The sequence below is a fragment of the Candidatus Agathobaculum pullicola genome, from assembly GCF_052117205.1.
Classification (GTDB): Bacteria; Bacillota; Clostridia; order Oscillospirales; family Butyricicoccaceae; genus Agathobaculum; species Agathobaculum pullicola.
The window spans coordinates 1-53,068 of the sequence record NZ_JBQKJP010000001.1 but is presented as its reverse complement, the minus strand read 5'-3'; the positions used below and the strand labels follow the sequence as shown (position 1 = coordinate 53,068).

Here is a 53,068-nt window from a genome sequence, read left to right as displayed (position 1 = left end):
CAGTCTTTTTTTATTTGGCAGCAGCGCAGAAAAAATTATAAAAAAACGCTTGACATGTTGGTTAGCATATGCTAACTTATATACAGGTTAGCCGAGGCTTACTGATAGGCAGACCGACCGAAACCGTCCTCGCGGAACGGGACGGCACCGGTATCACATACAAAGCTTCCTCTGCATTTTGCGCATCATCCGAACAGAGACGACTGGTAAATGGGTGCGGCTGTATGGCTAACCGCGGCCGCGCTTACCGGTCGGGAAAAGCAGAGGACACAGGAGGAGCGTTTGCACATGGATCATCAGCTCGATTATCTGCTGGCGGCATATTGCTCGCCAACACTTGCCGGAATCAAGACGGCAAGTCTGGTCTCCTTCGACCGTATGCAGTATCCCGATCTGCCGCAGCAGCTACATATCTATCAGACGGCATTTGCAGCGCGCGGAATCCGGTTTGAAGTGCTTTGCGCCTGCCGCGGACGTTTTCTGCTGCTGGTGTATCACAGGGAGCAGCTGGAACAGCGTATGAAGGATGCACGGGTGCAGCGGGTGCTGACAAAGTTCGGCTATCCGGTGGATGCGCCACTGGAAACGCTGCTGGATGGCCTGCGACGCCGTATCGCCGCGCAGCCGGGATTTCCGCACGAAATCGGGCTGTTTCTGGGGTATCCAATCGAGGATGTTATGGGCTTTATCCGTAACGAGGGTCGCGGCTGTAAGTTGTGCGGCTATTGGAAGGTCTACGGCGACGCAGAGGCCGCAACCCGTTTGTTTGACCGTTTATCGCGGGTATGCCATGCGGTGAAAACGCGTGTTGAGCAGGGAGAAACCCTGCTGGAAGTGTTTGCCGCGGCATAAAGCGTTTATCTTTTATCATTATTATCTACTTTAGGAGGTTTGAACCATATGAGCAAGGCAGCAGTAATTTTCTGGAGCCAGACCGGCAACACCGAGCAGATGGCAAACGCCATTGCGGATGGCATCCGCGCGGGCGGAATGGAGTGCGATTTGATGAATGTAGCGGAGGTGAATGCTGCCGACGCTGCAAAGTACGATAAACTGGCGCTTGGCTGCCCGGCAATGGGCGCGGAAGTGCTGGAAGAGGCGGAATTTGACCCTTTCTTCACCGAGCTGGAAAGCAAGCTGGGCGGTCATAAGATGGCGCTGTTCGGCTCATACGGCTGGGGCGACGGCCAGTGGATGCGCGACTGGGTACAACGCGCAAACGACGCCAATGCCAACATCTATACCGACGAGGGCCTGATGGCGCATGAGACACCCGACGAGGCCATGCTCGAGCAGTGCCGTGAGTTCGGCAAAGGCTTTGCCGCCTATTAAGCCCGACCCTATCCTGCGCGCCTCGCGCGCTATTCGATAGATTTTCTGCAAATTTTGCAGAAAATCATCAAAACGCGCGACATGTGCGTGCGTTTTGATACAAGGAATCAATGTTGTGTGCCGCTTGCGGCGCGCAATCATTGATTGTTGGATTCGTCCGCGCCTTGCGCGGCAAATCCCTCTCGTTTGAAGCTGTACGCTTCAAACGAAATCACTCCGGTCATACCCGCCGCGACGGCGACGGTTATGATACAAATATCCTTTCTTGTCCCGGGGGAAACCCCAAAGGGGATACCGTATGGTATCCTGTAACATGAGCCTGCGGCTGTCTGGAACAACGGCCGCAGGCTTCCTCCTTGTTGGAGGAAAAGGAAAAATTAGCACGTGCTAACTTCGGGGCATTGGTTAGTTTTGACAAACTTCCCAACTGCCGCTTGACAATTCGAGTTAGCAGTGGTAAACTGCAAATGAGATAAGGGTTAGAAGATGCTAACTCACATCTTTGAAACTATGAAACGCATCAGGAAGGAGAGGATCGTTATTATGCCGCTGACTTTGGTAGATACCGGCGTAGCGACCACCATTAAGGCGATACGAGGAAAGGACCAGACCAGACGGTTCCTGCAAAACCTCGGCTTTGTCGAGGGAGCGTCGATTTCGGTCGTTTCCTCGCTGGCGGGCAATCTTATTGTGTCAGTGAAAGATACGCGCGTTGCAATCTCGCAGCAGATGGCCTCGCGTATTCTGGTGTAAGGGGGGAAAAGCAATGGGCAATCTGAGAAACACACCTTGCGGCAAAACCGTGACCGTGCGCCGTGTCGAGGGTGAGGGCGCAACCCGTCGCCGCATCATGGATATGGGTATCACGCGCGGCGCGGAGGTGTTCGTGCGCAAGGTCGCGCCGCTGGGCGACCCGATTGAAGTGACCGTGCGCGGCTATGAGCTTTCGCTGCGCAAGGCGGACGCGGAAAAAATTTTAGTGGAATAAATGTTTTTTTACATAGAAGTTAGCGAGGGCTAATTCGAGAAAGGGGCAACAACATGTCGATTCGTTTGGCGCTTGCCGGCAATCCGAACTGCGGCAAGACCACGATGTTCAACGACCTGACCGGCTCGACGCAATATGTCGGCAACTGGCCGGGCGTCACCGTGGAAAAAAAAGAGGGCCGATACAAGGCGGATAAGCAGGTCTCCATCACCGACCTGCCGGGCATTTACTCGCTTTCCCCATATACGCTTGAGGAGGTCATCACCCGCGATTATCTGGTGGGTGAGAAGCCGGACGCCATTCTCAATCTGGTGGACGCGGCCAATATCGAGCGCAACCTGTATCTGACCACGCAGCTGCTGGAAATGGGAATTCCGGTGGTTGTGGCGCTCAATATGATGGATATTGTCGCCAAGCGCGGCGATGTGATTGATACGGAAAAGCTGTCCGCGGGACTGGGCGTGCCTGTGGTGGAAACCACCGCGCTCAAGGGAAAGGGCACCAAGGAACTGGTCGAGACGGCGAAACGTGCCGTGGCCGCTGGTGCGAAACCCGCAGCACCTGCGTTCTCCGATACCATTGAGCAGGCAATCGGCCAGATTGCAGCGCTCATCGCGGATGTGACCGAGGAGGATCAGCGCCGCTGGTTCGCCGTCAAGCTGTTCGAGCGCGACGAAAAGGTGCTGGCTCGTTTCCACTTCGGCAAAGACACGGTGGAAAAGCTGGAAAGTATCATTACCGCGGTGGAGGATGCGTTGGATGACGACGCGGAATCCATCATCACGGACGCACGCTATCAGTATATCACTCAAGTCGTGACGTCCTGCGTGAAAAAGAAGAAAAGCGGCATGACAGCGTCTGACAAGATTGACCGTATTGTGACCAACCGCATTCTGGCGCTGCCGATTTTCGCGCTGGTGATGTTTGTTGTCTATTATGTTTCAGTCACCACGGTCGGCACAGCGCTGACCAACTGGGCCAATGACGGCGTGTTCGGCGACGGCTGGCATCTGTTTGGCATTGGCAGCGGCGCATATGCAGAAGCCGACGCAGCGTATCAGGACGATGTAACCCGCCGGGATGCGTGGCTCGGGGCGGCCGAGCGTGAAGGGGTGGATGTTTCCACACTGACTGCGCTGCTGTCGGACGAGGAGGCGGATACCGCCGCTATTGAGCAGGCGGGTGCAGCGCTCACAGACGATGCGGCGCATGTCGTCGGCACCGCCGAATTTAAGGATGAGAACACCGGCAAAGTCACTACCGAGCAGGTGGACTTTGCGGCATTTCAAGGAACACTGACGGCGCAAGAGGCAGACCCGGCGGATTATGGCATCTGGGTACCGGGTATTCCGGTGCTCATTGGCGGTGCGCTGAGCGGCCTTGGTATCGCGGACTGGCTGTACAGCCTGATTATGGACGGCATTGTCGCCGGTGTCGGCGCGGTGCTCGGCTTTGTGCCGCAGATTCTGGTGCTGTTCCTGTTCCTCGCCATTTTGGAGGACTGCGGCTATATGGCGCGCGTGGCCTTCATCATGGACCGTATTTTCCGAAAGTTTGGCCTGTCGGGCAAGAGCTTTATCCCGATGCTGATTGGCACGGGCTGCGGCGTGCCGGGTATCATGGCCTCGCGCACGATTGAGCAAGAGCGCGACCGCCGTATGACCATTATGACCACGACCTTCATTCCGTGCAGCGCGAAACTGCCGATAATCGCTCTGATTGCGGGCGCGATCTTCGATAACGCGGGCTGGGTGGCCTTCTCGGCCTATTTTATCGGTGTGATGGCGATTATCCTGTCCGGTATCATGCTCAAGAAGTTTAAGATGTTCGCGGGTGAGCCGGCGCCGTTTGTCATGGAACTGCCAAGCTACCACACCCCGACGGCGGGCAATGTGCTCCGCTCGATGGGAGAGCGCGGCTGGTCGTTTATTAAGAAGGCCGGCACGGTCATTCTGCTCAGCACGGTCGTACTGTGGTTTTTGCAGACATATGGTTGGGAAAACGGCGCGTTTGGCGCGGTTTCCGATATCAATAACAGTGCGCTTGCCGCCATCGGCAGTGCGATTGCGCCGCTGTTCGCGCCGCTCGGCTGGGGCACATGGCAGAACTCGGTCGCGTCGGTCACCGGTCTGATTGCCAAGGAAAACGTAGTCGCTACCTTCGGTCAGATTTACGGCTTTGCCGAGGTGGCCGAGGACGGCGCGGAGATTTGGGGCCTGCTCGCGGCTTCCTTCACCACGGTCAGCGCGTTCTCGTTTATGTGCTTTAACCTGCTTTGCGCACCGTGCTTTGCAGCGATGGGCGCTATCAAGCGTGAGATGAACAACGCCAAGTGGACTGTGTTTGCCATTGGCTATATGTGCGTGTTTGCGTACTGCGTGGCGCTGATGGTCTATCAGTTCGGCGGCCTGCTTACCGGTGAGGTGACGTTCGGCCCCGGTACGGTGGCGGCGGTTCTGGTGCTTGCGCTGATGGTTTATCTGCTGCTTCGCAAGCCGGCAGCTGCGGATGACACGGCCAACCTGCGCCGCATGAGCGTGCAGGCAAACAGCTGATTTGGGGCTTGCCCGCAGAGAAATTCTGTTTTACAATGAATACAAAGGAGGCGAAACAGATGTCAACCTTGATCGTAGGTCTGTTGGTGGCGCTGCTGGTATTTTTCGCCGCGCGGTCGGTGGTACGCCAGTCCAAGACGGGCGGCTGCAGCGGCTGCGGCGGTGGCTGCGCAGGCTGCAGCGGCAGCTGCGGCTGTCATACCGCTACGCCTCCCAAAGAGCACGACAAATAACAGTGTGATAAGCCGCCCGGCGTTTGGTACGTCGGGCGGCTTTTGTATGCCTGCGGATGGTCACGGACAGATGGTATGCGGCATAGACTGGGGAGAAAGGTGGTTTTTCTATGGTGATTCATGTTGTTCAGCCGGGGGATTCGCTGTATCGTATCGCCCAGATGTACCATGCGCCGCTGCAGCTGCTGATTCAGCAGAATGAGCTGCATGAGCCGTACCGATTAACGCCCGGGCAGACGATTGTTGTGCCGCAGCCGATGCAGGTGCATACCGTTCGGCAAGGAGAGACGCTTTCCGGCATCGCCGCGCAGCACGACACAACCGTACTGGCACTGCTGCAAAACAATCCGCAGCTGGGTGGCGGTGATCGTATCTGGCCGGGGCAGACGCTGGTGGTTTCCTATGGGGCAAAGCTGGGGACATTTGCCGTCAACGGCTATGCGTATCCCAATATCGACCAGCGGATTTTGCGCAAAACGCTGCCGTATTTGACGTACTTATCGGTGTTTTCCTATGGATTTGACAGTCTGGGCCGTATTTTGCCGCAGAATGCGGAAACGCTCACGCGCATGGCGCGGCAATACGGGGTACTGCCGTTGCTGGTGCTGACAACGCTCGGTGAGGACGGTCAGTTTTCGGGTGAGCGGGCACAGCAGTTGCTGCGCGACCCGGTAGCACGCGGCGCGTTGATTGAGAATCTGGCGCAAACCATTGCGGCGCAGGGCTTCGCGGGCGTGGACATTGACTTTGAGTATATTCCATCCGAGGACGCGGCGGCCTACGCCGACTTTGTCCGCGCGGTGCGCGCGCGGCTGGAGCCGTCCGGACTGACGGTGATGGTTGCGCTTGCACCCAAGACCTCGGCCGACCAACCGGGGCTGCTGTACGAGTCGCATAACTATGCCGCACTCGGCGCGGCGGCGGACGATGTACTTATTATGACCTATGAATAAGTTATTTTATGATACATATGATTGACCGGCCAAGGTTTGCTATTCAAACCGCCGTTCAATCTGGATATAGATGGTTGCGTCGCCAGCACTGCGCTCGGCGGCGTTTTTTTCGTATGTGATGCGGCTGACCACGCTTTTCAGCAGGTCGTTTCGTTCCCGTGCGGTCGCGGCGTTGGGATAGGCTTCGATCACATGCTCCAGACGCGGCCGCATGGCAGGCGCGCCGCGGCGCTCTTGGTCGATCGTCAGCGCACGGGCGCTGGCCTTGGCGAGTGCGCGATCCAACTCAGCGAGCTGGCTATCCAGTTGGCGGCGGCGGGAAACGAAATATTCCGGCGTGTAAACCTCCTGCTCGACCAGCTCGGCGGCGCGGTCAAGCTGTGCGCGCAGCTTACGCTGGGCGGAGTGGATCGCGCGGATCTCTTCGTGCGCCTGCGCGGCGCGTGCGTCCAGTTCGCGTTCGACTGTATTCTGATGGTCGATGTCCACCTCGTACTCGGCCAGCCATAGCCGCAGCGCGTGCAGCACCGCGTCCTCCACGTCGGCGCAGAATGAGCTGACATTATTGCAGTCTGCCCAGCGGCAGTCCAGCCGGCCGGTGCAGGGCAGGGCAGCGGCCGGTGCGCCGTATGTTATCACATGGCCGCACTTGGCACAGTACAGCAGGCCGACAAACGGGTTTTTGAGTTCGTGGTTTTTCTTGAGCGGCAGGCCGGGTGTGTTGTCCAGCAGGTGCTGCACGGTATCAAAATCCTCATCACTGACGAGCGCTTCATGCAGCCCGCGCGCCTTGACGTAGTCATCCACATACCGGCGCGGCTTGGTCAGCACGCCGTCGCGCACGGTAGGCTGCGCGGCCTTGCGTCCCCATGTCACATAGCCCGCGTACAGGCAATTGCGCAGCACGTTGCGCACCGACTGGGCGCTCCACGCGACACCGGCAGAAGTGCATTCCCCGCGTGCATTGAGACGGCAGGCAATGACATAGCAGCCGACACCTTGCAGGCGCAAGTCGAAGATCTCGCGCACGATTGCGGCCTGCGGTGGGTTTGGCTCAAGCGTGTAGCCTTTGCCATCCCGCACCTTGACACGGAAATAGCCGTAGGGGTCAGTCTTGCCCATGTATTTGCCCTCTTTGACCGAGGCGATGCGCCCCGCGATCATGCGGCGCTTGATGGTCTTATACTCGCGGCGCGACATGAACAGGCCGAACTCGAAGTATTCCTCGTCGAATTCGTTGGCGGGGTCGTAGGTTTTGGCCGGGGTGATGATGCGTGTGCCCGAGTATTTGAACGCCTGCGCGACGATGCCTTGGTCGATGCTGTCGCCGCGGGCGAGACGCTCGATTTCCATGACCAGCACGCCGTCCCACTGACCGGCCTCGACCTCGGTCAGCAGCCGCTGCATCTGCGGCCGGGCGGCGATGGTTTCGCCTGAGACGATCTCCTCATAGATCCCGCCGATCTCCAGCCCCATGCGGCGCGCGAGTGCGAGCAGCGCGGCACGATGCCGGGCAAGGGTTTCGCCCTCGCCGCGGGCTTCGGCTTCGGCGTCCGCGCGCGATTTTCTCAAATAGATTAGATATGCCATGAAATCACCTTTTTCAGTATATGGGGCGGGAAAATGGATAAAAACAGAACATTTGTTCGGTACAATCGGGTGTAAAAATGCAGACCACAACAAAACGGTGTTCGGTTGTGGTCTGCGGGGTTTTAAAGGATACCGGCTTCGGCATCATCAACGGCATCCCAGAAGTCGTTCTCGTTTACGATGACAACATGGGCGCCTTGCTTGCGTAGGTTCATCGCTTCTTCGATTTTCCGGCCATAGCAGGCATATGCCCAGCACGGGTTGCCGGAGTTGCCGACGACAAGGTAATCGGTTTTGCTGGAAACAGATTTTTTTGCCTTTCCGCCCAGTTCGGTTACCTTTTCGAGAAGGTCTTTTCGTTGACCGCGATTGAACTCGCCGGTAAAACAGAATGATTTATCTTGGAAGGTGATCTCGGGACAGGACGCACAGATACCGGCAACGCAATACTGCTCACGCAGATTGACATATTCCTGTTCGGTAAGGTTCAGCGAATCTTTGAACTCGATAATCGTACTTAGGAAAGCCAGCAGTGTATTGCGTTCCTCCTCTGTGATCTTATGGTCAGCCATAATGGAAGAAAGCAGGCTGTTGATTTCATCGAAGGGATATGTACCAGCCAGAAAGTCATTGGCGTTAATCCATGAATACAATGCTTTGATTTCGGCATCACCTAATTCATTGTCAGCCATCATGCCGTGGATCATGCCGGCAAGAAATTGGATCGACGAGGTGATCTCATCGTAATATTTTCCGCTGGAAGCAAAACTACTGCACACCCACAGAATGTCTTTTGCTTCCTCATCAGTAATCATACCATCAGCGCACGCATTTTCAACAATGGGGATGATTTCGGAAAAGGGATGTCTATCTCGCAGCGGCGCATGTAGCGAGCACCAATGCGCAAGCTCTGCGATTTCGTCGGATTGCACGGTGGCGTCGGTGGCAATGCCTGCGACAATGCCGCGCAGCGTATTGATGGCTTTGTGCAGTTCAGCGGGACCGGTAAACATACGATAATCCTGATCCATAAGATATTCCCCCTACGGATTGACAAAATAAGCCAATCTTGTATAATGTTGTTGGAGAATTGTGTGAAGCACTCCATCTTTGCCCGTTCCGGTGTGTCACCACTGGGGCGGGCGTTTTTTATTTTGGGTATCTTCCGTTTGGTAATTCATACACAGCACAGGTGATTACCGCACTGGTAAACTCGTAATCACTCAGCTTTGGATCGTTCTCGTCCAGATCCCAGCCACCTACTTGGATGAACGTCGTATGCTCAAAGCGTGCCAACACTTCAAGTCCGTGTGTCAATCGCTTGAAAATCATGTCTTTTACATCGCGTTCAGATAAAGAAATATTACTGGCGGGAAGCCAGCCAATGTATTGACCATTATATAGAACCTTGACAGCTGTTCCGTCATACTTATTCTTTGGGTCAGCCTGCAAAGTCAGCCATTGGCCTTTCATGTTACGGTTAATCACTTTTTGCGGGTCAGAGCCATCGTGAACATGGTTAACGCCAGACAGAGTAAACTCCATCGTTCTCATCAGCTTTGTGCCATCTTTACTGGTTTGCGGAAAGTCTGGGATAGGAATTGCGTCATACTGGCGTTGTTCTCGGATACCCTTGACGATGCCCCAGATGAAAAGAGCAACAATAACAATAACTATCAGTGTACACAAGGATTTCAACCCCTTTAGGTGTCCAAATTGAACACCAATATTTTGATGATATGCAATATATTGATTTGCCCTTGCCAAAACCCAAGATGTGGTGTATTATTAAAAAACAAACACTTGTTCGATTTTTGGAGGGTGAGCGATGAAATACGAAAAAGAACTTTTAGAAGTGATACGCTCCAGCAAGGATGAAGAGGCGCTTATTTCTTTTGCTCGCCAGCTCTGCGAATCGCTTCTGCTTTCACGGCCTGAAGAACGAATGCCTTCTGATCGTCCGTCAGTTTCCTAAAATCAACCAATAGTTCAGCTTCGTCTGAACTCAAACCCGCGTCCTCGTAGGAGGGCGCTTTTTTTATGTCGGTATTACCGAGAATGTAGTCCACAGTCGTATCAAAATAATCGGCCAATTTTATCAGTATATCATTGTCAGGCTGATAGTTTCCGGTTTCATATCCCGAAAGAGCTGCTTGACTGACACCGAGTATTTTGCTCAACTCAACTTGTTTGAGTTCTTTTTCCTTGCGGAGTTCCTTAATGCGATTCATATTATCACCATTTACATAATATCAGAAAAATTGATACACAAACAGACTTATTTTGCAAAATTGAAAAAATAGATTGACATATCAAGATAGCTGATATATAATATGAATCACAAAATATAAGTAAACTTGATATAAAGAGGTGAGAGGGTGAAGAAATTCCTTGAGAAGATTCGCATCGAAATTGAGGATGCACCGTACAAGCATCCATATTTTCCGTTGGGTATTTCGATCATTGCGCTAATTGCTTCAATAGCCATGCCGCTGCTGCGGACATTTCTGGCAGGAAAGATTTAATTAATGCAATAAACGCAATAGCGGTGGTAATACATGGAACGGAAAGGGGTGAATAACATGAAAACCATCAAGCGATACCGCGAAGAGCGCGGCATCAAGCAGATCGAGCTTGCGGCGCACTTTGGTGTATCTCAGCCGACGGTCGTCAGATGGGAGCAGGATGGTGTGTATCCACCCTGTCAGGTGATGCCCGAGCTTGCGGCCTTTCTCGGCTGCACGATCGACGAGCTGTACGCGGACGAGCCGGAAAAGGAGGCGGGGTAGCCGCCAGCGTGAAGCAAACGGAATGGAGGTGAGAAGCAATGAAGAAACTCATCAGTAAAATTCTCGAGGAAATTGAAGATGCACCATACAAGCATCCATTTTTCCCGCTGGGACTATCTATTGTCGCTCTACTTCTTTCGAGTGTTTCGTTGATTACACGAATAATGCAATAATAGCAACGATTAGAGCAGCAACGGCAATGCCGGTTGTAATTTTGTAGCGCAATTCCATTTCATAACGTTCTTCCAATGCTGCCTCGCCATCTGGGTTAATGCGGTAAACGCCAACCAGTTCATTTCGATCTGGATGCTGTTGCATGGAACGATCTAAATATTGTGGATAAAGATAGTCAATCTGATAGCTAATATCTATGTTTGGCAATTCAGCTTGCAGGGTATCGACAAAAATGTAGTTAGGCTTATGACATACGAAATGCTTGAGAATCTTGCGCGAGTCTTTGCTAAGCATATAATCACACCTTTCCCCTGAATTTTACCACAGGGAAAAGAAAAACGCCAGAAAGGAGACAGATAATGCGAATTGAGCTAACGGATGGTGATATTATCGAAATCTGTAACACTATTCCGAAAGAGATTCAGTCATCAGTAGCCAAACCTCTAATGACTGCATTTCGAGATAAAGAGATTTCAGAAGTGCAGGCAATAGCCCTTATCGAGAGGTTACGGCGCGCAGTTCTATATGAGTGTTTAATCTACCGCAATAGAGAAACTGGAAAGGAAGAAAAATCATGAGTGCAATGAAAGATTACGCACTGGGCGTTTGCGCTGCGCACCCGAAGGAAATGTACGATCTGTATGATCTGCTGTGCGACGGTGAACACGTTGAGGAAGCAGTCGAAATGGAGCTGGTCGAAAGAAATGGTGGGGACACTTATCCCTCGCAAGATGTGTTTGAGATTATGCAGGGGATAGCTGATATTCTTGAGGATGTACCTGATGAAGAAACTCTTGTTATGTTGGAAGTGGTTTCTTGGATCTCGGATAACCCAGCCTTTATGGAAGAGGAGCTGTCTTACTGGAGAGGAAGGTTGATGCGGCATGAAGCTCGAGCTGTCGCATGCTGAGCGAAACGCGCTGCTGGATACGGCAGGCCGTGATCGTGTCGCACTGATCGCGCAGTCGCTGCTGGAGCAGGCGAAAAGCGCAGGCTTTACCCACCTTCAAGCGATTGCTGTGGTGGACTATATCCGGCGGCTTTTGGAGTCCGGGCCGTCATTCGGTGGGTTTGAGCCGCAAAGCAAGGATTGATCTACTATGCCCGCATTATATCACGAAAAGGAGGGAAGCACCACGATGAAGGAATACCAGAATAAGTATCAGGCTGCCCGTGAGGGTGCGGGTCTGACGCAGGAAGCCGCAGCGGAGCGTTTGGGCTGGTCGGTGCGGTGTTTGCAGGATATTGAGCAGGAGAGCCGGGAGCCGTCACCGGAGAAAGTGGCGCAGATGGCTGAAGTGTACCGTGCGCCATGGCTGCATGGGTATTATTGCAACCGCTGTCCGTTGGGCTGTGTATGGCATCGCCCGGAGAGCGATGTGGAATTGCAGCAGCTGGCGCTCGAGGTAGGCTTAGAGGCCGAAGACAGGGAACAAGAGCGCCGGGACGCATACGAGCTGGCGCGGATCGCGCTCGACCGCAAGATTGACGACGAGGAGTTCCCAAAGTTTCAGGCCATTCTTGGGCGTATGCTGCGCCGGGCTTACTTGACCGAAATGGCGTGGATCGCCAGTCTGACGCAAGTGGAAAAGTGACCAAGCCATGATGAATACAATACCCAGAGGAGGTGCGCTTATGGCAAACAAAACACGCAGGCTGGTCATGGAGCAGGAATTCACGCTGAAAAGCGGCCGCAAAGCTGTCTGCCAGATCTACGATACCGAGGATACCGTTCCTAAGTCCAACGTCGAAGAGCACAAGAAGTGCGTCGATCACATGAAGGAGGTCGCCGCGAATATCTTCATGCGCGCGGAAATGGCAAAACAGCAAAAGGAAAGCGCCCAGTGCGGCGGCAACCGCGACTGAGCGCAAATCAAATAACTGTACTTAAAGGATACCGGAAAAGCCCGGCGCTGTCAAGAGGGCCGCGCCGGGGGAAAGAGGAAAACATGAAACTCGTAGAGGTGAAATTTGAGATCCCGGAGGATCTGGAGCCGCGCGTTGCGGCGTTAGCTGCGGAAATGGGACTATCCTTTGATTTGGCCGCGCAACTACTGCTGTGGGACTGATTTGTCACGCATTTGCGCAGCTCGATTGAGCGGGCGGAAACAGAACTGCGAGAGCCGTTAGCGGGGGAGGTGGCGGTATGATCTACGCCATCCTTGCCATGCTCGGGGTGGGCTGCGCCTGCCTCGCCCTTGGCATGCTGGTGGACAGGCTCACCCAACCGATGGAAAGGCGGTGGCGCAGGTGAGAACGTTTTCGCCGAAAACACTGGCTGAGATTCGCGACAGTTACCGTCGTGCTGCTGATCCTGATGAGCAGGTCTATGTATTGGCTGGGTTATATTTCTGTAACGTGGAGGATATACAGCGTGCGCTCGGATTGCCAGTAAGGAAACCATGGGAAAAGCATTCGTCAGTTCGCACTGTCCAGATTCCTACGCATCATGTGTGGACAAAAACGCAGGACAAACGTCTCGCTATGCTCTATAAGCAAGGACTGAACATCGGAGAGATTGCCGACAAAATAGGGAACAGAAGGAAAGATGTGCAAGATCGGCTGTATGTGCTGCGTAAAATGGGCGTGATACAGGCGCGGCCCCGCTGTGACTGTGCCGCGCAGGGGATGGCTGTCGAGCTGGAAAACCTATGCGACGCCTTGCGCGAGCTGATAGCGGTGCTGCGCGTTCTGTCCGAGAAGGGAGGCGGCAATGCGTGAACTTTATCCTGAACACCGAACTGAGCCGCTGGCTAAGGGATGAGAAAATCGGCGGCGACCGTGAGGCGATCTTCCTGTATGCGCTCTGGACGTGGTGCGAGAAAAACGCGGCCAATGAGCATAACTACCACGAGGGGCGGTACTGGTCGTACAACAGCCTGCGCGGCCTGACTCGCATTTTCCCGTGGACGAAGAGGGAGCTCGAAAACACGGTCAACCGACTGCGCGACGCTGGTCTGATCCTGACCGCCAAGCTCTCCAAAGACCCCAAGGACACGACGCTGTCTTACACGGTGATTGCGGAAAAAATAGGCGTTTCCCCGTTCAGGGAAACGGTGTCCCCCACGGGGGAAACGGTGTCCCCCACCGGGGACGCACCCCCGTCCCCCAGCGGTGAAACGGTGTCCCCGCACGGGGACAACCTGTCCCCCACGGGGGAAACATTAGATGAACAATATAAGACACATATAGTACTACAGGCAAATAAGAATAAGCAAGACGCAAATAAGGACGGGCAGCAGGAAAATAAGCTGACGCCGCGGCAGGCCATGGAGCTGTACAATCAGATTTGCGTTGATCTGCCGCCTTGCATCCGACTGACCGACAAGCGGCAGCGCAGTGTGCGCGCGCTGTTCAAGAAAGGCATCACGCCTGAGCAGCTGGAGAACGCATTCCGCATCGCGCAGTCGAGCGAGTTCTGCCGGGGCAAAAACAAGACAGGCTGGCGCGTTGACTTCGACTGGCTGCTGGACGAGAACAACATTGTCAAGGTGCTCGAGGGCAAGTACGGCGGCAGCGCCACGCCGCCCAAATCGTCTGCACCGACCAAAGAGGAACGGAGGTATGAGCATTGGTAAAAGCGACACTCGATGCAGAATACAGCGTGATCGGCTGTCTGCTGGTTGACCCGTCGATTGCGGGCGAATTGCTGTACCGCACGCGGCCGGAGGACTTCACCGTTCCCGAGCTGCGCACGGTGTACAATGCCGCGGTCAAGCTGTTTGGCGCCGGGCGGCCGGTGGACGCGGTCACGATCCGCGGCCTGTGCGGCGCGGAGTATAACGACCTGCTGATGCAGTGCATGGACATCACACCGACTTCGTTTGGCTGGCGCACTTACATATCCGCCATGCAGGAGCAGACGCGCGTCACCCGGCTACAGGCACTCGCCGCCGAGCTTGCAGAGGTGCGCACAAGCGACAAGGCGCGCGATCTGCTCGGACAGGCAGGCGAGATTTTGAGCGAAAAGAACCGCACACAGGTCGTGACCATGCAGCAGGCTCTTGTGCAGTTTTTCAGCGAGCAGGGCGAGAAGCGCCGCTTCATCAGCTGGGGCTTTGACAAGCTTGACCGACGGCTGTATACAGATTACGGCGATTTCGTGATCGTTGCCGGGCGGCCGTCCGCGGGCAAAACCGCGCTCGCCTTGCAGATGGCGTCACACATGGGGCGGCAGGACAAGGTCGGCTTTTACAGTCTTGAGACCAGTACCGCCAAGCTGACCAACCGATTGGTTGCGAGCCGCTGTATCATCGACTTCGGCCATATCAACCGCCGCGAAATGACGCCTGAAGAGTGGGAACGCGCGGTTAAGTGGAAAAAGGATGTCACGGAAATCCAGCTGGAACTGATTCCTGCGTCCGGTTGGGGCGTGCAGGATATTCTGTCCACCGCGCTGGCGCGGCAGCACCGGGTCGTGTTCGTCGACTATTTGCAGCTCATTCGTGCGGCCGGTCGAAACCGCACCGAACAGGTGACCAACATTTCGCTTGCGCTGCACGAGATGGCGCAGGCGCACGGCATTCTGGTCGTGGCGCTCAGTCAGCTCAACCGCGCCAGCACGGATCGCGCGGACGCGACACCTACGCTGGCTGATCTGCGTGAGTCAGGCCAGATCGAGCAGGACGCGGACGCGGTGCTTGCGCTGTACATCGACCCGGACGAGGACGCGCCCATGGATGACCGCAAGCTGCGGGTGCTCAAGAACAAAGAGGGACGGCTGGGAGACTTTTCGCTCGCGTTTGACGGCTCGACACAGAATTTTGCGGAATACATGGACGGGCAGCTTGCCGCCGCCCGGCAGATCAAGAAAATGGAGAAGAAAAACGACGCATCCGCGTGACGAAAACGGAGGTATATACATGAGCAAGATGAAAAAGATTCGTCTCTGCCTTGAGGTGCAAGGCCTCGGGCAAGATGATTTGGGCACACCGTTCCCGGCGGGCGTCTGCCTGACGCTGGGCAACGAGGACGCCGAGGAAATGACCGGCGCAGAATACCGAGATTTCATGAAGGAGATCAAGGTGGAAGAAGTGCTGCGGCTGACCTGCCTTGACAAGCTGTACACCCCGGCTGACTGCCGCCTGATAACGCCGGAGGAATACGACCGGGAATATGGGGAGGACGAACCATGCTGAAAGCAGCAGTAATCGGCCCGTTTGTATCCGTCAATGTGGATGCAAAGACGGGAATAGAGTTTGAAGGCGACCTGATCGAGCTGCTCGCCGCGCTCTATAACACATACGGGCGTATTGGGGACGGGAATGTGCTGTTGTCTTGGGTTGGTCGTGTTTGTGCCGACGGGACGGTGCTCGAGACGGCAAAACGGCAGGAAGGCGGTGAAGTCAAATGAAAACCATCAGCATTGTGAATTTGAAAGGCGGCGTCGGCAAAACGGTGACGGCAGTCAACCTCGCGGCGATCCTCGCCACCGAGTACAATGCGCGCGTGCTGCTGATCGACGCGGACCATCAGGGCAACGCCTCGCGGTTTTACCGCATCCCGGCCGAGCCGGGCACGCTGGCCGACCTGTTTGAGGGCATGTGCCTGTGCTATGCCGACCTTATCCAGCACACGATTTACCGCGGGCTGGACGTCATTCCGGCGGACATGTCGCTCGCGGCGCTCGACCTCGACGGCAGCCTGCCGGACGATGTGCAGGGCGGCACGCCGCGCGACCGTGCGCTGCGCGTACTTACCGACCTGCGCGACGCAGTCATCGAGGACGATGCCTATGATTATCTTGTGATCGACTGCCCGCCCGCGTTCTCGGTCGCGTCGATCAGCGCGGTGGCAGCGTCGAGCGATATCGTTATTCCGGTAAAACCGGGCGCGTTCGAGATCGACGGCATGGCCGAGCTGCTGCGCCAGATTGACAGCATCCGGCGCGTCAACGGCGCGGTGCAGGTGGGTGTACTGCTGACCATGTGGCACAACGCGGACGTGGTTCGGCAGGGCGAGGACTGGCTGCGGGAGCACTGTCCCGTGCCGGTGTTCCAGACCCGCATCCGCCGCACGGACAAGGTGGACGAAAGCACGTTTGCGCGTGAGCCGGTCTGCCAGTGGTCGCCGACCTCGGCCGCCGCGCGCGACTACCGCGCGTGGGTACGTGAGTATCTGGGAGGTGGCGCAGATGGCGCGGAAAGTTAACGTCGGCGCGATGGTCGCGCATGATGTGTTCAAATTGGACACGTCCGACATGCAGGTCGTCCAGATCCCGCTGTCGCAGCTGATTGTGAACGAACATAACTTTTTCACAGTCGAGGATGTGCAGGAGTTGGCAGACGATATCGAGCTGAACGGGCTGTACAGCCCGCTGACCGTGTGCGCAGCAGGGGAGGGCAAGTACCGCATTGTTGCCGGACACCGCCGCCGCAAGGCGCTGGAGCTACTGGGACGTAAGGACGCGCCCTGCATCATCAAAAATTACGACGGCGAGGACAGCGAAATGGTCGCGCTGATCCAGTCCAACCTGACCAGCCGCGAGCTGACCTACTACGAAAAGATGGAGGCCGTGATCCGTCTGGAGAAGGCGCTGCGCAGCATGAAGGAGCGCGGCGTAGAATTACCCGGCCGCCTGCGTGACCACCTCGCGGAGCAGACGAATGAGAGCGCGTCCGCCGTCCACCGTATGCAGTACATCCATAAAAATCTGTCGCCCGCGCTGCTGGACGCGCTGCGGCGCGAACAGATCGGCGAGTCGGTCGCGGATGAGCTGGCGCACAGCTCCAAGAAGGTACAAGAGGAGTTCGAGCAGCGGCTCGCACGCGGCGAGACCGTCCGCGCGCAGGACGTCAAGGCCGCGCGAGATAAGCCGACAGTGTCGGACGGCGTGGTCGATGCGTTCCTGCTGCGGCATATTGCCCAAGGACACGAAGCCGCGCTGTACCGCGTTCTGCATGACAGCCAGTTCATGACGGTGAGATGGTTGATAGAGGAAGTCAAGGATGCGCTGGTTTTTCGCGGATACATGGGCGGCGATTCGGAAGGCGTGCAGTATGTCCTCACAATCAGCGGGCTGGAAGTCAAAAAACCGTTTCACGGCAAGTTGTCGTGGTCGCAGATTGTGCAGCGGCTGCGCGGCATGGTGGAGAGCGGCAAGATCGCACCGCCCGAGGAAGATTCCGCGCCCGAGGCGCAGGCGCTGCGCCAGCTGGACAAGCAGATGCAGCAGGCGGTCGCCGAGCCAAAGTCGGAAACGCCGCATATCTCGGAAAGCGAGATCAAAGCGCATGACAAGATCATCGTCACGGGCAAGGAAACGGGTCTGCCGTGTGCGGCGTGGTTTTCGCCTGATGTGCAGCCGCCGGACGGTGCGCGCATCATTGCGCAGGACAAAGACGGGTTTACCGATGAGGGAAAATTCCTCGGCGGCGAAATCGACGATTCGGTAGTGTCGTGGGATGAGGTTGTCCGCTGGACGATCCACCCGGACGATGAGGCGTATACCGAGCCGGTGCAGCAGGCAGCCGCCCCGCAGCCCGCGCCGGTCTGGCACCCGTACCCGGCCGAGAAGCCAGAAGAGGGGCAGAAGGTGTTGGTGAGCAAATCTAACGGCTATCTTTCGGTTTATGTCTATCGTGATGGTAAATGGTGTATGCCTGAGATGCCGGATTGCCCGATGACTATTACGGTGTACTGGTGGTCGGCCGAGCTGCCGCCGGAGGAGGGTAGTAAATGAAGCTGTCCGACTGCACAAAGGCTGACTTACTCTGGATCATCAAAACGATGTGTAAATATGATTTGTCCGACCGCAATCTGCGCCTTGCACTCAGAGATCTGGAATATGAAAAAGAACAGGAGCGGTTTGACCGTGCGGATCAGCTGGTGAAAACCGCACGCGACGCATCCCAGCGGTATATTGAACTGATGAAACTGTATGAGGGTATGCCGCTCACGGATGTACCGATGGACGTTTTGAAACAGGCCGATGCTGCGCTGGCTGAGTCTCGCGCCGCGAATAAGCAGTGGGCGAAGTTGATGGGAGTGAAAATGAAATGAGCCTAAAGCCAATTCTGTTTAACACCGAAATGGTGCGCGCGCTGCTGGAAGGTCGAAAGACGGTTACGCGGCGGGTGGTGAAGCCGCAGCCGGTGCTGGACGGCCATCTTTGGAAACTGGGTGGCGCAGCGTGGAGCGACAGCGTGCTGTCCGTTCCTGTGATGCTTGGGCATAGCCTGTATAATCGCGCGCCATACCAGCCCAGTGACATGCTTTGGGTGCGGGAGACATTTCGAGTTGACTACTTGTCCAATATTGTCGGGAGCGGTCGTGTCCAGTATAAGGCCGATGGTTCGTATGCAGATATTCATTTTTCAGCCGACCGATACGATATGATGCGTCGGGCGCAACGCAAGCCGGGATGGAGGCCGAACGAAAATATGCCCCACGAAGCTGCTCGCATCTTCCTGCGGGTGACCGGTGTGCGGGTTGAGCGTCTGCAAGAGCTGACACTGAAAGATGCCGAGATGGAAGGAATGGACCTAAGAGGGCCGATGTTCACGAAGTTTGTTGAAGTTTGGAATAACGCAGTCCAAAGGCACCCGAACAAATTTAAGAGGCAGCCGTACTACTGGGAGGATAACCCTTGGGTGTGGGTGATCGAGTTAGAGCGGATCAGTAGAGAGGAGGCGAAACCCACTAAATGAACATGGCTTACAATATGGATTGCATGGAGTACATGCGGACATTACCGGACAAGGCGTTTGATTTAGCTTGTGTTGATCCTATGTACGGTATAGGCGAAAATGGTGCAAAGTCTGGAAGCCGTGCAAAGTTAGCCAAACGAATAGATTATAAACCAGTGTGTGATGATCCGCCAACGGAGGAGTATTTTGCGGAGCTCTTTCGTGTGTCAAAACATCAAGTGATTTGGGGAGCAAACCACTTTATAGCTGCATTTGGCAAAAATGCTTCATGTTGGCTTGTGTGGGATAAAAACAATGGCGATACGAATTATGCAGATTGTGAACTTGCATGGACAAGTTTTCCGGGAGCTGTAAGAAAGTTTAAGTATTTGTGGGCTGGAATGCGGCAGGAACGGCAAGGGAAAAATCATCAATTTCGCATCCATCCATGTGAAAAGCCGATTGCGCTGTATGCATGGATATTCAGCCGGTACGCAAAGCCCGGCGACAAAATTCTTGACACGCACCTCGGTAGCGGTTCAAGCCGTATCGCCGCTTATGATGCAGGTCTTGATTTTGTCGGGTGTGAGATTGACTCCGACTATTTCAAGGCGCAGGAAGACCGATTTGCGATATATACGGCTCAAGAGAATTTGTTTTTACAAATGGAGAGAGCGGAATGAAAATGCTGTATTGAAGTGGGCCTGCATGGGTAAATAAAATAATCGCTCTTGACAAATCCGAAATCTGCGGATATTCTGAAAAATCATCAAAACGGGTATAGGAGGCTGCGGCCTCCCTGCACCCGTTTCAACCGGTGTCCAATTTGAACACGGAGGGACAATGAAACGACGAAAAACCATTCGCGCGGGGCGCTTGGTGTGGGATGTGATCTACACCGTACCGCGACCGAACGCAACGCAGCAAGAGCGCAAACGCATCCGCGAGGTGACAGCCGGGCAGATCGCGCAGACCAATTGTAATACAGCGCAGCGCAAGCTGGAGCTGCTGATGGCCGCGAATTTCGAGCCGGACGATTTGGTGTTCTCGCTAACCTATCGGGACGAAGATCTTCCAGCCAGTCCGCAAGTCACCCGGCGGCGGCTCGGCAAGGTGTTCGCCCAGCTGCGCGCCTACCGAAAAGCGCGCGGCTTGCCGGAACTAAAGTACATCTATATCCTCGAAGGGCGGCACGGCGACCACCGGCCGCATGTGCATCTGATCCTCAACGCCATCGGCGGTGACCTTGAACTGATCAAGTCCTTGTGGGTCTGGGGTGATGACATCCAGCTCAACTATATCGAGGAGCGCGGGTATGACGTTTGGGCCGGTTACTTTACCAAGGAGCGGCGGGAGGCCAGTCTCAACGGCAAAAAGCAGTTTGTCGGCAGCCGCAACCTTGCGCGCCCAACCGTTACATATCAATGGGTAGACGATGCGGCAATGATTGACCCGCCGCCCGGCGTGCAGGTGATTGATGACAGCGGCATCAAACGAAATGATTATGCGTCCTGTCGCTATCTCAAGTACATGATGCCGAAGAAGAAACCAAAGAGGGAAAACAATGAAAATCTACGCGCACGCACGCGCGTAGTTGCTGACTTGGAATGGTCTGTAACATATGACAGGGGCATGGAGAAAAAGCTAAAACCACCTCGACAAAATCGAAAAAACGCGTATACTAAAAGATAAGGAGTTGCCAATGATTAAGAACGGTTGGTACTGCTGCCCGTATTGTGGCAAGAAACTTTTCCCGGTTGAACCGGACACCACGGCGCACAATCTGCCGCAACGATGCAAAGCTTGTAAGCGCCAGTTATACGTGAATATTCCACCAGTGCCAAGTGCCAAAGTGCCAAGTGCCGATTGACCAAACCCGGAAATGGGTGTGGTCGGTCGGCGCTTTTTATTTGCCCGAAAGGAGGGCGTGCCATGAAAACTATTGCCGAGATCGCAGACGAGTATGAGCGCAATCTCGTCCCGCTGCGCCAGCGGCGCGACGCTCTCCGGGAACAGGCTAAGGCCGAACCGTGTGCCGAGCTGCGCTGTCGGCTGTGGCACCGTGTTGGCGTGCTGGACGGCATGATCTACGAGGGCGTGTCGGCGATCCGCACCATGCGGGGTGACCGTCGTGGCAAGTAAACCCCTGCGACCGTGCCTGCATCCGGGCTGCACGACGCTGGTGCGCAGCGGCTACTGCGACAAGCACCGCCCGCCAGAATCGGCGCGGCGCAGCGAAAAGAGCCAAAGCTACCGCCGTTGGTACAGCTTGCGCATCTGGACGGATGAGCTTCGGCCCAAACAGCTGGCACGCGAGCCGTTCTGCCGGGACTGTGCCAAGCGCGGCCTGCGGGTGTACGCGACCGACGTTGACCATGTCGAACCGCACGACGGCGACTGGTCGAAGTTTATCGATTCGACCAATCTGCAAAGCCTGTGCCACTCGTGCCACAGTGCCAAAACCATCGCGGAAAGCCGGGCAAAAGCAGCGCGTCGAAAGCGCTGACTGGCTGGACGCTCGGACAGGCGCGGCGCGGGCAGGATGCGCGCGAATCCGGCGGGAAATCCGTGGATTTCCCGAACCTCCCCCCACCCCAAGAAAGTTTCGGGGCAGGGGGCGGAAGACCGCAGGCCCCCCTCCGCGTAAGATTTTTTCCCCACGGACAAAAAACCGTGGTCAACCATTCACCCATAGTGGGTAAAAGCGAGGTGACATACATGCAAACGACAACCAAACTGGAGCTGCTTGACCCATCGGCGCTCATTCCGTCTGCGGGCAATCCGCGGATACATACCCAGCGGCAGATCCGCGAGCTGCGTGCCAGCCTGCGCGAGTTCGGCGTGGTGTCGCCGGTGTTGATTGACCAGGATCACAACATTATCGCGGGACATGCGGTGGTTGAGGCCGCGCTGGCCGAGTGCGTCTCATCTGTTCCGTGCGTCTACGTTGAGCACTTGACGGCCGCGCAGCGCAAGGCATACATGATCGCAGACAACCGGCTGGCGGAAAAGTCCCGCTGGGATGACAACTTGCTGGACGCCTGTCTGCAGGAGCTGTTCGACGCGGGCTTTGATCTGCGCTTGACCGGTTTCGGCGAGTACCGCCTATCCGATGCGCTGGCGCGTGACGCCGCACCCGGAGTCCTCGACGGGGGTTCAGAAATTGACCGGTGCAAGCCGGGCGACCTGTGGCAGCTGGGTACACACCGTCTGCTGTGCGGTGACGCCACCAAGAAGGAGGACATGCAGCGGCTGATGCAGGGCGAGCGGGCGGCGCTGCTGTTGACCGACCCGCCCTATAACGTCGATTACCACGGCGGCACGTCCGAGCATCTGACGATTGCGAACGACAATCTGCCCGCCGAGCGGTTTCGGGCGTTCCTGACCGATGCATTTTGCGCGGCGCGCGACGCGCTGCTGCCGGGCGCGGCGTTCTACATCTGGTATGGTGCGGCCAGCACGCAGGCGTTTCTCGCGGCGTGCGAGACGGCAGGTTTGTCTGTCCATTCCTATCTCGTGTGGGTCAAAAACCAGTTTGTGCTGGGCCGTCAGGACTACAACTGGCAGCATGAGCCGTGTCTCGGCGGTGAGATCAAGGCGGACGACTACGAGCCTTGTCTGTACGGATGGGACGCGCGTGCGTCGCACCGCTGGTACGGTGGAGACGGGCAGGGCACCGTGTTTTTCTGCGAAAAGCCGCAGGAGAGCGCCGAGCACCCGACCATGAAGCCGGTGGAGCTGTTCGCGCGACAGATCCGCAACAGCACGCGCAAGGGCGAGATCGTGCTCGACCCGTTCTGTGGCTCTGGTACATCGGTGCTGGCCGCCGAGACCTACGGCCGCAAGTGCCGGGCGATGGAGCTGTCGCCGCATAACTGCGATGTGATCCTCGGTCGCTGGGAGCAGATGACCGGCCATGCGGCGGTGCTGCTGGAAGGGGGTGCTGCCGATGGCAGGGCCGAGACAGCCGACTGATCTGGTGGTGCTGAATGGCCGCAAGCATCTAACCAAAGCGGAAACCGAGGCGCGGCGTGCGGCTGATGTCAAAGCGCCGAAGCCGAAGGGCAAACGGATAAAGCCCCCGGCCTACCTGCCAGAAAGCCTGCACAAGAAGTTCCGGTCGCTGGCAAAGCAGCTCATTTCAATCGGCATCCTTGCGCAGATCGACTACGACTGTCTGGCGCGCTACCTGCTGGCCGAGCAGGCGTATCTGGCGGTGACCGAGCAGGTCAACCGCGCGATCGCCAATCAGGCGATTTCGCTGCTCGAAGATCTCTCCAAGACGCAGACGCGGTATTTCAACCAGTGCAGCCGCGCGGCAGCCGATCTGGGCTTGACGATTTCCAGCCGCTGCCGTTTGGTTGTACCCAAGCCGCCGGAAGACCCGGCAGATGGCGACCCGATAAACGATATGCTGGGACGGGAAAGGAGACATCAAGCATGACAGATAAGGAATCGGATTTCGCAAAGCTGTCCATTGAGACGACGGGAGCGCGAACCAGCAAGATTATTCTCAATGGGACGGATATTTCGAAGCAGTGCCGCAAGATTGTATTTACACACGAGGCGGGAAAAATCCCGACCGTATCGGTGGAATTGTTGGTGAACGACTGCAACTGCTTGCTGGAGCATCAGTCGCATCCGGTGAAGTTGGTGTAAGCCGATGAGCAAGCAAATCATGTGCAGCCTGTTCTGCCCGATGCTCAACAAGTTCGGCGTGTGCGAAAGCACCATGCGTCGCGTCGAGCAGGTGCGGGAGTGCCCGCATCTCAAGATACGCAAAGCGGTGTCCAAATTGAACACCAACAAAAAGTAATGACAAAAGGAATGACTTTCCGGCGCTGTGACGGGCGGTAAAAACTGCTCGGGTGTTTTCATTTGTCCTTTCGGCGGCTGGGTGAGGTGCGAAACCCTCGCCCGTCCGTCAGAGCGCCGGAGCGGAAGGAGGTGCGCCGATGTTTGACGCCGAGGCGGCGTCGTTTGTCTGTGAATTTATCGAATACCTGACCTGCTCGAACGGCGCGCCGTTCCGGCTTATGGACTGGCAGCGCGACGCCGTCACCGAGTTCTACGGCCAGATGGTCGAGTCCGAGGGCGACGAAATCGACCCCGCGGGGCGGTACATTCGGCGGTATCAGTACCTCTATCTCGAGATTGCCAAGAAAAACGGCAAATCGGAGCTTGCCGCGGCGCTCGGTGTGTATCACCTGTACGCGGACGGCGAGGTAAACGGCGAGGTGTATGTCGTCGCCGCTGACCGCGACAACGCGGGCATCGTGTATTCGGCCGCCAAGTGGATGGTCGAGCACTCGCCCGCGCTCATGAAGCGCAGCCGCATCGTGGACAGCACCAAGACCATTTACGACAAGGTTTCGGGCAGCAAGCTCAAGGTTTTGTCGAGCGAAGCTTACTCCAAGCACGGCTACAAGCCCAGCTGCGTCATCTTCGACGAGCTGCACGCGCAGCCGAACCGCGACCTGTGGGACGTCATGACGTTCGGCGCGGGCGACGCACGCGAGATGCCGGTCTGGATCGTGCTGACGACGGCGGGCGACGACCCCGACCGCAAATCCATCGGTTGGGAGGTCCACGAAAAGGCGCTGTCGATTCTGCGCTGCCGCGAAGGTCGCGCCCGCGAGGGCGATATGGACGACCCGCGCTGGCTGCCGATCATCTACGGGCTGGGCCTCATCGAGGACGAGGACGAACTCAAGAGCATCAACATCTACGACGAGGACTTGTGGCGGCGCTGCAACCCGTCCATCGGCAAGACCGTGAAGCTGTCCACCATCCGCGCCGAAGCGCAGGAAGCCAAGCGCAGCGAAGCCGCCGAGCGGCTGTTCCGCTGGCTGCGGCTCAACCAGTGGATCGCCACGCACACAGTCGGCTGGATTCCGGTCACGATCTACGACAAGACGCAGTGGAACCCGGAGGGCTGCAAGGGCTGGCGCGAAGCGGTGAACCTGCTGCGCGGCAAGAAGTGCTTTGGCGGCGGCGACCTGTCGAAAAGTACCGACCTTACCGCCTTCACGCTGTTGTTCCCGCCGCAGGACGGGCTGGACAAGTGGGTCGCACTGTTCACCGGCTGGATACCGCTGGACGACATCGAAGCGCGCGAGCGCGCCGACCACGCGCCCTACCGGGACTGGGTTCGCGCGGGCTTCATCCGCGGCTGTCCGGGGGACGTGATCGACTACGAGGACGTCATCGACACCATCATGCAGGCGGCCGAAATATACGACCTACGGATCATCGGCTTTGACCCGTGGCTGTCTACTACCATCACACAGCGTTTGGCGTCGCTGATCGCGGGGGCGGGTAAATCCACGCAGATCGTGGAAATCCCGCAGAGCATGAAAAGCATCAGCCCGCCCATGAAGGAGATGGAGCACCTGATCCGCACGCACGAGATGCTGCATGTCCACAACACGGCCGCGCGGCAGTGCTTTGCGAACGTGCGGTGCGATACGGACAGCAACGAGAACATCCACCCGAACAAAAAGCGCAGCCGCGGCCGCATCGACATTACGGTCAGCTGGATTATCGCCTTTGCGACGAGCAAGCTGGACGCTGGCCCCAGCATCAACGAAAAAGTACAAGCGGAGGATTGGAGCCTATGCTGAAACAACTGAAAACCCTGCTTTGGCTGTATCTGGACGACCTGCTGCTGATCGCGGGCGGAACGTGTTTGACTGTTGCGGCGGCGCATGTATGGAGGCCGCTGGGCTGGGCTGCAGCGGGTGCGTTCCTGATCTGGTACGGTCTGCTGGTCGCCCGCGCGGGCGCGGGGAGGTGGCGTAAATGATCGCAAGTCAGGCGGCAGCGGCAAGCAGCGTCACCTACACCGAGCTGGACTACGACGCCATGCTGCGCCGCATCGAGCGTATCTTTTCGCTGGACAACGACGCGCCAGAGATTGCGGTCGCAAACGCCGAGCAGCTTTCCCCGGTTGCGGCGGCGCACCGCATCCTGACCGATTCCATGTCCGTGCTGCCGATCGCGCTGCGGCGCAAGGCAGGCGGTGAGCGGCAGGAGCTGGACACCCGTCACGACCTCGACTATGTGCTGCACTGCCGCATGAACGACGCAATGAGCCCCGCGATGGGCAAAAAAATCCTGATGAGCCAAGCCTTTTGGCACGGTTTGGGCGCGGCCTACATCGAGCGGGACGCGCTCGGCCGCGTGACCGGGCTGTACCCGCTGCAAACGGCGGGCTATCAGTACATGAGGGACAGAGACACCGGCCAGAGCTGGTATGCGTTCACCGTGGACGACATGACGCGCAAATTTCAGCCGGGCGACCTGCTGTTGTGCTTCTTCGAGACCTACGACGGCAAGCACGGTCGCGGCATGCTCGATCTGGCGCGCGAGACCGTCGCCACCGACCGTGCGGCGCAGAAATATCTGCGCAAGTTCTATGCAGGCGGCGGCGCGCTGTCCGGTGTGCTGGAAATCGAATCGGATGCAACACCGCAGACACGGGAAAAGGTGCGCAAGGCATTCCAAAGCTATGCAAGCGATATGGATTCGGTTTACAAAATGGCTGTTGTGGATAAGGGCATGAAGTACACGCCAATCGGCATCAGCCAGAGCGATGCACAGTTTATTGAAAGCCGGGGCTTTTCGGTTGCAGAGGTCGCGCGCTTCACCGGTATCCCGGAATTCATGCTGCAAAGCGGCAAACAAAGCTATAACTCGAACGAGCAGCAGCAGCTCGTGTTCGTGACCAACGCCCTTGTGCCCCATGTGACCATGTGGGAACAGGAGTGGGCGTACAAGCTGTACACGGATAAGGAGCTGCGGGACGGCTGCTACATGCGCTTCAACGTGTCCGCGCTCATGCGCGGCGACGACGCGACGCGCAGCAAATTCTATCAGACGATGGTGTACAGCGGCATTTACAACCTTGACGAGTGCCGCGCGCTGGAGGAGATGAACCCCATGCCGGACGGGCTTGGGCAGAACTTCTTCATCACGAAAAATCTGGACACCGTCGGCCATATCGTGCACGGGGAGGTGAAATGAGTGAGAACACAGATGAACGGCTATGTCGTGCCGGATGACGACGCGGAAACCTACCGCTTTTTCGGCTTTGGCGTGGTGTCGCCCAAAGACGTGCGGCAGGCCATCGCGGACAACCCCGCGGGCGAGACGCTGACGCTCGAAGTAAACTCGGGCGGCGGCAACATGTTCGCCGGATATGAGATCTACACCATTCTCAAGGCGGCAACTATCCCGACCGAGGTGGAGATCCAGTCGCTGGCCGGGTCGGCCATGTCGGTCGCGGCGATCGGCGCGGACGTGGTGCGGGCGTCGCCGGTGGCGCAGTTTATGATCCATCTGCCCAGCCTGCACACCGAGGGCGACAGCACTGAACACAAGCGAAGCCTTGCAGCGCTGAACAGCTTCAAGGCGAGCGTACTGAATGCCTACGAGCTGAAATGCGCGGGCAAAAAGACGCGCAGCGAGCTGGACGCGATGCTGTGCGCGGAAACGTGGCTGCCGGTGCAGGACGCAATCGCGGCGGGCTTTGTCGATGAGGTGCTGTACGATGACGAGGGCGTGATCGCCGCGCAGGCGGTCATGTGCGCGCAGACTGGAATCCGCGCGCTGGCAACGGCGGGCGGCCTGCCGGATATCGCAGAACTTAGGGCACGCCGCGCGGCCATGGAGCCGGGCAAGCCACCCGAGAATACACCGCAGGACAGCGGCGACGCGCTGGCGCTGGCAAAGGCCAAGCTCGCGCTGCTCAAAAATATGTGATGGGGCGGCCGCCCCGGAGAGGAGATACACATGGATTACAGCAAGAAAATCGCGGAACTCAAGGCGCAGAAAGCCGGTTTGGTGACGCAGGCGGACGCTGTGGCCGACGCGGGCAAGCTGGAGGAGCTGACCCAGCTGAATGTCAAGATTTCCGAAGTCAATAACCAGATCGCGGCGGTCGAGCAGCTGCGCGAAGCATCGGGCGATGTGGCGCAGCCCGAAAACAACGGCGCGGCGCAGCCGCAGGATGATAAAAAGACCACGCCCTTTGCATCCCTCGGCGAGCAGCTGCGCGCGGTCATGCTGGCAGCCAAGGGCACGCCGGACAACCGCCTTGCAGCCGTCAACGAGGCGCAGGGCGTGAACACCCAGACCGGTGCGGACGGCGCATTCGCCATTCAGGAGGATTTCGCGGGCACGATCATCGAGACCGCCGCGACCACGGGCGATATTCTGTCCCGCGTGGACAGTTACACGTCGGGTGCGGCGGCCAACGCGGTGCGCTTCATGACCTGCGACGAAACCGACGTGTCTGAGAGCGTGTACGGCGGCGTGCAGGCGTTCTGGGCAAGCGAGGCCGCGACGGTCAATGCCAGCAAGCCCAAGTTCTACGAGACCAAGATCGACCTTGAAAAGCTGATGGCGTTCATCTACATCACGGACGAGGCGCTCGAGGACATGCCGTTTATGTCCGGCCTGCTCAACAACGCCATGGCGACCGCGGCCAACCGTCTGCTCGAGGGCGCGGTGGTGGACGGCGACGGCGTGGGCAAGCCGCTGGGCATCCTGCACGCACCGAACCTCGTGACCGTGGAAAAGGAGAGCGCGCAGGACAAAACGCTGACCTTCCAGAACATTGCGCGCATGTATGGCCGCATCCTGCCGCGCTGCAAGACGAACGCGGTTTGGGTCATGCACCCCGACCTTGCCGAGAAGCTGCCGTTCCTGACGCTGCCGATCGGCACGGGCGGCGTGCCGGTGTACCTGCCGCCCACGGGCGCGACGGGCACGCCGTATGCGACACTGTACGGCAAGCCGATCATTGAGACCGACCACATGGCGGCGGTCGGCAAGAAGGGAGACATCGGTCTGTTTGACCTCAAGCAGTACATGCTGCTGCGCAAGGGCACGGTCAAGCAGGACATGTCCATCCACGTCGAGTTCCTGACCGCGCAGAACTGCTTCCGTTTGCAGTTGCGTGCGGGCGGCGCGCCCAAGGGCAAGAGTGCCGTCAAGCTCAAGAATTCCAAGGTGCTGCGCTCGCCGTTCGTCGTGTTGGAAGACCGTTCGTAAGACAAGGAGGGTATGGATATGACGCAGGAAAGACTGATTTCGCAGCTGGTGAGCGCACCCGCGGAACTTGCACAGAGTGGCAGCGTAACGAGCGCTTACGCCGATATGTGCAACCGCCGTGACTTTACGTTTCTGGTCGCAGTCGGCACGCTGGCGGCGCAAAAGGGCGTGAAGGTAGAGCTGCTGGGTGCGAACGATGCCGAAGGCAGCGAGGCCGAAACGGTTGCGGAGACGACCTACACCGCGGGTTCGGATGGCGAGAGCAGCCGCCTGATCGCGGTACGCGGTCGGGTCACGCCCGACTGGCGGTATATGGCGGTAAAGGTGTCCAATTTGGACACCGGCGCAGCCACGACGGCGGCGGTGCTGCTGGTGTCCGACAGCCTGTTTGTGCCGGACGACAGCGGCATGACCGTCCTGTGGGCATGACGGGCGAGGAACAGGCCGCGCAGGCGCAGGAACGTCTCGCGGCCTGCAAGAAATACATGAAGGTCGATTACGAAGAGGATGACGAGCTGATCGCGGCTTTGATGGACGCGGCAGACCGTTATCTCGCCGGTGCGGGTGTGACAAGAGAGGTCGCGCCCGAGATGTACGACCTGATTGTGCATGATATGACGCTGCGCACTTACGACGGGCGGGACGATGACGCGGCGCAGGCCGCGACCGCACCGCTGATCCGCTCCATGCTGACGCAGCTCAAACTCCGGTGCCAGTATGGAGAGGGGGTAGCGACCGATGGCAGTGCGAGCGGGTGACTTGCGCGAACGGCTGGAGGTCTGGAAGGCCGAGCCGGAGACCGACGAAAACCACGAAACTGACTCTGTCCCCCACAAGTTGCGCACGATCTGGGCGAATGTGATGCCCACTTCCGGGCGCACGGCCGAGCTGCCGGGCGAAACCGAACGTGCGGAGATCACCCATAAGGTGACTATTCGAGCGCCGTCCCTGCCGGAAATCTGCCGCGAGATGTATTTTGTCGTGCGCGGCCAGCGGCTGGACGTGCTGTATTGGTATCCGATCTACAACCGGCGCGGCTGGATGGAGATTTTCTGTCGGCTCACGCAGGGTGAGGTGCAGGCGGATGGCAACGGTTGATACCGAGGATTTGAAGTTTCTGCATCGTGACCTGCTGCGGATACGGGATAAAACGATCGACAAGGGCAAGCCGTTCATCCGCAAGGAGGGCGACAAGCTCAAGCGCCGCGCGGCAAAGCGCGCCAGACGCGAAGTGAAGAAAACCGCAGTGACACGCGAAGAATACAGCCGCGAAGCGGGTCAATATCACAAAAGCTTCAAGCGCGGCAAAGCAATTCGGACAAAGGATGGCCAGTTCCGTACCCGCGTTTATACGGCTGACCGCATCGGCCATCTGATCGAAGATGGCTGGACACCGAAAGACCGCGCAGGCAATCGCCATTCCAAGAAGCAGGGCAAGGAAATCGTGAAAAAAGCGGCGGAGGAGTTTGAGCCGGAGTTCGAGCTGGATGTGATGGACTTCGTGAACAAGCTGCTCGACGACTTTTGAGGTGAACGCATGAAAATCAAAGACATCCGCACGGCGCTCACTGCGCTCATTTTGCCGCTGGTCGAGGGTGCAAAAATCATTCGCACCGACGTGCCCAAGCCCGCCGTGCGGCCATCCTTCAAAATCGACGTGCTGCCGGTCAGTGGCAGCGCGGCCTGCGACGGTGCGCGCGAGTACGAGGCCGACATCGACATCTGGTACTATCCCAAGTCCGGTGACCGTCCGCGCGACGAGTGTGACGCGGTGGCAGAGCAGCTGCTGGACGCGCTGGGCGAGGGCTTCGCGGTCGGTGGCATCTGGCTGCCGATTGACGACATAATTGAGGTGGACACCTCGCAGGGCGTGCTGGTGGCGCAGTTTGGCGTCTCGTGGGTCGAGACCGCCGCCGAGACCGGCGAGCCGATGGAAGAGCTTATCTACAATGGAGAGGAGCTGACAACTTAAATGGCAATCACCATGCCGAAAATCGAGGTGACGTTCCGACAACAGGCGACTTCGCTCATCGCGCGCAGCGCGCGGGGCATCGCCATTCTCATCATCCGGGACGATACCGACAAGGGCTTTACGCATAAACAGTACACCGACCTTGCCGCTTTGCAGGCGGACAAGGCGAAGTACACGACCGAGAACTACAACGCGATCAGCGACATGCTGAGCTTTGCGCCCTACCAGTCGCATGTGTTCAGATTGGACACCGAGGGCACGCTGGGCGACACGCTTTCTGAGATCAGCCGCACGGTCAAGACCGGCTGGCTCGCCATCGCAGGCCAGAGCGCCGAGGACGGTGCGGCGCTGGCCAGCTGGGTCAAGTCGCAGGCGTCCAAGGCCAAGAGCTACAAGTGCATCGTGCACAATATTACGCCGCTGCCGGACGACATGCACGTTGTCCATTTCGTGAATGAAAAGGTCACGTTCACGGACGAGCGCGGCGAGCAGGAGGGCGTCGCCTACCTGCCCAGCCTGCTGGCGATCCTCGCGGTATGCAACGTCGAGCGCGGCTGCACGAACTATCTGTGCAGCAATCTCGCGTCCGTGCAGGAGGTCGAGGACAACGACGCGGCGGTCGGCGCAGGCAAGTTCATCCTGTTTCACGACGAGGAGGGCGCGGTGCGCATCGGTCAGGGCGTAAACTCCCTGACCTCGACCGACGGCAACACAAAAACCGAGGATATGCAGTTCATCGAGACGGTCGAGGCGATGGACCTGATGCGCGACGACATTACCAGCACATTCCGCAGTACCTACCTCGGCAACTACCGCAACACGCGTGACAACCAGATGCTGTTCATTGCGGCGCTCAATTCGTCCTACTTCCGGCAGCTGGCGCAGGAACTGATCCTCGACCCGGACTACTATGAGGAAATGCGTTTGCTGACGGCAGCAGGCGTGGCCACGGCATTCTCGCCGGAAAAGGAGGGCGCGGGCGATGGCGAAAAGTAAGGTTATCAATACTGTCCTGAACCTGCGCGACAACATGTCCGGTGGACTGCTCAAGGCCGCGCGCAATGCCAAAAAGGCGGGCGCGGACATTGACGACAGCATGCTATCTGCCACCCGGCAGGTGGTGGCGTTTAAGAATAAAGCGGTCGACGGCATCAAGAGTTTTGCCAAGACCGCAACGGGTGTCGGCGTCGCGGGTGTCACCGCGCTGACCACAGCTTTTATCGCGCTCGACGGCGCGACCGAGGACTTCCGCGTGAGCCAAGGCAAGCTGCTGACGGCGTTTGCGAATACGGCAACCGGCACACAGGGCGCGCGCACGGCGTATTCCGAGCTGTACAAGATACTGGGAGACAGCGATACCTCAACCGAGGCCGCGCAGGCGCTTTCCACGCTGGCAAAAAGTCAGCAGGACGTGACAAAATGGACGCGCGTTGCCGCTGGTGTGGTCGGCAAGTTTGGCGACGGCATCAGAATCAATAGCTTGTTTCAGGATATCGGTGAAACCACGGTCAGCGGCACGGTAACAGGCGCGCTGGCGGACACTTTGAACTGGCTGAATATCTCAGAGGACGAGTTCAACGAGCTGCTGGAGGCCACCGGCACGACCGCCGAACGCACGACGCTGATTCTGGACACCTTGACAGCTGCTTACGACGGCTATGCGGATGCGTTTTATCAGAATAACACGCAGCTGGTCAAAAACCGCGCGTACCAGACGCAGGTGACGGCCACGATGGCCAAGCTGGGCGAAGTCAGCCAGACTGTGAAAAGCGGCATCCTTGAGATGCTCGGTGCGTCAGAAAGCGGCGGATTCCGCGAGGGCTCGGTATTTGCGATTTTGTCTACACAGGCCGAGCGCCTTTCGGCTTGGGTGCAGTCGGTAGACTTTTCTTCTTTTGCAGCCAAGGTCGATCAGGGCTTTGCGGGTGCGATAGAGACCGTGAGGGGCGTTTTTCAGTGGTTCATGGACAACCGGGAGACTATCACTGCGGTGCTGGTCGGTATCGGGTCGGCGTTCGGTGCAATCAAAATCATGCAATTTGTGTCAGGCGTGGCGAATCTGGTTACGACCATCAAGAGGTTTGCGTTTACGCTTGCCGGGATTGTGGCGACAAATCCGATTTTGCTGGCCATTGCGGCGGGCATTGCGGCCATCGCGGTGGCTGGAGCCCTAATTTATAAGAACTGGGACAAGATCAAGGCAGCTGCGATCACGCTTTGGGGTGTGGTCAAAGAAAAGTTCTTTGCGATCAAGGATGCGGTGCTACAGGCGCTTGCGCCGGTGATCGCGGTCGTTCTGGAGGTTGCCGGGTACATCCGGAGCTTTTTCGTGCGGGCAATCGAGCATATCCAGCCGATTATGCAGACGGTGTTCGGTTTTATCCAGAATACGGTCATCCCGATCGGACAGGGGTTGTTCGAGGTCATCAAGAAGGTCGCAGGGCTTTTTGTCGGTAATCTGGTGGCGGCGTTTCAACTTGCACAGCCAGTAATGGAGATGGTGTTCGGGTTTGTTCGTGATATCGCCGTTCCGGTTTTTGGGATTCTTCTCGAGGTTGGCGGTCGTGTGGCAGGCTTCCTTGTTGACCAACTTTCCGCAGCGTTTAGCTGGGTGCTGGAAAAGATGGAGCCTGTGTTCAGCTTTATTCGGGATACTTTTTTGCCCGGTTTGGGTGATTTTATCGATAAGCTGGGCGAACTGCGGGATTTCCTTGTGGACAAGCTGCTGGGTGCGCTGAATACGGTTAAGGATGTGTTTAACAAGGTCAAAAGCGCGGTCGGCGGTTTGATCGACAAGGTCAAGGAATTCCTCGGTATGGACACGAGTAAAACGGTCAAGCTTTCGACCGAATACGTTGATGGTGACCAGCTCGCGGGCAACGCCCTCGGAACTTCCTACTGGCGCGGCGGCCTGACGCGCGTCAACGAGCGCGGCGGCGAGATTATGAACCTGCCGAGCGGCACGCAAATCATCCCGCACGACATCTCCGCGCGCATGGCGGGCGGGCCGCGGGTGACGGTTAACGTCACGGTCGCGGGCAACGTCATCGGCAACGAGCAGTACGCGGACGAGCTGGGCGAGCGGATCACGGGCAAGCTTCTCCGCGCAATCGAAAACATGTAAAACACAAAAGCCGCCCTGGAGGGCGGCGGATAGACAAAGTACGACAGCGTATGCTATAATCAGGGCGGACGCTGTTACATATAGCGGTCAGACCCACCTTTCCCCAGCGCATTTTACCGCGAGGGGAGGTGGTGCGTATGTGGAAAAAGGCTTTTCAGCTTTTGATGTGTGCGGCCATGGTGCTGTACATTTTCACCATAAAAGCGCGCTGACCGCTCGGCTGGCACCCGAACGGTCAACATGTTGTTGATGGTATAACGGGTCTGACTGCTGTAACAGCGTCCCTTTGTATGTTCATTATAGCGCGTGCGCCCCGTCTTTGTCAAGTTGTCAGAGGCGGGGCGCTTTTTGTATGCGGGGAGGTGGCGGCAATCGCCTACAAGGTTATTTTTTCGGTCAACAACAACGAGGAGGTTTTCACCCTGCCGCATGTGCCGGTGGACTTCCCGCTGCCGCAGCCCGAGCAGCACAACGAAACCTATACCGGTTTGAGCTACGACTACCGCCGCATTGGCACGCTCGGCTTGCGGTCGCTCAGCTGGTCGAGCTTTTTCCCCGTCGGGAAGCGATATAGCTGGATGCCCGCCGAGGCGCTCGAGGACGGCTGGGCATACGTCAGCTTTTTCGAGCGCTGGCGTGATCGCAAGGTGCCGTTTCGCGTGATTGTGCTGGACAGTGGCGGCGTGTGCCGTCTCAACATGCCCTGCACGGTGGATGCGTTTGAGCCGTCCGTGCGGCGCAACGGCGACATTGCTTATACAATTTCCATCACGGAATACCGCTTTGTGGATTAAGGAGGTGCGGGCATGGCTTACGGATATGTGGACGAGCACCGGCTGTACCTCGAGCGCAGCGGCAAGGCCCGCGACATCACGGCCTTTGTCGGTGACCTGACCGCGACGGACGATATCACCGCGCTGTCGGTCGAGCTGACCGGCACGCAGCTCGTCAGCCAGTGGGACAAGTACGTCCCCAAGCTCGCGCTCCAGCCGGGTGACAAGCTACGCCTGCGAAACGAAGCAGCGCAGCAGGATGTGTTTGTCGGGCAGCTGGTGACGGTGGGGCTGGACGGCGCGCTCACGGCCTACGACCGCGGCTGGTATCTCGGCCGCAGCGGCATCATTTTACAGTGCAGCGGCATGGCGGCGGATGAAGCCATCCGCGCGGCCTGCAGCAAGGCGGGCGTGGGGGTCAAGAGCGTCACCAGTCTGCCGACCAAAATCAGTGAGGTCTGGCTGGGCGATGCGGTGAGCGACATCATCGCGGACATTCTCGAGCGGTGTAGCGCCGAGACCGGCAAGGACTATCAGTCGCGGATGTCGCCGGAAGGCCTGGTCGTGCGTGAGCTGCCGACCGCCGCCATCAAGGCGTTTCACCGTCCGGCGTGGAACCTCGCGCCCTTTGACATCACATGGGCGTTGGGGCAGGTGTCGGGCGAGGACAGCATCGCGGAACTGTATAACGCGGTGGTGCTGGCCGCCGAGGACAGCGGCAAGGTGTACATTGGCGCGCAGGCATCAAATGCCGCGTCCATCGAGAAATACGGCTTTTTGCAGTACATCGAGCGCGTCAGCGAGAACCCCGGCACGGCGCAGCTCGGCCAGATGGTGCGCACGCTCTTGGCGCAGAAAGACCGCATCGGCCGCACGCGCACCATCAGCGAGATTTGGGGCTGCGACGAGGTGACAAGCGGCACGGTGCTGAATTTCAACTCCCCGGCGTTCGGCATCGAGGGGCGCAACCGCGTGACGCGGGTCGTGCATCACTACGGCGGCGCGGGGCACACGATGGAGCTGGAAATCACCGCCCTCGACGAGCCGCGCGCGGCGGACGGCACGGATGCGGTGTCCGTCTGGGGCTTGCCCGACACAATTGGTGCAGGCTCGTCTGGTACGGGAGGGAACGGCAGCGCGTCCAGCTTTGTGGCGGTCGCGCGCAGCCAGGTCGGCTACAAGGAAAGCCCCGGCAACATCAACAAGTATGGCGCGTGGGCGGGCCACAACGGCGTGGCGTGGTGCGTGTACTTTGTCTGCTGGTGTGCCGACCAGTCGGGCGCGCCCATCCCGACGGGCTACGGCTATGTCGGTGACATGGCGGACTATTTCCGCGCGCGCGGGCAGTACAAGACGGTGGCAAGCGGCTACATCCCCAAGGCGGGCGACCTGATGATACAGGGTACGCGGCACATCGGCATTGTGACCGGCGCGACGCGGGCGAGCGTGCAGACCATCGAGGGCAACTGCTCGGACAGCGTGCGCCCGATGACACGGTACTACTCGGAGATTTCCGGTTTCTGCACGCCGTGGGCAGCGTAAGGAGGGCGTATGGCATACGAGACGAAACTCGCGGAAGCGATTATGAAGCATGGTGGAAGACGCGCCAAAAAGTCGCCTTATGCGGCGGCGTGGTACGAGGCGGTGTGCGAGCAGGAACGTCCGCAGCCGCTGATTTTCAGCGCAGTGGACGGCAATGTGCGGGCAGAGGAGGGGGTAAACCTCACGCTGACCGCGACCGCCGCCGCGCGAGACTGGCAAAAGGGCGAGCGCGCCGCTGCGATTTTGTCCGGCGGCGGGCTGCTCATCCTCGACCGGATATAACAAAAGCCGCCCCGGAGGGCGGCAGCGTAGACAAAGAACGACAGCGTATGCTATAATCAGGGCGGACGCTGTTACATATGGCGGTCAGGCACTCCCCACAAAGGGGGTGATGCTTTATGAGACGATTCGCAAGAATTGTAATATGGGCACTTCTGTTGCTACATATTTTGCTTATAAAAGCGCACTGACCGCTCGGCTGGCCCCCGAACGGTCAGTGACTTAGTCACTTTGCTGTTTTAAGGTCTGACTGCTGTAACAGCGTCCCTTTGTATAGATATTATAGCATACGCCCCGTCTTTGTCAAGTTGGCAGAGACGGGGCGTTTTGCATTCAAAGGAGGTACAGACCATGGCAGACGCGAAATTTTCCTTTTTCCCGACCGAGTTGCAGGGCATTCCGGCGGCACAGGTCGGCCGCGTGCCTGCGTTCGACTTCGACGAGCGGGGGCGCGGCGCGTTCCGGCTGGTGGACGGCGCGCTGGTCGAGCGGTCGGGCGTGGAAGCAGTCAAGCAGTGGTTCGCGCTCATGCTGCGCCAGCCGCCGGACGCAATCCCCGTGTACCGCACGGACGCATCCACCGCGCTTGGCGTTGACCGCACGCTGCTGCAAAAGCGCGCGCCGCTGGGCTTCATCACTGCCGAGATTGAGCGGCAGGTGCGTGAGACGGCAGCGTTCAACCCCGCTATCCGCGCGGTGGACAGTTTCGTTTTTACCCGCCTGCGGCGCGGCCTGCAGGTGGAATTTACCGCGCACTTGCGCACCGGAGAGGATACGGAGGTGACAGCCTATGTCAACGGCGAATGAGATTTTGACCGACCTGCTGGCGGCGCTGCCGGACAGCTACCAGAAAACGGTCGGCTACCCGACCCGCGACCTGCTCGCGGCGGTTTCGCTGCGCATGGAGGGTACGGACGAGGAAGTCGCGGCGATGCGCGCGGCGCTCGACCCGGAGAACCTCGCGGGCGGCGACCTCGACCGTTATGTGTTCCCGCGCAGCGGTTTGGAGCGGCGGCAGGCAACCTTCGCCACCGGCGTGCTGACCGTGACCGGTACAGGGACGGTGCAGCAGGGTGCGCTGTTTGAAAGCGGGGGCGGCATCCAGTTCGCGGCAAGCGAAACCGTGCAGATCACCGGCGAGGGGCAGGTGCGCGTCACCTGTCGGGTGGACGGCGCAGCGGGCAATCTGCCCGCGCACAGCATCACGCAGATGCCGGTCACCTTGCAGGGCATTGCGGCCTGCGACAACTCGGAGCCGACTACGGGCGGCTACGACGAGGAGGACGACGCGGACTACTACGCGCGCTATCTGCTCAAAATCCGCACGCCCGCGACCTCGGGCAACATCTATCACTATCAGAGCTGGGCGCTTGAGGTCAGCGGCGTGGGCGCGGTGCGCGTTTTCCCCTTGGGTCACGGCGCAAACACGGTGGACGTGGTGCTGGTGGACAGCACCGGCCAGCCCGCGCCGGAGGACCTGGTCGAGCAGGTGCAGGACTATATCGACCCCGGCAGCACGGGGCGCGGCGAGGGGCAAGCGCCGATCGGCGCGCAGTGCTATGTGGAGGCGGCGGCGAAAAAGGAAATCTCCATCAGCGCGACGGTGTCCAAATTGAACACCGCCGAGGAGGAGACGATCACGGCGGGCATCCAAGCGGCGGTGACCGCGTATCTTGCCGAAATCGTGTTCCAGCAGGACTACGTCAGCTTTGCCCGCATCACTGACCGCATTCTGGACGTGGAGGGCGTGCTTGACCTCGAAAACCTGCAAGTCAACGGCGGCACGGGGAACGTCGCCGTCGGCGAGCGGGAGTGCGCAGTGCTGGGGGAGGTGACGCTTTCGTATGCGTGAGTTCGACGATATGCTGCAAAGCCTGCCGACCGCCTACCGGCGCGACGCATGGGTGGTGGCGCTCCTCGGCGCGGTGCAGGCGGTAGACGATGGACAGCGAGACGCAGCGCGTGAGGCGGCGGCGCAGCTGTTTCTGGACACCATGACCTATATCCTGCCGGTCGAGGAGCGCATCGCAGGACTGACGCCGGGCAAAGGCGACACGGAAGCCGATCGGCGCAGCGTGCTGCAGGCGAAGTGGCGGTCAGCGACCGGAAAATGCGACATCGACCTCATCCAGCGCGTGTGCGACGCATGGGAGAACGGCGAGGTCGAGGTGGACTACCAGCCGGGCGAGATCATTTTGCGGTTTGTCGGCGCGTACGGCGTGCCGACCGAGCAGGCGCAAGCCGCCTTGCAGGCCGCGGTGCTCGAGGTCATCCCGGCGCATCTTGCGGTGCAGTACGTTTACCGCTACCTGCTGGTGCGCGAGGTGCATGGCATGACGATAAACGAGCTGCAGAGCCATCTGATCCGCGATTTTGCTTTTTAGGAGGCGGGCATGAGTATATTAACTAAAGTTTTGAAGCTATTCTGCTATGACCCGGAGACGGACGGGGCGAACACGTTCAACATCCCGAAAGCGCTCAATGAGAACTGGGAGAAAATCGACCAGCTGGTGCTGCTGGCCGTCGCGGCGGCTGCGGCGTACGACCCGGAGGGAAGCTACGCCGTGGGAGATTACTGCACGCACGGCGGGGGGCTGCACAAGTGCGGCACGCCCATTGAGAGAGGCGAGGCATGGAACGCCGCGCACTGGACAGAGACGACTGTCGCGAAGGAGCTGGCGGTGGTTCTGGTGTCTTTGTCGAGCAAGTTGGATAAATATACAAAAATGCAAGATGCACCACAATCATGGAGTGAGATTTGGGCCTTAGAGCCGGGGGTGTATTCGTGGGTACAAGTGGCTCCATTTATCGAATGGCAGCCGAAAGACACTCCGTCCGGTATGTTGCGTGCTGAATTAACAGTACATAGTTCGGGGGCAACCGGAGGATCGAAAAGTTTTATCCTATCGTATATTGATGGTGGAACTTATTTGAAAAGGTATTTCGGGGAGCAATCAGGCGATGGAAAGGGACGAATTGCACCCATCGCCACCGCCACGCCGCCGCAGGTGCGCAGTCTTACCCTGCAATCCGGATTTTCGGCAGTAGGAAACTGTACGTTTTTTGCTACGCAGGAGAACGTGGTATTTCTCGCGGGTGGTATTTCCGGCACGATCCCAGCAATACAGGAGATACAGATTGGAACGCTTCCCGCAGATGCGTGTCCGTCAGCAGAGCATATACGTCCGGCGGTTACAAATTCCGGAGGCGCCTATCTTAGAATCCGCACAGACGGTACCGTGTGGTTGTACTCATATGAAGCGGCTGTGTATTGCTATTTTGACATATCGTTCGTGGCGGGAGGGGGCTCATAAATGCAAAACGGAACACTGAGAGACTGCTGCGCCGTTGATGCAGGCGGTTTGTATCGCGCCTTGGTCACCATGCAGACCGAACAGGGCACGGATGGAGAACCCAAGGAGAACGTGCTCGGCTATACGCTCGCCGAGGGCGAACGCCTGATCGATACCGCGCCACCCACAAAGCGCCTGCACGCGGGCACCACGGGCTTTGTCAAGCCACGCTGGGACGAGGATGCTACTGCATGGGTCGAGGGCGCGACCGCCGAGGAACTGGCCGCGTGGGAGGCCGAGCACCCAGACCCGGTAACGCTGGAGGACAAGCGCGCGGCCAAGCACGCCGAAATATCGGCGGCAAGCGAGGCCGCCATCTATGCGGGCATGGACGTGGAGACCACGCAGGGCACAGAGCATTTCTCGCTGACCGAGAAAGACCAGATCAACCTGACCACGGCGAAAGACGCAGTAGACAAGGGCGCGGCGGCCTATCCGTATCACGCGGACGACGTGCGGTGCCGCATATTCACGGCGGAGGAAATCAAAGCGATTGCGCAGGCCAGTGTTGCGCATATCATTTATCACACGACCTACTGCAACCATCTGTTTGAATGGATTCGGCGCGCGGACGCGGCGGAGCTGGCGGGCATCACCTACGGCGCAGAGCTGCCGGACGACCTCGCGGCGCACATGCAGGAGATCCTGACGCAGGCGGGCGCGGTAGCGGAAACGGAGGCTGTCACGTGAAAAAACTGCTGTTACATCTTGTGCTTGCCGTGATCGGCGGCGTGGTGTACATGGGTATCGAAACCCTCTGGCGCGGGTACACCCATTGGAGCATGGGCGTGCTGGGCGGGGTGTGTTTTGCCCTTATCGGCCTGCTGGACGAGTGGCAGGACCACCCGCCGATGTGGCTGCAAATGCTGGAGGGCGCGATGATCGTGACCGTGCTGGAGCTGCTGGTGGGGTTGGTGGTCAACCGCTGGCTCGGCTGGAATGTCTGGGACTATTCCGACATGCCGCTGAACCTCTGGGGGCAGGTGTGTTTGCAATTTGCGGTCGCGTGGTTTTTCCTGAGCGCGGCGGCGGTTTGGCTTGAAAACGCCCTGCACCGACTGGCAGAGTGGCTTGCGCACCGGCGGGGGAGGTGAACTTTTGCCGGGTTGACCAAAGGACGTAAAAAAGCGCCCTCACGGGGCGCGAAAGTAGGAAAGGAGGGGAGGCCGTTGCCGGTGGAAGTGATCGTCGCGGGCATGAGTTTGGTCGGCACACTGGCGGGCACGTTCGCGGGCATCATGCTTTCCGCGAATCTGACCAATTACCGCATCGAGCAGCTTGAAAAAAAGGTTGCCGAGCATAACAAGGTCGTCGAGCGCACCTACAAGCTCGAGGGACAGATGCTTGAGGTGCAGCACGATATCCGAGACTTGAAAAACCTGTAACAGGAAGGAGAACGACAAAATGAGTGAAAAGACTAAGCTGTGGATTAAGGCGGCGGGTGTGCGTGCGGTCAAGACTGTAGCACAGTCCGCAATCGGTGTCATCGGCGCGGCGGCCGCCATGGGCGAGGTAAACTGGCCGATGGTCGCATCGGCAGCTGCGCTGGCGGGCATCATCTCCCTGCTGACCAGCGTCACCGGTCTGCCTGAAGTAAAGGCGCAGACGGAGGAGTGATTACATGAGCAGCATTCGTTGCGATATTTACGACCCCAAAGAGTATGACATCTGGTTTGCGGCTGCGCCCTACGGCGCGGCCAGCAAGCCCGCCAAAACACTGAAAGTGTGGGCGGCGGAGGAACAGGCCGATGTGGTGTACAACCTCTGCTTGTTCAACATGACCGGCAACGGCAGCGACCAGTACGGTGTGATTAAGGGCCGCACGCTGCAATACTTACGCGCCAAGAACGTGGACTGCGGCTATGGCGGCACGGCCGAGCACTTGACCGTCAGCCCGGGCAACGTGGTAAGCGGTACCAAGGTTGCCGTGCGCGACGGCGTGGTGCTGTCCGGACTGGACAAGTCCACCTATCGCAGCCGCAACATGATCGGCGTGCTGGCGGACGGCCGCATCATCGTTGTGCAGTCCTCGGACGGCTGCACCGAGGAGCAGGTGGCGCGCTACGCCGCCGGACGGTACACGATCGCGCTGCTGCTGGTGCAAGACGCGGGCGGCAGCACCGGTATGTACCGCGTTTCGGACGGCTACTTATTCGCCCCGGAGAAGGAGGGCACGGACGGCAGGCCGGTGTGCAGCGTAGTATGTATGAGAAAGAAGAACAAGGAGGAGAAACCTATGGGCAAGAAAAAGGTATTTATCGGTGTAGGCCACGGTGGCAGCGACCCCGGCGCAGTCGGCTATCTGGTGGAGAAGGATATTAACCTCACGATGGCGACCGCGTGCCGTGATTTCCTGACGGCTTACGGCGTAGAAGTCAAGATGAGCCGCACCAAGGATGAGGACGACACGGTAAGTCAGGAGGTCGCGGAGTGCAACGCCTACGCACCCGATTTGGCGATTGACGTGCACAATAACTCGGGCGGCGGCGACGGCTTTGAGGTGTTCCACACCATCCACGGCGGCACGGGCAAGACGCTTGCACAGAACATCGAGAAGCACGTCAAGGACATGGGCCAGAACAGCCGCGGCGTAAAGACGAGGCAGGGCAGCAACGGCGATTACTATGCGTTCATCCGCGAGACGGTCGCACCGGCGGTCATCTGCGAGGGCGTGTTTGTCGACACCAAGGCCGATGCTGCGCAGGCCGACACGCTGGCAGAGCAGCAGGCATTTGGCGTGGCTTATGCGAAGGGTATCCTGGATACGCTGGGTCTGGCCTATGACGAGCCGGAGGACGACGGTGAGGAGGAAACCCCGGCCGAGCCGGAACAGCCCGCCAAGGAGCACTGGGCGCAGCAGTATTACGACAGCCTGATTGCCAAGGGTGTGCGCATCGACGAGACGCGGTTTGATGATCCCATCAGCCGCGGCGAGGTGTTCGCGCTGCTGGATAGGATTGTGAAATAACGGTGTTCAATTTGGACACGGGAAAGCCCCGGCCGAGAGGCCGGGGTTTATTTCTCCATCTTCTCTTTTGAATAATTGCTGTATTAGCATTGTATTGGTGCCGAAGAACTTGCAAAGTAACATTAAATCGTAGGAATTCGGTAGTCATAATAATGGTGAATGGAGGAAGGAAAATGTATACTGCGAAACAAGTTGCTCGTTATATCATCAATAAGTGTTCGGTTGATAAGAGGCCGATCGGTAACCTAACACTACAAAATTTACTCTACCTTGTTTGGATTGAGTATCATAAACGCGAGAATACAAGGCTGTTTGATGATAGAATTTGTGCATGGCAGTTTGGGCCGGTCGTACCAGAAGTCTATTATGACTACTGTGCTTATGGTGGCATGGATATCGACAGACGGTATGAGAGAGATGAAATAGGCATTGCAGAAGCGGATATGGCGATTTTGGATGAATCACTTGTCAAGTATCTGGACTGTTCTGTCAGTCAGTTGGTCAGTATGACGCATGAACGGGAAAAGCCGTGGTATCAGATATATGTTAAACTGGGAGAAATAAGGCAGGAAATACCTTTTGGCTTAATTGAGGAGATGGAGTGCAGAAAACCGGTATGCGATTAGAATACAGGAAATCCCGGGCTTTGCTCGTCTATATCATCTACACCCTTATGAATGGGGCTATGCCCTTTCCGAGCCGATGGCGGTGGCGCCCATCAACAAGGTCGAGCAGGTGGTGCGTTTTGCGGTGTCGCAGATTCCGCCGGAAAAGATTTTCATGGGTATCCCCAACTACGGCTACGACTGGACGCTGCCCTATATCAAAGGCCAGAGCCGCGCGCGCAGTCTGGGCAACGTGCAGGCGGTGGAGCAGGCGGTGCAGGCGGGCGCGCCCATCCGGTTTGATGCGGAGGCGCAGTCACCGCACTACAATTACTGGCGGGAGCGGTCGGAGCACGAAGTCTGGTTTGAGGATGCGCGCTCCATTCGTGCCAAGCTGGCGCTGGCCGGGGAATATCAGCTGCGCGGCGTGAGCGTGTGGAATATCATGCGGTATTTTCCGCAGCTGTGGCTTGTGCTCAATCAGCTGTACGATATTGAAAAGCTGGCATAAAAGACGGAAAACCGACCGGAAAATCCCTTTTTCGGTCGGTTCTTGCTGTTTTTAGGGCTTTTCTGCAAGCATTTCCATTGCAAAACGGTTACAAAGCACGCTATACTCTGGTACATGGTGCAAAGGGCACCAGAAACAGCAAGGAAAAACCAAGGAGGTAGCAAATCATGCAGCTGAAGAAAATCGTACCGCTGGCACTGGCGGCGGTAATGACGACCACTACGGCAGCGGGGGCGGCAAACCTGTCCCAGGAGACAGAAGCCCGTAAGTCCCATGTGTATACTTATGCGTATGAATCCGGCATCCGTCAGCATCTGCTGGAAAAGTATTACACATTCCTCTGCGGCCAATTTCCGGGAAATCGGCCGGAGCAGAAGCCGGAGGAAACGCCCGAGCAGACCCCGGATATCGAGCAGCCCGAGCAGGTCCCGGAAGAGGAACAGCCGGAACAGACCCCGGATATCGAGCAGCCCGAGCAGACCCCGGACAACACACCCCAGCTACCGGATGACAACCGTCCGGAGCAGACTCCGGAGCAAACCCCGGAACAGACTCCGGAAGAGGACACCGATTCATCGCAGGGGGATTACGCTTCTCAGGTGGTGGCGCTGGTCAATGCCGAGCGTGCGAAATACGGCTTGTCCGCACTCAAGGTGGACAGCCGCGTCCAGCGGGCCGCGCAGGTGCGCGCTGCGGAAACCGTGCAGTCGTTCTCTCACACACGACCGAACGGCTCTTCTTTCTCCACCGCATTGACTGAGGCGGGCGTGTCCTACACCCGTTCGGGTGAGAACATCGCTTACGGTCAGCCCACACCGCAGCAGGTAGTGCAGGCGTGGATGAACTCGTCCGGCCACCGCGCGAATATTTTGAACGAGAGCTTTACGACCATCGGCGTCGGCTATACGGTGTCGGGCGGCACAGCGTACTGGGCGCAGCTGTTTACGGCATAATGGATTTGAGGAAATAAAAAGGACGTGCAAAGCACGTCCTTTTTCGCATATCTACTCAAAATTCAGCAGTAAATCTCCATTTTCCGACGCTACACCTGCAATGACGCGCAGCAAAAATTCCCCGTACATACCCAGTGTGTCCACAAGCAGCTCTGCGTGCCGCAAGGTCAGCCGCGTAGGCGGACAGGCGCATAGCTGGTCATACAGCGCATCCAGCGTGTAGGCGTAGTCCGCAGAAAAGTCAAATGTGCGCGCCAGATTCTCGTGTACCTGCGCGCGGGTACAAAAGCCTTCTGCATCCAAAAGCAATTCTCGCATGTGAGCTTGCCCTCCTTTGAAAAATGGATAGTAGAGACTGCGTCAGGTTGCGTTCGGATAGAACAGGAGATACAGCTTGTGATAAAATTCCTGCCCGCGGCTTCCTTCGATGTCGCGCAACTCGCCGTTTACAAAGATATAGCCATCTGCGTTTACACCGATAGAATTACCGTTTTCAAAGGTCACAGTTAACAGGTTTCCCGTCAACTTCTGTTTGCTGGGTTTAAAAAGGTCGGGATATTGCGTATAAGTATAGCCGGACAGCAGCTCGGTGATAGCGGCAAGCTGTTCCGGATCGGTCACAGTCTGTATCTCGGTCTGGTTTTCCGTAAGCGTCACCGCGGTTTGTGTGGTCTTGCCCGTAATGTCCGCATAGGACTGATGGTAAAATTTGATATACACCATACGCCCGGCGAGAAACAACAAAATCAGCAGCAGCGTGCTGCAAATGGCAAATCCGAGCGCCATAGATTTTCGCATAGGTTCCGGCTCCTTTGTCGGTAGGGGTCAATAGTTTTACAATATTAGCATAGCGCAAAATAGGGGGGTTGTCAATTTTCAAAGTGTAAACAAAGTATGACTTGACAATTATATTCTACCGTTGTAGAATATAGCCACAGAAGATATTTTACATTTGTAGAAAAGGAGGGGACAAGATGGAGAAAAGCAAACGTCTGCCGGATGCCGAGTTGGAAGTGATGCAGGCGGTCTGGTCGCTGGAGGCGCCGGTGACCGCAGCGGAGGTGCAGCGCAAAGTGCCCAGCGACTGGAAGACGACAAGCGTGCTGACCTTTCTCTCGCGCTTGTGCGACAAAGGGTTCCTTTCGTGCGAGAAAGAGGGGCGACAGAACCAGTACACGCCGTGCGTGACGCAGGAGGAATACCTGCAGCGCGAAAGCCGCAGCTTTGTCGAGCGCGTGTGCGGCGGGTCGGTGAAAAATCTGGTGGCGAGCCTGTCGGACGCGGGCGCGTTGACCGCGCACGATATCGATGAACTGCGCGCCTTTCTCGACGCGCAGGGACGGTAAGGATAGGAGGGGTAGGATATGTTACGCTTTGCATGGAGCGATTTGCTGAACAATCTCATGCAGATCGGCCTGACGGTATCGGCGGTGGCGCTGGCGCTGTTTTTGCTGCGCAAAGCGCTCAACAAGCGATATCCCGCGCGCGCGATGTGTCTGGTGTGGGCGGTGCTCGCGCTGCGGCTGCTGATTCCCGTGCAGTTGACGCTGCCCGACCCGCCGGTGCAGGTCACGCCGCGCACGACGTACCTGACGCGCACGGACTTTGCGCCCGCGCAGCTGGAGCAAGCTGGACTGCCTGTGCGGGAACAGGACGGCGAGATCACGACGCGTCGCTGGGTGACGGATGAGCAGGCGCAGACCCTTCAAACATTAGACGAGCACTCATGGACCGCAATTGACATGGGACGGGTGTTGCTTGTAATCTGGGGAACAGGCGCACTGCTCTTTGCGGTCTGGCAGCTCTATTTGTATCTGACATTCCACTATGTGCTGGAGAAAAGCAGCCATCCGGTCGAGCGCGACACGCTGCTGGCCGTGTTCGAGGCGCAGAAGCGCTCGCTCGGTATCCGGCGGACTATCCCGCTGCGGGTCACATCCGCGGCTGATTGCCCGCTGCTGGCGGGATTTGTGCAGCCCGCACTCTATCTGCCGGATGAAGCGCTGTCCGAACAGGACGCAGCGTTCATTTTTCGGCATGAGCTGACGCACTACAAGCGGGGCGATCTGTGGCTCAAGCTGGCGCTGGTCGCGGCGCGGGCGGTGCACTGGTTCAATCCGCTGGTGCATCTGATGGCGCGTCTCGCGCAGGAGGATATCGAGCTGGCCTGTGATGACGCGGTCGTGCGCGGTATGGATGTTTCTGCCCGCCGCGCTTATGGAGAAACGATCCTGCGCGCGGTAGAGGCGCAGATGAAAAAGCGCGCGCTGGTGTCGTGCTTTGCCGGAGATAAGGAGACGCTGATGAGACGGTTTGAGGGATTGTTTGATAACAATGTCAAAAGGCGTGGTATGGCGCTGGTTGTTGCGGCGGCGGTGCTGGTCGGTACGCTGGGGTGCGCGTTTTCGGTAGGGGAAAGCGGGGAGAAGCTGACCGAGGAGACGCGGCGCGCGCTTGCCGAGCAGTGGGCGCAGCGTACGGAAAACCTCGGCTATATGGTGAAACTGGACGGCGAGGACACCTATGTGCTGTACAATGCCGAGTTGGAGAACTTGCCGGACGAGGCCGCGTCCTATCGCATGGGTGAAAAGCTGGTCTTTGAGCAGGGTGCGGACGGCTGGCAGGTCGCAAAGGCTGAGCCGGTGGCACCGGACGGCGTGACCTCGCTTGACGAGTTCCGTCTTTTGTACGAAAACGACCTCGGCCTGCCCGACCCGATTTCGGGCGGCGACATGGTGCTCACCGACGCGCAGCAGAAAAAGTGGAGTGACCCGGTTGACGCGGCGGCCGACCTGCTGCACCTGCAAATCGGAGGCGTGATCAGCAATCCGTCCGCCGACGATGGGCTGGGAGACGATATTGTGAATGTGGCGGTCGAGTTTCCCGACCACAGCGAGGTGACCATTACGATGGTCAGCCAGTTCGGCGCGGGCTGGCTGCCGCAGGATTTCACCTATGACGGCGGTAAAAACGAGCGCACTGCCGCCGATCTCGTAGGACAGTACGCGCGCGGCGTGACGCACAAGGGCGGACAGTTCATCTATCCCATCCTGTCTGCGCAGATGCAGCAAGCGTTCCGCAGCGAAAGGCAGATGGAAAGCTATTTTAACTGGAAATACGGCGGCTCGTCGCCGTCTTACAGTAACTATGCGCTGGTGCCGACCGATGACGCGGACAGCTATCTCGCCGTGTTCCAGATGTACGGCGGCGGTGTAGAGGACATACGCAGTGCGTATCTGATACGCACCGCGCAGGAGGACGGTCGTCGGGTGATTGAGCGTGTTGTCGAGGCAGAGAACAGCGATTATACAAAGAGTGAATTATTCAAATTATATTACGATTCGGGATTGCCCTGGCCCACCATTCCTGAGGGGGCGGGGAACTTTAACGGCGCGTCGCTCGACACACTGACGCGCGTGCGCGACGCAGCCGAAACCGTATTCAGCTACTTCGGTGAACAGGTGGAGCATATCGAGGGAGATACGCACCTTTATACGATGGAAAGCTGGTTTACGAGCGAAGTCATTTCCGAGGGTGATACCGAAGCGGTTGTGCGGCTGCACTTTACAGATAACAGCCCGTCGGTCGATGTGCAGATGCGCAAAACCGGCGATTACTGGCTGCCGGTCGGGCTGGCGGGGCAGTTTGCCGAGGGCTTTTCCGCTACGGTGAACGGCGAAGCCCTGCCGGTCGGTTCGGACGTGCAGCAGGCTGTGCAAAATGCGGCGGGTGAAGTACCGCTGCTTGCGGCAGGCGATCGGATTGAGCTGCTGTTCGACCCCGCGCCGGAGGATGCGGTGACGGTCGAGGACGCGATCATCCGCGCGGACGGCACGCTGCAATACGATGACAAAATGACCGAGCGCAGCACGTTCTCCTATACGGGCAACGCAGCCAGCATGACGTACACCTATCTGGTTGAGCGCCTGATGGTGCAAGAAGCCCTGTCCTCGGCGCCGGATATGACCATGTATCGCGGCGTGACGCTGACCTATACGGCAAACGGCACGGACTATACCGTCGCGTTCGTCTACCGGCTGGCAAACGGAGACGTGCCAAATCCGGATGACACCATCCATTCGACCGCATACTACAACGATACCTATGGCTACACGCTGACGCTGCCTGACTGCTTTGTGGAGCAGGGTTATGTCAAGGAAAATGACGATAGGGTGCAGTTTGGCCTGCAAAACGCGCTGCCGGGTTACACGGACGACCCAACCGACGGCGGCGCGGTGATGACGCTGCAAGTGCAAGCGACCGCGGCACTCAAGGCGCAGTTTGGTGAGGACTGGGAAGCGGAGTATCCCATACCGTGCAAGCAGCTCACCGAGCGGGATGGATTGACCTATTATCTGGCGTTTGCATCCGACGTGCAGTATGACCCATCGGATGCAGCCATCACGGCAGCCTATACCGAAATGTATCAGGCGGCGCAGGCGATGGACAGCAGTTCAATCTCGTTTGACGGACAAAGCGACGCGCAGGCGGGCCGCGCGCGGCAGCAGGTGCTGCACGATTTGGCGACGCAGTACGGCTATACATTAATACGCAAAGATGGCTCTGCGATTGACGCTGTGACGGTCGAGCCGAATGTAACCGACGGCTCGTGCCTGCTGACTGTGCGCTATGTCAGCCGTGAGAGAAATCATTTCTTCACCACGGTTCAGCGGCTGTGGTATGAGGGGATCGACTCTATCACGCCCACGCGTACCGAAACGCTGGTCGATACCTCGGACGGCGTGCGCTCGCGCGCAGACTTCCTGCTGGCTTTCCCGCAGGAGCAGGGCATTCCGGAGCTGGATCGTACCGGCATTGACACATTGCTTGCAGAGCCTACGCTCGACCCCGCACAGGATGCGGAACGGGTGCTCGGCCTGTCGGGCGGCATGGCAGAGGATATCGTCATACACCCAATCAAAAAACGATATACCTTTACATACCGCTGGCCGGATGGCACGGTGGATTTCATTATGCAGGGGGTCACACTGGGCGGCGCGGAGCAGCCAATCTATCTGCCGGTGGCGTTTGACGGCAAGGGATGGTTTGCCGATCCGTATACGTACATGATGTGCAAGGAGAGCGGTGACTTCTCCATGTGTACGGTGGAAGCACTGGTATGGTATCTGGCGCAAAGCGACGGTGCAACCACCGAGGGTATTTTGACCGAAATGGACAAGCGCTGGCAGCAGGATGCGGACGCGGTTGAGCAGGCAATGGACGGCGCGGATGCGGTCGTGCAGACGCTCTGGCAGCAGCATAAGGCGGCAAATCCGGATATCTTCGGTGCGCGGTTTTCGGAGGAGGCAATCGAGGCCGCCTGTCAGACCGTGCGCGATTATGCCGGAGCGCATGGCTTTTCGGTGGATAACCTGCATTATGACGCGTCCAGCGAATATAGCTGGTCGCAGGGCATGATGAAAAGCGGTGTTTTGCAGGATAATGTGCGGGACGACGGCCTGACGATTGATAACGTGATTACGGTCATCGGCGACGCGCGGTTTAGCGATGAAGCGTGGCGCGACACAGCCGAGGGCTGGTCGTTTACCCTGTACCGCGGCACGGACGGTAAATGGGTGCTTGAGGACGGTGCATACGGCTATTAAGGCAACACCGCACAATTGCATCTTCGATGCTTTGCGGAAATTTTGTGCCCATATTTTGTTGTGATTTCTTTCAATACATCAAGTATTGCCGCCAAACCGTACCGCATCTGGGCGCAAAATTGACACGCAAATCCTTCTTGCTGAATTATGCGGTATTGCCTTAAGACCGGCACGGATTTTGCTGAAAAATTTCGGATAAACAAGGGTTGACAGCGGCGCTCTGCCATGATAAGTTTGATGCCAAACAAAGGGGAGTAGTCGGCGCGGCCCACCGCGCGGCATCGCCAACAAGCATGACGGAGCGTTTGATTCCGTTCTGGCTGTTGCCTGAAATGACCAGACCTGCGTTTTCCTTTTCTGAGGAAAACGCAGGTCTGTTTTCTATCTAAGAGGTATTTATACCCCTTAGATAGAACAATCAGTTCTGCAAAAGCTGCTTGTTGATACCCCCGGACGCCGCCCGAGGCGGCTGGGTCGTGGGGTCAAAGGACAGGCGCATGCCCTGCCTTTTGACGGATTACATCAACGCTGCGCGTTATATTGGGAGGGAACGGTATGGAATTTTTATACGAAGGGTTGCTGTCGGTGACGTGGCAGCAAGCGGTGATGTACGGTGTCGGCGGTCTGCTGATTTGGCTGGCGATCCAGAAACAGTATGAGCCTGCGCTGCTGCTGCCGATGGGCTTCGGCGCGATACTGGTCAACCTGCCGATGTCGGGCGTTATTGACCAGATGACGCAAGGCGTCGGTAAGACGCATGGCATTATCCAATGGCTGTTTGAAAGCGGTATCGAAGTGAGTGAAGCGTTCCCGCTGCTGCTGTTCATCGGCATCGGCGCGATGATTGACTTTGGCCCGCTGCTGGCAAACCCAAAGCTGTTCCTGTTCGGTGCGGCGGCGCAGATCGGCATCTTTTTGACCATCATCGCGGCGGCGGCATTCGGCTTTGATATCATTGACGCGGCATCCATCGGTATCATCGGCGCGGCGGACGGGCCGACATCCCTGCTGGTTTCGCAGGTGCTCGGCTCGAAATACGTCGGCGCGATTGCGGTCGCGGCGTACAGCTATATGGCGCTCGTGCCCATCATCCAGCCGTTTGCCATCAAGCTGGTGACAACCAAAAAAGAGCGCGCGATGAAGATGCCGTATGCCGCGGGCGAGGTCAGCCGCCGCACGCGCATCCTGTTCCCGATTGTGGTGTCGATCGTGGCCGGACTGGTTGCGCCCGCGTCGGTGTCGCTTGTTGGTTTCCTGATGTTCGGCAATCTAATTCGTGAGTGCGGAGTGCTGGAAAGCCTGTCCAAAACCGCGCAGCACGAGCTTGCCAACCTGATTACGCTCCTGCTCGGTATTACAATTTCGTTCTCTATGCGCGCCGAGCAGTTTGTCACGGTGGATACGCTCATCATCCTATGCCTTGGGCTGGTTGCGTTTGTGTTGGACTCGATTGGCGGCGTGCTGTTTGCAAAGGTGCTCAACCTGTTCTGCAAAAATAAGGTTAATCCTATGATTGGCGCGGCAGGCATTTCGGCGTTCCCGATGAGCGCGCGCGTGATTGAAAAGTTGGGTGTGGAAGCGGATAAGACCAATCACTTGCTGATGCACGCGGTAGGCGCGAACGTCGCCGGACAGATAGCGTCGGTTGTAGCGGGCGGCGTGATTCTCGGATTCTTTATGTGAGAAGGAGGCGCTGGATATGAATGAATCGGTACGGATGGCAATTTTGCTGCTCGGTCAGGGTATGGCAGGTATTTTCACTGTGTTGGCCGTGATCGCGCTGATTGTGGCGATGCTCGGCCGACTGGACAAAAATCGGCAGAAGTAAAATTGTAGGTTTGTCAAACATATTGGACAGAGAACTCTAAGGGAGAAAACCAACCTAGAGGCCTCATGGGAAAGTTGTTGGAGTGGCGATTATGGATAGCGAGCTGCTTGGCGAAGTCTTGGAGGGAGTAAAAGCGGTGGGAAGAATAGAAACGCTTTTGATCCTCCCTGTGACTACGCTCCACCTTGCCGTTGTGGCGGGGCGTGTAGGGACGGATCAGCTTGTGCCGAATACCCAAATTGACAGCGGTGACCTCA

The 53,068-nt window shown here is 57.9% G+C and carries 70 protein-coding genes; 62 read left to right on the top strand and 8 right to left on the bottom strand.

Features of this window, described 5'->3' with window-relative positions; all coding sequences use genetic code 11:
• The first annotated feature begins 288 nt into the window (after window positions 1–288).
• From ACTQ3V_RS00350 to ACTQ3V_RS00320, 7 genes are all read left to right on the top strand, one after another.
• On the top strand, window positions 289–852 hold the full coding sequence (locus ACTQ3V_RS00350; RefSeq protein WP_441465771.1) for a DUF3793 family protein: 564 nt from the start codon (window positions 289–291) through the stop codon (window positions 850–852).
• Window positions 853–900: 48 nt separating this feature from the next.
• Window positions 901–1,332, top strand: a complete 432-nt coding sequence (locus ACTQ3V_RS00345) for a flavodoxin (protein ID WP_441465770.1) — start codon at window positions 901–903, stop codon at window positions 1,330–1,332.
• Between the two features lie 543 nt (window positions 1,333–1,875).
• Window positions 1,876–2,085: a FeoA family protein gene (locus ACTQ3V_RS00340; RefSeq protein WP_441465769.1), complete on the top strand. Its 210-nt coding sequence runs from the start codon at window positions 1,876–1,878 to the stop codon at window positions 2,083–2,085.
• A 13-nt stretch (window positions 2,086–2,098) separates the two neighbouring features.
• Entirely contained in the window at window positions 2,099–2,320 is a 222-nt protein-coding gene (locus tag ACTQ3V_RS00335) for a FeoA family protein (RefSeq protein ID WP_302666586.1), read from the top strand.
• 53 nt (window positions 2,321–2,373) lie between these two features.
• Complete coding sequence (gene feoB, locus ACTQ3V_RS00330) at window positions 2,374–4,875, top strand: ferrous iron transport protein B (RefSeq protein ID WP_441465768.1); 2,502 nt, start codon at window positions 2,374–2,376, stop codon at window positions 4,873–4,875.
• 59 nt (window positions 4,876–4,934) lie between these two features.
• Complete coding sequence (locus tag ACTQ3V_RS00325; protein ID WP_441465767.1) at window positions 4,935–5,108, top strand: FeoB-associated Cys-rich membrane protein; 174 nt, start codon at window positions 4,935–4,937, stop codon at window positions 5,106–5,108.
• Between the two features lie 110 nt (window positions 5,109–5,218).
• Entirely contained in the window at window positions 5,219–6,061 is an 843-nt protein-coding gene (locus ACTQ3V_RS00320) for a LysM peptidoglycan-binding domain-containing protein (RefSeq protein ID WP_441465766.1), read from the top strand.
• Between the two features lie 39 nt (window positions 6,062–6,100).
• Here ACTQ3V_RS00320 and ACTQ3V_RS00315 read toward each other — a convergent pair whose 3' ends face one another.
• The 4 genes from ACTQ3V_RS00315 to ACTQ3V_RS00300 all read right to left on the bottom strand — a co-directional run bounded on the left by ACTQ3V_RS00315 (window position 6,101) and on the right by ACTQ3V_RS00300 (window position 9,882).
• Window positions 6,101–7,651, bottom strand: coding sequence for a recombinase family protein (locus ACTQ3V_RS00315; protein ID WP_441465765.1), 1,551 nt, complete (start codon window positions 7,649–7,651; stop codon window positions 6,101–6,103).
• 122 nt (window positions 7,652–7,773) lie between these two features.
• A complete protein-coding gene (locus ACTQ3V_RS00310) occupies window positions 7,774–8,682 on the bottom strand; it encodes a BRCT domain-containing protein (protein WP_441465764.1) in 909 nt (302 codons plus the stop codon).
• 118 nt (window positions 8,683–8,800) lie between these two features.
• Window positions 8,801–9,340: a hypothetical protein gene (locus ACTQ3V_RS00305; RefSeq protein ID WP_441465763.1), complete on the bottom strand. Its 540-nt coding sequence runs from the start codon at window positions 9,338–9,340 to the stop codon at window positions 8,801–8,803.
• A gap of 197 nt (window positions 9,341–9,537) precedes the next feature.
• The gene (locus ACTQ3V_RS00300) at window positions 9,538–9,882 is read right to left on the bottom strand and encodes a helix-turn-helix transcriptional regulator (RefSeq protein WP_441465762.1); all 345 of its coding nucleotides are present in this window, start codon (window positions 9,880–9,882) and stop codon (window positions 9,538–9,540) included.
• A gap of 147 nt (window positions 9,883–10,029) precedes the next feature.
• Here ACTQ3V_RS00300 and ACTQ3V_RS00295 point away from each other — a divergent pair, with 147 nt between their 5' ends.
• Together ACTQ3V_RS00295 and ACTQ3V_RS00290 are read left to right on the top strand one after the other, a co-directional pair.
• Complete coding sequence (locus ACTQ3V_RS00295) at window positions 10,030–10,176, top strand: hypothetical protein (protein WP_441465761.1); 147 nt, start codon at window positions 10,030–10,032, stop codon at window positions 10,174–10,176.
• Window positions 10,177–10,233: 57 nt separating this feature from the next.
• The gene (locus tag ACTQ3V_RS00290; protein ID WP_441465760.1) at window positions 10,234–10,440 is read left to right on the top strand and encodes a helix-turn-helix domain-containing protein; all 207 of its coding nucleotides are present in this window, start codon (window positions 10,234–10,236) and stop codon (window positions 10,438–10,440) included.
• Window positions 10,441–10,593: 153 nt separating this feature from the next.
• On the opposite strand, the gene ACTQ3V_RS00285 is transcribed toward ACTQ3V_RS00290, so the two are convergent.
• Window positions 10,594–10,908, bottom strand: coding sequence for a hypothetical protein (locus ACTQ3V_RS00285; protein ID WP_441465759.1), 315 nt, complete (start codon window positions 10,906–10,908; stop codon window positions 10,594–10,596).
• A gap of 65 nt (window positions 10,909–10,973) precedes the next feature.
• On the opposite strand from ACTQ3V_RS00285, the gene ACTQ3V_RS00280 reads away from it, so the two are divergent.
• From ACTQ3V_RS00280 to ACTQ3V_RS00040, 49 genes are all read left to right on the top strand, one after another.
• Window positions 10,974–11,192: a hypothetical protein gene (locus tag ACTQ3V_RS00280; protein WP_441465758.1), complete on the top strand. Its 219-nt coding sequence runs from the start codon at window positions 10,974–10,976 to the stop codon at window positions 11,190–11,192.
• Window positions 11,189–11,524: a hypothetical protein gene (locus ACTQ3V_RS00275; protein WP_441465757.1), complete on the top strand. Its 336-nt coding sequence runs from the start codon at window positions 11,189–11,191 to the stop codon at window positions 11,522–11,524. The genes ACTQ3V_RS00280 and ACTQ3V_RS00275 overlap by 4 nt, the downstream gene beginning before the upstream one ends.
• Entirely contained in the window at window positions 11,499–11,708 is a 210-nt protein-coding gene (locus tag ACTQ3V_RS00270) for a hypothetical protein (protein ID WP_441465756.1), read from the top strand. Before ACTQ3V_RS00275 ends, ACTQ3V_RS00270 begins: the two co-directional genes overlap by 26 nt.
• 6 nt (window positions 11,709–11,714) lie before the next feature.
• Window positions 11,715–12,209: a helix-turn-helix domain-containing protein gene (locus ACTQ3V_RS00265; protein ID WP_441465755.1), complete on the top strand. Its 495-nt coding sequence runs from the start codon at window positions 11,715–11,717 to the stop codon at window positions 12,207–12,209.
• Window positions 12,210–12,249: 40 nt separating this feature from the next.
• Window positions 12,250–12,480 (top strand): hypothetical protein, encoded by a 231-nt coding sequence (locus ACTQ3V_RS00260; RefSeq protein WP_441465754.1) that lies wholly within the window; start codon window positions 12,250–12,252, stop codon window positions 12,478–12,480.
• 384 nt (window positions 12,481–12,864) lie between these two features.
• Entirely contained in the window at window positions 12,865–13,335 is a 471-nt protein-coding gene (locus ACTQ3V_RS00255) for a hypothetical protein (protein ID WP_441465753.1), read from the top strand.
• Window positions 13,332–14,192, top strand: a complete 861-nt coding sequence (locus ACTQ3V_RS00250; RefSeq protein WP_441465752.1) for a hypothetical protein — start codon at window positions 13,332–13,334, stop codon at window positions 14,190–14,192. Before ACTQ3V_RS00255 ends, ACTQ3V_RS00250 begins: the two co-directional genes overlap by 4 nt.
• Window positions 14,186–15,457 (top strand): replicative DNA helicase, encoded by a 1,272-nt coding sequence (locus tag ACTQ3V_RS00245; RefSeq protein WP_441465751.1) that lies wholly within the window; start codon window positions 14,186–14,188, stop codon window positions 15,455–15,457. Before ACTQ3V_RS00250 ends, ACTQ3V_RS00245 begins: the two co-directional genes overlap by 7 nt.
• Window positions 15,458–15,476: 19 nt before the next feature.
• Window positions 15,477–15,752, top strand: coding sequence for a hypothetical protein (locus ACTQ3V_RS00240; protein WP_441465750.1), 276 nt, complete (start codon window positions 15,477–15,479; stop codon window positions 15,750–15,752).
• Window positions 15,746–15,967 carry a hypothetical protein gene (locus tag ACTQ3V_RS00235; protein WP_441465749.1) on the top strand — a complete coding sequence of 74 codons (222 nt, stop codon included), beginning with the start codon at window positions 15,746–15,748 and terminating at the stop codon, window positions 15,965–15,967. Before ACTQ3V_RS00240 ends, ACTQ3V_RS00235 begins: the two co-directional genes overlap by 7 nt.
• Entirely contained in the window at window positions 15,964–16,764 is an 801-nt protein-coding gene (locus ACTQ3V_RS00230; RefSeq protein WP_441465748.1) for a ParA family protein, read from the top strand. Before ACTQ3V_RS00235 ends, ACTQ3V_RS00230 begins: the two co-directional genes overlap by 4 nt.
• A complete protein-coding gene (locus tag ACTQ3V_RS00225) occupies window positions 16,748–18,295 on the top strand; it encodes a ParB/RepB/Spo0J family partition protein (protein WP_441465747.1) in 1,548 nt (515 codons plus the stop codon). Before ACTQ3V_RS00230 ends, ACTQ3V_RS00225 begins: the two co-directional genes overlap by 17 nt.
• Window positions 18,292–18,615, top strand: coding sequence for a hypothetical protein (locus ACTQ3V_RS00220; protein WP_441465746.1), 324 nt, complete (start codon window positions 18,292–18,294; stop codon window positions 18,613–18,615). The genes ACTQ3V_RS00225 and ACTQ3V_RS00220 overlap by 4 nt, the downstream gene beginning before the upstream one ends.
• On the top strand, window positions 18,612–19,262 hold the full coding sequence (locus tag ACTQ3V_RS00215; protein ID WP_441465745.1) for a hypothetical protein: 651 nt from the start codon (window positions 18,612–18,614) through the stop codon (window positions 19,260–19,262). The genes ACTQ3V_RS00220 and ACTQ3V_RS00215 overlap by 4 nt, the downstream gene beginning before the upstream one ends.
• The gene (locus ACTQ3V_RS00210) at window positions 19,259–19,924 is read left to right on the top strand and encodes a DNA methyltransferase (protein WP_297274533.1); all 666 of its coding nucleotides are present in this window, start codon (window positions 19,259–19,261) and stop codon (window positions 19,922–19,924) included. The genes ACTQ3V_RS00215 and ACTQ3V_RS00210 overlap by 4 nt, the downstream gene beginning before the upstream one ends.
• Window positions 19,925–20,084: 160 nt before the next feature.
• Entirely contained in the window at window positions 20,085–20,933 is an 849-nt protein-coding gene (locus tag ACTQ3V_RS00205) for a rolling circle replication-associated protein (protein WP_441465744.1), read from the top strand.
• A 240-nt stretch (window positions 20,934–21,173) separates the two neighbouring features.
• Complete coding sequence (locus ACTQ3V_RS00200; protein ID WP_441465743.1) at window positions 21,174–21,383, top strand: hypothetical protein; 210 nt, start codon at window positions 21,174–21,176, stop codon at window positions 21,381–21,383.
• A complete protein-coding gene (locus ACTQ3V_RS00195) occupies window positions 21,373–21,747 on the top strand; it encodes a DUF8602 domain-containing protein (protein ID WP_441465742.1) in 375 nt (124 codons plus the stop codon). The genes ACTQ3V_RS00200 and ACTQ3V_RS00195 overlap by 11 nt, the downstream gene beginning before the upstream one ends.
• A 212-nt stretch (window positions 21,748–21,959) precedes the next feature.
• Window positions 21,960–23,216, top strand: a complete 1,257-nt coding sequence (locus tag ACTQ3V_RS00190) for a site-specific DNA-methyltransferase (protein ID WP_441465741.1) — start codon at window positions 21,960–21,962, stop codon at window positions 23,214–23,216.
• Entirely contained in the window at window positions 23,191–23,685 is a 495-nt protein-coding gene (locus tag ACTQ3V_RS00185) for a phage terminase small subunit P27 family (protein WP_441465740.1), read from the top strand. Before ACTQ3V_RS00190 ends, ACTQ3V_RS00185 begins: the two co-directional genes overlap by 26 nt.
• Window positions 23,682–23,900, top strand: coding sequence for a hypothetical protein (locus tag ACTQ3V_RS00180; protein WP_441465739.1), 219 nt, complete (start codon window positions 23,682–23,684; stop codon window positions 23,898–23,900). The genes ACTQ3V_RS00185 and ACTQ3V_RS00180 overlap by 4 nt, the downstream gene beginning before the upstream one ends.
• A gap of 4 nt (window positions 23,901–23,904) precedes the next feature.
• A complete protein-coding gene (locus tag ACTQ3V_RS00175; protein ID WP_441465738.1) occupies window positions 23,905–24,057 on the top strand; it encodes a hypothetical protein in 153 nt (50 codons plus the stop codon).
• 139 nt (window positions 24,058–24,196) lie between these two features.
• On the top strand, window positions 24,197–25,864 hold the full coding sequence (locus ACTQ3V_RS00170) for a terminase large subunit (RefSeq protein ID WP_441465737.1): 1,668 nt from the start codon (window positions 24,197–24,199) through the stop codon (window positions 25,862–25,864).
• Window positions 25,858–26,046, top strand: coding sequence for a hypothetical protein (locus ACTQ3V_RS00165; protein ID WP_441465736.1), 189 nt, complete (start codon window positions 25,858–25,860; stop codon window positions 26,044–26,046). Before ACTQ3V_RS00170 ends, ACTQ3V_RS00165 begins: the two co-directional genes overlap by 7 nt.
• Entirely contained in the window at window positions 26,043–27,266 is a 1,224-nt protein-coding gene (locus ACTQ3V_RS00160; RefSeq protein ID WP_441465735.1) for a phage portal protein, read from the top strand. The genes ACTQ3V_RS00165 and ACTQ3V_RS00160 overlap by 4 nt, the downstream gene beginning before the upstream one ends.
• Window positions 27,267–28,004 carry a Clp protease ClpP gene (locus ACTQ3V_RS00155; protein WP_441465734.1) on the top strand — a complete coding sequence of 246 codons (738 nt, stop codon included), beginning with the start codon at window positions 27,267–27,269 and terminating at the stop codon, window positions 28,002–28,004.
• A 30-nt stretch (window positions 28,005–28,034) separates the two neighbouring features.
• Complete coding sequence (locus ACTQ3V_RS00150) at window positions 28,035–29,297, top strand: phage major capsid protein (RefSeq protein WP_441465733.1); 1,263 nt, start codon at window positions 28,035–28,037, stop codon at window positions 29,295–29,297.
• 18 nt (window positions 29,298–29,315) lie between these two features.
• Window positions 29,316–29,726 carry a hypothetical protein gene (locus tag ACTQ3V_RS00145; RefSeq protein ID WP_441465732.1) on the top strand — a complete coding sequence of 137 codons (411 nt, stop codon included), beginning with the start codon at window positions 29,316–29,318 and terminating at the stop codon, window positions 29,724–29,726.
• Complete coding sequence (locus ACTQ3V_RS00140) at window positions 29,723–30,055, top strand: head-tail connector protein (RefSeq protein WP_441465862.1); 333 nt, start codon at window positions 29,723–29,725, stop codon at window positions 30,053–30,055. Before ACTQ3V_RS00145 ends, ACTQ3V_RS00140 begins: the two co-directional genes overlap by 4 nt.
• Complete coding sequence (locus ACTQ3V_RS00135) at window positions 30,036–30,395, top strand: head-tail adaptor protein (protein ID WP_441465731.1); 360 nt, start codon at window positions 30,036–30,038, stop codon at window positions 30,393–30,395. The genes ACTQ3V_RS00140 and ACTQ3V_RS00135 overlap by 20 nt, the downstream gene beginning before the upstream one ends.
• A complete protein-coding gene (locus ACTQ3V_RS00130) occupies window positions 30,382–30,825 on the top strand; it encodes a hypothetical protein (protein WP_441465730.1) in 444 nt (147 codons plus the stop codon). Before ACTQ3V_RS00135 ends, ACTQ3V_RS00130 begins: the two co-directional genes overlap by 14 nt.
• Window positions 30,826–30,834: 9 nt before the next feature.
• Window positions 30,835–31,269 carry a phage tail terminator family protein gene (locus ACTQ3V_RS00125; RefSeq protein ID WP_441465729.1) on the top strand — a complete coding sequence of 145 codons (435 nt, stop codon included), beginning with the start codon at window positions 30,835–30,837 and terminating at the stop codon, window positions 31,267–31,269.
• The gene (locus ACTQ3V_RS00120) at window positions 31,270–32,265 is read left to right on the top strand and encodes a phage tail sheath C-terminal domain-containing protein (protein WP_441465728.1); all 996 of its coding nucleotides are present in this window, start codon (window positions 31,270–31,272) and stop codon (window positions 32,263–32,265) included.
• Window positions 32,252–34,393 (top strand): phage tail family protein, encoded by a 2,142-nt coding sequence (locus tag ACTQ3V_RS00115; protein WP_441465727.1) that lies wholly within the window; start codon window positions 32,252–32,254, stop codon window positions 34,391–34,393. Before ACTQ3V_RS00120 ends, ACTQ3V_RS00115 begins: the two co-directional genes overlap by 14 nt.
• Window positions 34,394–34,755: 362 nt before the next feature.
• Window positions 34,756–35,187 (top strand): hypothetical protein, encoded by a 432-nt coding sequence (locus tag ACTQ3V_RS00110; RefSeq protein ID WP_441465726.1) that lies wholly within the window; start codon window positions 34,756–34,758, stop codon window positions 35,185–35,187.
• Between the two features lie 12 nt (window positions 35,188–35,199).
• Window positions 35,200–36,708, top strand: a complete 1,509-nt coding sequence (locus tag ACTQ3V_RS00105; RefSeq protein ID WP_441465725.1) for a CHAP domain-containing protein — start codon at window positions 35,200–35,202, stop codon at window positions 36,706–36,708.
• Between the two features lie 9 nt (window positions 36,709–36,717).
• Window positions 36,718–36,990 carry a hypothetical protein gene (locus ACTQ3V_RS00100; protein WP_373164524.1) on the top strand — a complete coding sequence of 91 codons (273 nt, stop codon included), beginning with the start codon at window positions 36,718–36,720 and terminating at the stop codon, window positions 36,988–36,990.
• Window positions 36,991–37,338: 348 nt separating this feature from the next.
• Window positions 37,339–37,794, top strand: a complete 456-nt coding sequence (locus ACTQ3V_RS00095; protein ID WP_441465724.1) for a DUF2634 domain-containing protein — start codon at window positions 37,339–37,341, stop codon at window positions 37,792–37,794.
• Window positions 37,778–38,839, top strand: coding sequence for a baseplate J/gp47 family protein (locus tag ACTQ3V_RS00090; RefSeq protein ID WP_441465723.1), 1,062 nt, complete (start codon window positions 37,778–37,780; stop codon window positions 38,837–38,839). Before ACTQ3V_RS00095 ends, ACTQ3V_RS00090 begins: the two co-directional genes overlap by 17 nt.
• Window positions 38,832–39,371, top strand: a complete 540-nt coding sequence (locus ACTQ3V_RS00085) for a hypothetical protein (RefSeq protein ID WP_441465722.1) — start codon at window positions 38,832–38,834, stop codon at window positions 39,369–39,371. Before ACTQ3V_RS00090 ends, ACTQ3V_RS00085 begins: the two co-directional genes overlap by 8 nt.
• A gap of 9 nt (window positions 39,372–39,380) precedes the next feature.
• Entirely contained in the window at window positions 39,381–40,301 is a 921-nt protein-coding gene (locus ACTQ3V_RS00080; RefSeq protein WP_441465721.1) for a hypothetical protein, read from the top strand.
• Window positions 40,302–41,030 carry a DUF4376 domain-containing protein gene (locus ACTQ3V_RS00075; RefSeq protein WP_441465720.1) on the top strand — a complete coding sequence of 243 codons (729 nt, stop codon included), beginning with the start codon at window positions 40,302–40,304 and terminating at the stop codon, window positions 41,028–41,030.
• Window positions 41,027–41,434, top strand: coding sequence for a putative ABC transporter permease (locus ACTQ3V_RS00070; RefSeq protein WP_441465719.1), 408 nt, complete (start codon window positions 41,027–41,029; stop codon window positions 41,432–41,434). Before ACTQ3V_RS00075 ends, ACTQ3V_RS00070 begins: the two co-directional genes overlap by 4 nt.
• Window positions 41,435–41,515: 81 nt before the next feature.
• Window positions 41,516–41,725: a hypothetical protein gene (locus ACTQ3V_RS00065; RefSeq protein ID WP_441465861.1), complete on the top strand. Its 210-nt coding sequence runs from the start codon at window positions 41,516–41,518 to the stop codon at window positions 41,723–41,725.
• A gap of 19 nt (window positions 41,726–41,744) precedes the next feature.
• Window positions 41,745–41,957, top strand: coding sequence for a holin (locus ACTQ3V_RS00060; RefSeq protein WP_441465718.1), 213 nt, complete (start codon window positions 41,745–41,747; stop codon window positions 41,955–41,957).
• Between the two features lie 4 nt (window positions 41,958–41,961).
• Complete coding sequence (locus ACTQ3V_RS00055; protein ID WP_441465717.1) at window positions 41,962–43,308, top strand: N-acetylmuramoyl-L-alanine amidase family protein; 1,347 nt, start codon at window positions 41,962–41,964, stop codon at window positions 43,306–43,308.
• 173 nt (window positions 43,309–43,481) lie between these two features.
• Window positions 43,482–43,934: a Panacea domain-containing protein gene (locus tag ACTQ3V_RS00050; protein WP_441465716.1), complete on the top strand. Its 453-nt coding sequence runs from the start codon at window positions 43,482–43,484 to the stop codon at window positions 43,932–43,934.
• Window positions 43,935–44,016: 82 nt separating this feature from the next.
• Entirely contained in the window at window positions 44,017–44,424 is a 408-nt protein-coding gene (locus ACTQ3V_RS00045; protein WP_441465715.1) for a glycosyl hydrolase family 18 protein, read from the top strand.
• Window positions 44,425–44,591: 167 nt separating this feature from the next.
• Window positions 44,592–45,377: a CAP domain-containing protein gene (locus ACTQ3V_RS00040; protein WP_441465714.1), complete on the top strand. Its 786-nt coding sequence runs from the start codon at window positions 44,592–44,594 to the stop codon at window positions 45,375–45,377.
• Window positions 45,378–45,428: 51 nt separating this feature from the next.
• On the opposite strand, the gene ACTQ3V_RS00035 is transcribed toward ACTQ3V_RS00040, so the two are convergent.
• Window positions 45,429–45,695 carry a barstar family protein gene (locus ACTQ3V_RS00035; RefSeq protein WP_441465713.1) on the bottom strand — a complete coding sequence of 89 codons (267 nt, stop codon included), beginning with the start codon at window positions 45,693–45,695 and terminating at the stop codon, window positions 45,429–45,431.
• Window positions 45,696–45,737: 42 nt separating this feature from the next.
• Complete coding sequence (locus tag ACTQ3V_RS00030) at window positions 45,738–46,175, bottom strand: hypothetical protein (protein ID WP_441465712.1); 438 nt, start codon at window positions 46,173–46,175, stop codon at window positions 45,738–45,740.
• A 176-nt stretch (window positions 46,176–46,351) separates the two neighbouring features.
• Between ACTQ3V_RS00030 and ACTQ3V_RS00025 the strand changes: the two genes are divergently transcribed.
• The 4 genes from ACTQ3V_RS00025 to ACTQ3V_RS00010 all read left to right on the top strand — a co-directional run bounded on the left by ACTQ3V_RS00025 (window position 46,352) and on the right by ACTQ3V_RS00010 (window position 52,811).
• The gene (locus ACTQ3V_RS00025) at window positions 46,352–46,723 is read left to right on the top strand and encodes a BlaI/MecI/CopY family transcriptional regulator (protein ID WP_441465711.1); all 372 of its coding nucleotides are present in this window, start codon (window positions 46,352–46,354) and stop codon (window positions 46,721–46,723) included.
• Window positions 46,724–46,741: 18 nt separating this feature from the next.
• Window positions 46,742–50,983, top strand: a complete 4,242-nt coding sequence (locus tag ACTQ3V_RS00020) for a M56 family metallopeptidase (RefSeq protein WP_441465710.1) — start codon at window positions 46,742–46,744, stop codon at window positions 50,981–50,983.
• A 555-nt stretch (window positions 50,984–51,538) separates the two neighbouring features.
• The gene (locus ACTQ3V_RS00015; RefSeq protein ID WP_441465709.1) at window positions 51,539–52,666 is read left to right on the top strand and encodes a sodium ion-translocating decarboxylase subunit beta; all 1,128 of its coding nucleotides are present in this window, start codon (window positions 51,539–51,541) and stop codon (window positions 52,664–52,666) included.
• A gap of 16 nt (window positions 52,667–52,682) precedes the next feature.
• A complete protein-coding gene (locus tag ACTQ3V_RS00010) occupies window positions 52,683–52,811 on the top strand; it encodes an OadG-related small transporter subunit (RefSeq protein ID WP_441465708.1) in 129 nt (42 codons plus the stop codon).
• Between the two features lie 13 nt (window positions 52,812–52,824).
• On the opposite strand, the gene ACTQ3V_RS00005 is transcribed toward ACTQ3V_RS00010, so the two are convergent.
• Window positions 52,825–53,068: integrase core domain-containing protein (locus ACTQ3V_RS00005; RefSeq protein ID WP_441465707.1), on the bottom strand; the 244-nt coding region annotated here is incomplete at its 5' end.

What these genes read in the sequence shown, in the direction of transcription:
- ACTQ3V_RS00350 (WP_441465771.1), top strand. Translation starts at nt 289, where the DNA reads ATGGATCATCAGCTCGATTATCTGCTGGCGGCATATTGCTCGCCAACA.
- ACTQ3V_RS00345 (WP_441465770.1), top strand. Translation starts at nt 901, where the DNA reads ATGAGCAAGGCAGCAGTAATTTTCTGGAGCCAGACCGGCAACACCGAG.
- ACTQ3V_RS00340 (WP_441465769.1), top strand. Translation starts at nt 1,876, where the DNA reads ATGCCGCTGACTTTGGTAGATACCGGCGTAGCGACCACCATTAAGGCG.
- ACTQ3V_RS00335 (WP_302666586.1), top strand. Translation starts at nt 2,099, where the DNA reads ATGGGCAATCTGAGAAACACACCTTGCGGCAAAACCGTGACCGTGCGC.
- feoB (WP_441465768.1), top strand. Translation starts at nt 2,374, where the DNA reads ATGTCGATTCGTTTGGCGCTTGCCGGCAATCCGAACTGCGGCAAGACC.
- ACTQ3V_RS00325 (WP_441465767.1), top strand. Translation starts at nt 4,935, where the DNA reads ATGTCAACCTTGATCGTAGGTCTGTTGGTGGCGCTGCTGGTATTTTTC.
- ACTQ3V_RS00320 (WP_441465766.1), top strand. Translation starts at nt 5,219, where the DNA reads ATGGTGATTCATGTTGTTCAGCCGGGGGATTCGCTGTATCGTATCGCC.
- ACTQ3V_RS00315 (WP_441465765.1), bottom strand. Translation starts at nt 7,651, where the DNA reads ATGGCATATCTAATCTATTTGAGAAAATCGCGCGCGGACGCCGAAGCC.
- ACTQ3V_RS00310 (WP_441465764.1), bottom strand. Translation starts at nt 8,682, where the DNA reads ATGGATCAGGATTATCGTATGTTTACCGGTCCCGCTGAACTGCACAAA.
- ACTQ3V_RS00300 (WP_441465762.1), bottom strand. Translation starts at nt 9,882, where the DNA reads ATGAATCGCATTAAGGAACTCCGCAAGGAAAAAGAACTCAAACAAGTT.
- ACTQ3V_RS00290 (WP_441465760.1), top strand. Translation starts at nt 10,234, where the DNA reads ATGAAAACCATCAAGCGATACCGCGAAGAGCGCGGCATCAAGCAGATC.
- ACTQ3V_RS00285 (WP_441465759.1), bottom strand. Translation starts at nt 10,908, where the DNA reads ATGCTTAGCAAAGACTCGCGCAAGATTCTCAAGCATTTCGTATGTCAT.
- ACTQ3V_RS00280 (WP_441465758.1), top strand. Translation starts at nt 10,974, where the DNA reads ATGCGAATTGAGCTAACGGATGGTGATATTATCGAAATCTGTAACACT.
- ACTQ3V_RS00275 (WP_441465757.1), top strand. Translation starts at nt 11,189, where the DNA reads ATGAGTGCAATGAAAGATTACGCACTGGGCGTTTGCGCTGCGCACCCG.
- ACTQ3V_RS00270 (WP_441465756.1), top strand. Translation starts at nt 11,499, where the DNA reads ATGAAGCTCGAGCTGTCGCATGCTGAGCGAAACGCGCTGCTGGATACG.
- ACTQ3V_RS00265 (WP_441465755.1), top strand. Translation starts at nt 11,715, where the DNA reads ATGCCCGCATTATATCACGAAAAGGAGGGAAGCACCACGATGAAGGAA.
- ACTQ3V_RS00260 (WP_441465754.1), top strand. Translation starts at nt 12,250, where the DNA reads ATGGCAAACAAAACACGCAGGCTGGTCATGGAGCAGGAATTCACGCTG.
- ACTQ3V_RS00240 (WP_441465750.1), top strand. Translation starts at nt 15,477, where the DNA reads ATGAGCAAGATGAAAAAGATTCGTCTCTGCCTTGAGGTGCAAGGCCTC.
- ACTQ3V_RS00235 (WP_441465749.1), top strand. Translation starts at nt 15,746, where the DNA reads ATGCTGAAAGCAGCAGTAATCGGCCCGTTTGTATCCGTCAATGTGGAT.
- ACTQ3V_RS00230 (WP_441465748.1), top strand. Translation starts at nt 15,964, where the DNA reads ATGAAAACCATCAGCATTGTGAATTTGAAAGGCGGCGTCGGCAAAACG.
- ACTQ3V_RS00225 (WP_441465747.1), top strand. Translation starts at nt 16,748, where the DNA reads ATGGCGCGGAAAGTTAACGTCGGCGCGATGGTCGCGCATGATGTGTTC.
- ACTQ3V_RS00220 (WP_441465746.1), top strand. Translation starts at nt 18,292, where the DNA reads ATGAAGCTGTCCGACTGCACAAAGGCTGACTTACTCTGGATCATCAAA.
- ACTQ3V_RS00215 (WP_441465745.1), top strand. Translation starts at nt 18,612, where the DNA reads ATGAGCCTAAAGCCAATTCTGTTTAACACCGAAATGGTGCGCGCGCTG.
- ACTQ3V_RS00210 (WP_297274533.1), top strand. Translation starts at nt 19,259, where the DNA reads ATGAACATGGCTTACAATATGGATTGCATGGAGTACATGCGGACATTA.
- ACTQ3V_RS00205 (WP_441465744.1), top strand. Translation starts at nt 20,085, where the DNA reads ATGAAACGACGAAAAACCATTCGCGCGGGGCGCTTGGTGTGGGATGTG.
- ACTQ3V_RS00200 (WP_441465743.1), top strand. Translation starts at nt 21,174, where the DNA reads ATGAAAACTATTGCCGAGATCGCAGACGAGTATGAGCGCAATCTCGTC.
- ACTQ3V_RS00190 (WP_441465741.1), top strand. Translation starts at nt 21,960, where the DNA reads ATGCAAACGACAACCAAACTGGAGCTGCTTGACCCATCGGCGCTCATT.
- ACTQ3V_RS00185 (WP_441465740.1), top strand. Translation starts at nt 23,191, where the DNA reads ATGGCAGGGCCGAGACAGCCGACTGATCTGGTGGTGCTGAATGGCCGC.
- ACTQ3V_RS00180 (WP_441465739.1), top strand. Translation starts at nt 23,682, where the DNA reads ATGACAGATAAGGAATCGGATTTCGCAAAGCTGTCCATTGAGACGACG.
- ACTQ3V_RS00175 (WP_441465738.1), top strand. Translation starts at nt 23,905, where the DNA reads ATGAGCAAGCAAATCATGTGCAGCCTGTTCTGCCCGATGCTCAACAAG.
- ACTQ3V_RS00170 (WP_441465737.1), top strand. Translation starts at nt 24,197, where the DNA reads ATGTTTGACGCCGAGGCGGCGTCGTTTGTCTGTGAATTTATCGAATAC.
- ACTQ3V_RS00165 (WP_441465736.1), top strand. Translation starts at nt 25,858, where the DNA reads ATGCTGAAACAACTGAAAACCCTGCTTTGGCTGTATCTGGACGACCTG.
- ACTQ3V_RS00160 (WP_441465735.1), top strand. Translation starts at nt 26,043, where the DNA reads ATGATCGCAAGTCAGGCGGCAGCGGCAAGCAGCGTCACCTACACCGAG.
- ACTQ3V_RS00150 (WP_441465733.1), top strand. Translation starts at nt 28,035, where the DNA reads ATGGATTACAGCAAGAAAATCGCGGAACTCAAGGCGCAGAAAGCCGGT.
- ACTQ3V_RS00145 (WP_441465732.1), top strand. Translation starts at nt 29,316, where the DNA reads ATGACGCAGGAAAGACTGATTTCGCAGCTGGTGAGCGCACCCGCGGAA.
- ACTQ3V_RS00140 (WP_441465862.1), top strand. Translation starts at nt 29,723, where the DNA reads ATGACGGGCGAGGAACAGGCCGCGCAGGCGCAGGAACGTCTCGCGGCC.
- ACTQ3V_RS00135 (WP_441465731.1), top strand. Translation starts at nt 30,036, where the DNA reads ATGGCAGTGCGAGCGGGTGACTTGCGCGAACGGCTGGAGGTCTGGAAG.
- ACTQ3V_RS00130 (WP_441465730.1), top strand. Translation starts at nt 30,382, where the DNA reads ATGGCAACGGTTGATACCGAGGATTTGAAGTTTCTGCATCGTGACCTG.
- ACTQ3V_RS00125 (WP_441465729.1), top strand. Translation starts at nt 30,835, where the DNA reads ATGAAAATCAAAGACATCCGCACGGCGCTCACTGCGCTCATTTTGCCG.
- ACTQ3V_RS00120 (WP_441465728.1), top strand. Translation starts at nt 31,270, where the DNA reads ATGGCAATCACCATGCCGAAAATCGAGGTGACGTTCCGACAACAGGCG.
- ACTQ3V_RS00115 (WP_441465727.1), top strand. Translation starts at nt 32,252, where the DNA reads ATGGCGAAAAGTAAGGTTATCAATACTGTCCTGAACCTGCGCGACAAC.
- ACTQ3V_RS00105 (WP_441465725.1), top strand. Translation starts at nt 35,200, where the DNA reads ATGGCTTACGGATATGTGGACGAGCACCGGCTGTACCTCGAGCGCAGC.
- ACTQ3V_RS00100 (WP_373164524.1), top strand. Translation starts at nt 36,718, where the DNA reads ATGGCATACGAGACGAAACTCGCGGAAGCGATTATGAAGCATGGTGGA.
- ACTQ3V_RS00095 (WP_441465724.1), top strand. Translation starts at nt 37,339, where the DNA reads ATGGCAGACGCGAAATTTTCCTTTTTCCCGACCGAGTTGCAGGGCATT.
- ACTQ3V_RS00090 (WP_441465723.1), top strand. Translation starts at nt 37,778, where the DNA reads ATGTCAACGGCGAATGAGATTTTGACCGACCTGCTGGCGGCGCTGCCG.
- ACTQ3V_RS00085 (WP_441465722.1), top strand. Translation starts at nt 38,832, where the DNA reads ATGCGTGAGTTCGACGATATGCTGCAAAGCCTGCCGACCGCCTACCGG.
- ACTQ3V_RS00080 (WP_441465721.1), top strand. Translation starts at nt 39,381, where the DNA reads ATGAGTATATTAACTAAAGTTTTGAAGCTATTCTGCTATGACCCGGAG.
- ACTQ3V_RS00075 (WP_441465720.1), top strand. Translation starts at nt 40,302, where the DNA reads ATGCAAAACGGAACACTGAGAGACTGCTGCGCCGTTGATGCAGGCGGT.
- ACTQ3V_RS00060 (WP_441465718.1), top strand. Translation starts at nt 41,745, where the DNA reads ATGAGTGAAAAGACTAAGCTGTGGATTAAGGCGGCGGGTGTGCGTGCG.
- ACTQ3V_RS00055 (WP_441465717.1), top strand. Translation starts at nt 41,962, where the DNA reads ATGAGCAGCATTCGTTGCGATATTTACGACCCCAAAGAGTATGACATC.
- ACTQ3V_RS00050 (WP_441465716.1), top strand. Translation starts at nt 43,482, where the DNA reads ATGTATACTGCGAAACAAGTTGCTCGTTATATCATCAATAAGTGTTCG.
- ACTQ3V_RS00040 (WP_441465714.1), top strand. Translation starts at nt 44,592, where the DNA reads ATGCAGCTGAAGAAAATCGTACCGCTGGCACTGGCGGCGGTAATGACG.
- ACTQ3V_RS00035 (WP_441465713.1), bottom strand. Translation starts at nt 45,695, where the DNA reads ATGCGAGAATTGCTTTTGGATGCAGAAGGCTTTTGTACCCGCGCGCAG.
- ACTQ3V_RS00030 (WP_441465712.1), bottom strand. Translation starts at nt 46,175, where the DNA reads ATGCGAAAATCTATGGCGCTCGGATTTGCCATTTGCAGCACGCTGCTG.
- ACTQ3V_RS00025 (WP_441465711.1), top strand. Translation starts at nt 46,352, where the DNA reads ATGGAGAAAAGCAAACGTCTGCCGGATGCCGAGTTGGAAGTGATGCAG.
- ACTQ3V_RS00020 (WP_441465710.1), top strand. Translation starts at nt 46,742, where the DNA reads ATGTTACGCTTTGCATGGAGCGATTTGCTGAACAATCTCATGCAGATC.
- ACTQ3V_RS00015 (WP_441465709.1), top strand. Translation starts at nt 51,539, where the DNA reads ATGGAATTTTTATACGAAGGGTTGCTGTCGGTGACGTGGCAGCAAGCG.
- ACTQ3V_RS00010 (WP_441465708.1), top strand. Translation starts at nt 52,683, where the DNA reads ATGAATGAATCGGTACGGATGGCAATTTTGCTGCTCGGTCAGGGTATG.